This is a genomic window from Mesorhizobium sp. WSM4306, from assembly GCF_007003975.1.
GTDB lineage: Bacteria > Pseudomonadota > Alphaproteobacteria > Rhizobiales > Rhizobiaceae > Mesorhizobium.
This window is the reverse complement of sequence record NZ_VFTC01000003.1, coordinates 227,435-284,026: the sequence shown is the minus strand read 5'-3', so window position 1 is coordinate 284,026 and position 56,592 is coordinate 227,435. Positions and strand designations below refer to the sequence as shown.

Genomic DNA, 56,592 nt, shown 5'->3' with positions numbered 1-56,592 from the left:
TCCGGAAGGCTGGTGCGCCGAGACCACAGCGCTCGGCCACTACATCATGGGCGGCGGCGGCAAGATCGTGGAGATCGCCGTCATTGCCTCTCGCATGGCCAAGTGCACGCCCTGCGGCGGCTGCCGGCAAAGGCTGGCGGAGTTCTGCCGGCCGGACACCAAACTCTACCTCTGCGACAATGGCGGCGTGGTCGAGACCGTGACCATGGGCGACATGCTGCCCTACGGGTTCCGCGGCGACATTTTGAAATGAAGATTGGCTGACATGAAAGAAGCTCTGGACCACCTCGTTGAACGGCTGGACGGGTTGGCGCCCACCACCGCCATGGTGCTGGGGTCGGGCCTTGGCGGGCTTATCGACCAGGTCGAAAATGCCGTGCGCGTCTCCTATGCCGACCTGCCGGGCTTCCCCCGAAGCGGGGTGACGGGCCATGCCGGCGAGGTGGTGGCGGGGCTGTTTGCCGGCACGCCGGTGCTGATGCTGTCGGGTCGCGCCCACTATTACGAGCACGGCGTTGCGGCGGCGATGCGGCCGGCGCTGGAAGTGCTCGCCGGCATCGGCATCACCAAGCTGATCCTGACCAATGCAGCCGGTTCGGTCGATCCCGACATGCCGCCGGGATCGGTGATGCTGATCACCGACCACATCAATTTCTCCGGCTCCAACCCGCTGATCGGCGAGCCGAGCGACCGCCGCTTCGTCGGCCTGACCGAAGCCTATGACGCCGGCCTGCGTGCGGCGATCGAACGGGCGGCGAAGGCCACCGGAACCAGGCTGCACCAGGGCGTCTATATGTGGTTTTCCGGCCCGTGCTTCGAGACGCCAGCCGAAATCCGCATGGCCCGCATCATGGGCGCCAATGCAGTGGGCATGTCGACCGTGCCGGAGGTCATCCTTGCCCGTTTCCTCGGCTTGCGCGTTGCCGCCTGTTCGGTGATCACCAACCTCGCCGCCGGAATGACCGGCGCCGAGCTGTCGCACCAGGAGACCAAGGACATGGCGCCGATTGGCGGCGCGCGGCTGGCGACGATCCTTGCGCATGTGTTCCAGGACGGGTTGCCGGAGCCGAAGGGCGACGACGCCTGATGCTTCCGCAGGAAATCATCCGCCGCAAACGCGACGGCCAGAAACTGTCGACGCAGGAGATAGCGGCCTTCGTCGCCGGCGTGACTTCGGGCAGCGTCTCGGACGGTCAGGTTGGCGCCTTCGCCATGGCGGTGTTCTTCAACGGTATGAACCGCGACGAGGCGGTGGCGCTGACGCTGGCGATGCGCGATTCCGGCGATGTGCTCGACTGGTCGGACTTGCCGGGTCCGGTCACCGACAAGCATTCGACCGGCGGCGTCGGCGACAATGTCTCGCTGATGCTGGCGCCGATCGTCGCCGCCTGCGGCGCCTATGTGCCGATGATCTCCGGCCGTGGGCTCGGCCACACCGGCGGCACGCTGGACAAGATGGACGCCATATCAGGCTATATCAGCCAGCCGGATGTGGCGCGCTTTCGCAAGACGGTGCTGGAGACCGGCTGCGCCATTATCGGCCAGACCGCCGACCTCGCGCCGGCCGACCGCCGGCTCTATGCAATTCGCGATGTGACGGGGACAGTAGAATCGGTGCCGTTGATCACCGCCTCGATCCTGTCGAAGAAACTGGCGGCCGGCCTGCAATCGCTGGTGCTCGACGTCAAGGTCGGTAACGGCGCCTTCATGGAGAAGTCGCGCGATGCGACAGCGCTGGCCAACAGCCTGGTCGAGGTCGCCAATGGCGCTGGCCTGAAGGCTTCGGCGCTGGTCACCGGCATGAACGAGCCGCTGGCGTCGGCGGCCGGCAATGCGGTCGAGGTGCGCAACGCCGTCGACTTCCTTACCGGGCGGTTCCGCGACAAGCGGCTGGAGGATGTGACGCTGGCGCTTGCCGCAGAGATGCTGCAGTCGACGGGACTGGTGTCATCCCAGCAAGATGGTCTCAGGCGCGCCGCCGAAACGCTGGCCGGCGGACGCGCGGCGGCCATTTTCGCGCGCATGGTGGCCTCCCTTGGCGGCCCCGCCGATTTCGTCGAGAAGCCGGAAAAATATCTGCCGAAGGCGGCAGTGGAGTTTGCGGTCAAGGCGACCGGCAATGGCTTTGTCACCGGGATCGCCACGCGCGACATCGGCCTTGCCGTGGTCGGGCTCGGCGGCGGGCGGACGCGGCCGGACGACAGGATCGATCATGCGGTCGGTATCACCAGGCTGATGCCGATCGGCGCCGAGGTGCGATCCGGCGATGCGCTGGCGCTGGTCCATGCCCGCACGGAGGCGGAAGCCGCGGCCGCCGCGGCCGCTGTGCTTTCGGCCTACACGCTCGGTGCTTCCAAGCCGGCCGCCGACAAGACCGTCATCCGCCGCGTGCTGGCGCGCGGCTAGAGCGTTTCACCGTTTCACGGAAACGGCGAACCGCTCTATCTCTTTGTTTTTACGCAATTCCCAAGGGGAAGCGCTACGCGCTTCTCCCGGGAAAACCGCTCACACTTTTCCTGGAATTGCTCTAGTGGAAAGCGCTACTGCACGAGCAGCAAGGTGCCGTTTTCGACCTGGTACTTTGCCAGCCGCTGCAAAAAGCTCATGCCGATCAGGTTGGTTTGCAGCGCCCTGTCGTCGAGCACCACGGCCTGGATGTTGTCGACGCTGATCTTGCCGATCTGCAGGCGATCGATGTTGACCACGGCCGCCCTGATCGCGCCATTGGCGGTGTTGACCTGATGGCTGAAATCCGACGGGTTGAGCGAGATACCGATGCGGCGTGCCGTCGAGGTGTTGATGGCGACCAAGGTGGCGCCGGTGTCGATCAGGCCGTCGACCTGGCGGCCGTTGAGCTTGAACGACGTCGTGAAGTGCCCGCGCTCATCCGCCGCCAACAGAACCTTGCGGCCGAGCGGTTGCTGCACCGGCGGTCTGTCGGGAGCCACGGCCAGCTTCAGTTGCGAATCTGGCGCCGGCATGGTCCCAGCTGCCGATTTCGTCAGGCTGTCGAACATTTGCGGATTCGATTGATAGGCGATCGGAATCAGTACCGACGCTGCGGCAAGCACGCAAAAGATGAGGACTGTGCGCAGCATGGGTCGCCCTTCGTGTGCGCAGACCCTAACCTCGACATGGTGTTTGCTGCTTTAACGCACGCCGAAACCGTGCCTTTGCGTAAACGACCGGTAAACGATCATTTGGTCCCGTACATGCGGTCGCCGGCATCGCCGAGGCCTGGCATGATGTAGCCCTTCTCGTTGAGCTGGCGGTCGATGGAAGCGGTGAAGACAGGGACATCCGGATGCGCCTTGGTGAAGCGCTCAATGCCTTCGGGCGCCGCCAGCAGGCAGAGGAAGCGGATGTTGGTGGCGCCGCGGCCTTTCAGCTTGTCGATGGCCGCGATCGCAGAATTGGCGGTCGCCAGCATCGGGTCGACGACGATCACCAGCCGGTCGGCGAGATCGCTCGGGGCCTTGAAGAAATATTCCACCGCCTCCAGCGTCTCGTGGTCGCGGTAGAGCCCGATATGGGCGACGCGTGCCGCCGGCACCAGGTCGAGCAGGCCTTCGAGCAAGCCGTTGCCGGCGCGCAGTACCGAGGCGAAGACCAGCTTCTTGCCCTCCAGCGTCGGCGCTTCCATGGTCTCGATCGGCGTCTCGATGGTTGTCGTCGTCAGTTCGAGATTGCGGGTGACCTCGTAGCCGAGCAGCAGCGAGATCTCGCGCAGCAGCCGCCGGAAGCCGGCGGTCGACGTCTCCTTCTTGCGCATGATGGTCAGCTTGTGCTGGACAAGCGGATGGTCGACGACGGTGACGCCCTGCATGGGTTGCTCCTGAAATTTTCGCTGCTTGCAACAACCCTAGCGACAATGCGCCGACCAAGGAACCGCTTGGGCGTGACCGGCCACAGTTTTGTCGCGGGAAATCAGCGCGCGGCAGTGTTGAGGCGAGCCAGAAGCGCTGTCTTGGTCTTCCTGTCGACGAAAGCCGCCTCGATCGCCGTTCGCGTGACGGCGGTCAGCGCTTTTTCGTTCATCGCGAAATGTTCAGCGGCAATGTCGTATTCGCGCTTCAGCGAGGTCCAGAAATAGGGCGGGTCGTCGGAGTTCAGCGTCACCTTGCAGCCGGCCGCCTGCAGGGCCGGGAAGGGGTGGTCGGCGAAACTGTCGTAGACTTTGAGCGCGATGTTGGAGCCAGGGCAGCATTCGAGCACGATGCCCTCGTCGGCGATGCGCCTGACTAGGTCGGGGTTCTCGATGGCACGCACGCCATGGCCGATGCGCGAGGGGCGAATGTGGTCGAGGGCTGCCTGCACCGTCTCCCAACCAGTCAGTTCGCCGGCATGGATGGTGATGCCCAGGCCGGCTTCGCGGGCGATCTCGAAAGCCCTGACATAATCCTCCATTTCGCCCATGCGCTCGTCGCCGGCGACGCCGAAGCCGGTGACCAGCGGGTTGCCGCAGCGCGCGGCGAAGCGCGCCGCCTGTTCGATCGATTCGACGCCGACATGGCGCACGCCGGTGACGATCATGCGGCCCTCTATGCCGGTCTTGGCTTTGGCGCGCAGCATGCCTTCGCCGAGCGCGTCGGTGTAGGCCTTGGGCGACAGACCGGCCCTGACCGCATGGTCGGGCGAGGTGAACACCTCGGAATAGATGGCGCCGTCGCGGGCCAGGCTGGTCAGATAATGGTCGGCGAGGCGCGCATAATCCTCCTCGGTGCGGAACAAATCGGAGGAAAAATCGTAAGCCGAGAGGAACGCGGTGAAATCATGCCAGACGAAGGAACCGTTCTGGATATAGGGCGAGGTGTCCTTGCCGTATTTCTGCGCCTGGCGGATGACGAGCTCGGGCGCCGCTGCCCCTTCAATATGGCAGTGCAGTTCAGCTTTCAAAGGCATTCAAATATCCCGTCGGTCAGTCCAGGTCTTGAAAACCCGCCACCTGGAAGCGCGGCTGAACACCGCGCCTTAAACAATAGCGCCCGCACCATCGATCGGCTATGGTCCCGCCGGTTTTATGGCGGATCAAAATAATGTCAGTTGAGAGAACCACGGCCGCGGGCGGCATGGAAACCTCCTATGGTTTCAAGAGCGTAGGACCAGGCGACAAGCAGCCTCTGGTCAACGAGGTTTTCCACAAGGTGGCGAATCGCTACGACCTGATGAACGACCTGATGTCGGCCGGACTGCACCGGCTGTGGAAGGACGCCATGGTGACATGGCTCAATCCGCCGAAACGTCCGGGCTGGAAAGTGCTCGACGTGGCCGGCGGCACCGGCGACATCGCCTTCCGCATCGTCGACGCCAGCCACGGCAATGCGCATGCGACGGTGCTCGACATCAATGGCTCGATGCTCAGCGTCGGCCGCGACCGGGCTGAGAAGAAGGGCCTCTCCGGCAACACCGATTTCGTCGAGGCCAATGCCGAAGAACTGCCTTTTGCGGACGCCACCTTCGACGCCTACACCATCGCTTTCGGCATCCGAAACGTGCCGCGCATCGATGTTGCGCTCGGCGAGGCATTCCGCGTGCTGAAGCCCGGCGGGCGCTTCCTGTGCCTGGAATTTTCCGAGGTCGAGATGCCGCTGCTCGACAAGGTCTACGAAGCCTGGTCGTTCAACGCCATTCCGCAGATCGGCAAGATGGTGACCGGCGACGGCGAGCCCTATTCCTACTTGGTCGAATCGATCCGCAAATTTCCCAACCAGCAGAACTTTGCTTCGATGATCACCCGCGCCGGCTTCGAGCGGGTCTCATTCCGTAACTATTCCGGTGGCATTGCCGCACTGCATTCGGGCTGGAAGCTTTGAGGCAGGAGAGTTTGCAGCAGGCCAATTTGCAGCAGGTCAATTTGCAGCAGGTTTGGGCATGAGCAGAGTCGGCGCCGCCTTTCGGCTCACACGGGCCGGCTGGGTGCTGGTCCGCGAGGGCGTGATCGCCGCGCTGCCGGGCGACGAACTCAGCGGCCTGCCGAAATTCGGCTGGCGCATGGCGCGGCTGTTCACCCGCCGCCGCGCGCTTGCCTATGAGCGCAGCGACCGGCTGGCCAAGGCGGTGGTCCGGCTTGGGCCCTCCTACGTCAAGCTCGGCCAGTTCCTGGCGACGCGGCCCGATGTCGTCGGCAACGACATGGCGCTCGACCTCGCCATGCTGCAGGACAAGATGCACACCTTCCCGCAGGCGGAAGCGGTGGCGGCGATCGAGGGCTCGCTCGGGCGCAAGATCGGCGAGCTCTACACTGCGTTCGGCGATCCGGTCGCGGCGGCCTCCATCGCCCAGGTTCATCCTGCGCAAGCCATCCATGATGGCGTTGATACAACGGTGGCGGTGAAGGTGATCCGGCCGGGCGTGCGCCGCCGCTTCTTCCAGGATCTCGAAAGCTATTTTCTCGCCGCGCGGCTGCAGGAGAAATACATCCCGTCGTCGCGCCGGCTGCGGCCGGTCGAGGTGACCGAGACGCTGGCGCAGACCACCAAGGTCGAGATGGATCTTCGGCTCGAGGCGGCCGCGCTGTCGGAGCTCGGCGAGAACACCAAGGACGATCCGGGCTTCCGCGTGCCGTCGGTCGACTGGGAGCGCACCGGCCGCGACGTGCTGACCATGGAGTGGGTCGACGGCGTCAAAATGAACGACGTGGCTGGTCTCGTGGCGGTCGGTCACGATCTCAAGGCCATCGCCACCAATCTGATCCAGTCGTTCCTGCGCCACACGCTGCGCGACGGCTTCTTCCATGCCGACATGCATCCGGGCAATCTGTTTGTCGAGGCTAACGGCGATATCGTCGCCGTCGATCTCGGCATTGCCGGACGGCTGGGCAAGAAGGAACGCCGCTTCCTCGCCGAAATCCTCTACGGCTTCATCACCCGCGACTATCTGCGCGTGGCCGAAGTCCATTTCGAGGCCGGCTATGTGCCGCGCCAGCACAATGTCGCGGCCTTCGCCCAGGCGATCCGCGCCATTGGCGAGCCAATTCATGGCCAGCCGGCCGAGACCATCTCGATGGCGAAGCTTTTGACGCTGCTGTTCGAGGTCACCGAACTCTTCGATATGGCGACGCGGCCGGAACTGATCCTGCTGCAGAAGACCATGGTGGTGGTCGAAGGTGTGGCGCGCACGCTCGATCCGGCCTTCAACATGTGGAAGACGGCCGAGCCGGTGGTCGGCCAGTGGATCGCCGGCAATCTCGGCCCAAGCGGCCTTCTAATGGACGCGCGCGACGGTGCCAAGGCGCTGCTGGCGCTCGCCCGCCAGGCACCGGACCTTGCCGCCCGCACCGATCGGCTGTCGCGCGAGATCGACCTGATGGCCGAGCACGGCCTGCGCTTCGACGAGGCGACGTCGCGCGCCATCGGCAAGGCCGAAGCCCGCTACACCCGCTCCGGCCGGCTGGCGCTGTGGGTGATCGCGCTGACGCTGATCTATATTGCCTGGAAGCTGCTCTAGCCGTCTGCCGGGAACGGCTTGTCTCAAAATGATTGCATTGCTATCATTGCTTCCAGCGATGTCGAGCAGAGTGCAATCACATGGCCAGCATCACCATTCGTAACCTTGACGACGAGGTCAAGGATCTGCTGCGCCGGCTTGCGGCGGAGAACGATCGCTCGATGGAAGAGCAGGCGCGGGTGATGATCCGCGCCGCGGTCGAGGGCCAGCTTGGCCCCTCTGGCCGCATCGACCGGATCGAACAGACGCTGCGCGAACTGGCTGTTGCACGCGGCCCGGCGACGCCGGTCGCTGCTGCGGCCAGCAAGGTCGTGTCGAGGGGCAGCCTCACGGGCAAGCGCATCCTGCTGATCATCGGCGGCGGTATCGCCGCCTACAAGGCGCTCGACTTGATCCGCCGGCTGCGCGAGCGCGGTGCGGCGGTGCGCGTGGTGATGACTTCTGCCGCGCAGGAGTTCGTCACCACTTTGTCGGTCGGCGCGCTTTCGGCTGACCATGTCTTCACCGAACTGTTCGACCGTAATGATGAACACGATGTCGGCCACATCAGGCTGTCGCGCGAGGCCGACCTTTTGGTCGTGGCGCCGGCCACCGCCGACCTGATGGCCAAGCTCGCCAACGGCCATGCCAATGATCTTGCCTCCACCGTACTTCTCGCCACCGACAAGAAAGTTTTGCTGGCGCCGGCGATGAACCCGAAAATGTGGTCGCATGCCGCGACGCGTCGTAATCGGGCGACGTTGGCCAAGGATGGCATCGCCTTTGTCGGCCCGGCCAAGGGCGAGATGGCCGAAAGCAACGAGGCCGGTGAGGGCCGCATGGCCGAGCCGCTGGAGATCGTCGCGGCGATCGAAGCGATGCTCGACACCAGGCCGAAACCACTGGCCGGCCGCAGGATCATCGTTACCTCGGGGCCGACGCACGAGCCGATCGACCCGGTGCGCTATATCGCCAACCGCTCGTCGGGGAAGCAGGGCCATGCGATTGCGGCTGCACTGGCGAGGCTTGGCGCAGATGTGCGCCTGGTCTCTGGCCCGGTCAACATCGCCGATCCGGCGGGCGTCGCCGCAGTGCATGTCGAAACAGCGGCTGAAATGAAAGACGCGGTCGAGCAGCTTTTGCCGGCGGACGCCGCGGTGTTCGTCGCGGCGGTCGCCGACTGGCGCACCGCCGGCACGGCCGGCGAGAAGATCAAGAAGGTGGCGGGCGAGGGGCCGCCGGCGCTGCAGATGGTTGAGAACCCCGATATTCTGGCCGGCGTCGGTCATCACCAGATGCGGCCGGGGCTGGTCGTCGGCTTCGCCGCCGAGACGCAGGATTTGATTGCCAATGCCGAGGCCAAGCTGAAGAAGAAGGGCGCCGATTTCATCGTCGCCAACGACGTTTCGCACGAAAGCGGCGTCGGCCCCACCGGCGTCATGGGCGGCGACCGCAACAAGGTGCGCATCGTCTCGAAGTCAGGCGTCGAGGAATGGCCGGAAATGGGCAAGGACGAGGTGGCGGCGCGGCTCGCCGCGCTCATCGCCCAGCGGCTGAAGACCATCGTGGTCTAAGCGGCCTCCCGGCCACCGGGCCTCACTCGGCGGCGATGCCTGTAGCGCTTGCGCCCGCTGCAAGCCCGGCTTCAATCGACTCCTCGATGATCCGCAGGCCGAGATCCAGTTCCTGTTCGGAGATCGTCAGCGGCGGGGCGATACGAAACACGCCACCCATGCCGGGAAGCTTGACGATGTTCATGCTGAGACCGCGCCGGAACGCCTCCGCCGCGATCGTGGCGCCGAGCTGATGATCGGGCTGCTTGCCGTCCTTGACGATCTCGACGCCGAGAAGAAGCCCGCGCCCGCGCACGTCGCCGACGCATTCATAGCGCTGCTTGAGCCGCGACAGCCCGTCGAACAAACGCGCGCCCATACTCCGTGCCCTGTCGACCAGCCGCTCCTCCTCCACCACATCGAGCACGGCGAGGCCGACGGCCGCCGGCAGCGGGTCGGAGACATGCGTGGTGTAGAACAGGAAGCCTTTCTCGTGCGCGGCGTCTTCGATGTCGGCTGTCGTCATCACGGCCGACAGCGGCAGGCCGGCGCCGATGGTCTTGGACAGGGTAAGAATTTCGGGCGTGACGCCGTCCCTCTGGAAGGCGAACATATCGCCGGTGCGGCCAATGCCGGTCTGTGCCTCGTCCAGGATCAGCAGCATGCCGCGCTCGCCGCATTTCTGTTTGAGCGCCGCCAGATAGCCGCGCGGCAGTTCCAATATGCCGCCGCTCGACAGGATCGGCTCGGCGACGAACGCTGCCAGGCTCCCCATCGACTGGCTGTCGACGAGGTCGAAGGCATCGTCGAGTTCGGTGCGCCAATCGAGCGAGCCGTCGGCATTCCTGAAGCGCGGCCGAAAACTGTTAGGGGCGGGGATGGCCAGCGACCCGACCGTGGCCGGACCGTAGCCCTTGCGGCCGGCGCTGTAGGTCGCTGACGCCGCAGCACCCGTCATGCCGTGCCAGCTCTTCGAGAAGGCAACAACCTCGTGCTTGCCGGTCACCAGCTTGGCCATGCGGATCGCGGCTTCATTGGACTCGGCGCCCGTCGAAAGCAGCATGACCCGGTCGAGTCCTGGCGCCAGTGCCGCAAGGCGTTCGGCAAGCTCGACCACCGGTCGCGACAGCATGCCGCTGAAGAGATGCGCGACCTCCGCGACCTGGCGGGTCACCGTCGAAACGATCCTGGGGTGGGAATGGCCGAGCAGCGCGCTCATCTGGCCGGAGGTGAAGTCGAGGATCGGCCTGTCGTCGGCATCGTAGACGAACGAGCCGGCGGCACGCTCGATGATGGCGGGCTCGAAGCTGCCGCCATATCGTATCAAATGCTTCTGCGCCGCAGCCCAGAATTCCCGATCCGCATTTTTCGACATGCCGCAGCTCCATAAAAACCACTGAGGAGGAAAAATAGCCGATGGCGCGGGTGCAGTAAAATTGATAGTAATCGGATTCCGATATCAGCGGAATTGATATGCAGGCTCCACTCGATCTCAAGCTGCTGACGACCTTCGTGCGTGCGGCGCATTCGGGAACGCTGAGCGCGGTGGCCATACAGGTCGGGCGCACACAGTCGGCCGTGACCATGCAGATACAACGACTCGAGGAGGCGCTGGGCCAAAACCTGTTTCACCGCAGCGGCAGCGGGGTGCGGCTCACCGGCAGCGGCGAGCGGTTCCTCGCCTATGCCGAGCGCATTCTCAAAATCCATGATGAAGCGATCTCGGCGCTGTCCGACAAGGGCCTGCACGGCTCGATCATTTTCGGCAGCCCGGAAGATTATCTGAGCGCCTTCTTTCCCGCCCTCCTGAAGAGTTTCGGCACGACGTATCCCGATGTCGAGATCAAGGTGGTCTCAGCGCCGACCGTCGAATTGCGGACGCTGCTCAACGCACGCCAGATCGACCTGGCACTGGTTTCGAATGCGCACGACGCAGAAGGCGTCGTGCGCACGGAAAGTCTCGTCTGGGTCGGCAGCAAACCGGCGCTCGACCTCTACGATTTTGGCGACACGGTGCCGCTGGCGCTGTCGGCGTCGAACGCTGTCGACCACAGAGCGGCGTGCGAGGCCATGGCCCGCGCCCGGCTGCGCTACAAAATCGCCTACGCCAGCAACAGCCTTGCCGGGTTGATCGCGGTGGCGCGGTCGGGTCTCGCCATCAGCGTGATGGCACAGGAGGCGGTGCCATCCGACCTGTATATTCTGCCGCTGCCGCCACTGCCGCGCCTTGGCATTCTGATTGCCTTTGCCGACACCGAGCGGTCGCCTGCGGTGGAGGCGTTTGCCAATCACATCCGCGGCGTTCTTCCGTTACTTTGACAGGCTGGCCGGTCGGGGAGGCGACCGGCCAGTTCCCGGCCGTGGCCTCAGCCTGCCGCCAATTGCGGCCGGCTTGCCGTCAAAGCCATCCTCAACGCCGCCAGGCAGCCGACAATGCCGAGCGGCACGAAGGCGAGGAACAGCCAGCCGGCGACGCTGGCCGCCGCATCGCGGTTCAGCCCTGCGGAGAAGCCGCTGGCATTGGCGATGATGCCGGCGACAGCAGCGCCGACGGCGTAGCCGATGCGCTGCATGGTCGGCACGGCGGCCGAGGCAATCGTCTGCTCGCCATCGCGAGCCGAGGCGACGATGATCCGCGTCAGGAACGGCCAGGTGACCCCGAAACCACCGCCTTGCAGCAGGGCGCAGACCAGGATCAGCGGGATCGACCCCGACGGGATCGACCAGGCGAAACCGGCGAGGCCGAATGCAATCATCAGCGCGCCGATGACGATGATTTGCCGTTCGCGCTCCAGCGGCGCATTGGCGACGGCAATCGACAAGATCGACCAGGCGATCGATTCGGCGGCGATGATGTAGCCGGTGGTCAGGATCGGGATGCCGTGCAGCGTGGTCAGCAGCAGTGGCCCGTAGATCGAGAAGGAGACCGTCGCAACCGAAAAGGCGGCAACCACAGTCATGCCGCTGCCGACCGGCGAGCGCCACGAAAACAGCTGCGAGGGAAACAGCCGCGAGCGCGGCTTCATGGCGTCGACGAATACGAACAGCGCCAGTCCGGCGAGGCCGAGGATGAGCAGCAGCGACGAGCGCAGCAGGGCGACGTCGACGCCAGCGGTGGCGATCAGCACGACGGCGATGGCGAGACAGCCAAGTGCGGCATAAGGGAAGGGCGGCGAGGTGCCGGCGGCGGCTTGTGGCTTTGTCGCTTCCGGCGTGTTCAGCACGATGAAACTCGCCAGCGCCATGGCGATGCCGCCGAGCACGAAGACGCCGAAGGCCCAGCGCCAGGACAACAGCTCGACCATGATGGCGCCGAGCATCGGGCCGCTGAAGGCGGCGACACCCCAGATCGCTGACATGATGCCGAAAAGCTGCGGCCAGATGTTGCGGTCAAACAGCCGTTCGACCGAGACGAAGGCCAGCGATACAAGCGCGCCGCCGCCGAGACCCTCGACCAGGCGGCCGGCGAGAAACACCGGCATGGACGGAGCGGTGGCACAGATCAGCGCGCCGGCGGCATAGAGCAGAGCGGCGACTGTCACATTGGAGCGCAGCGCGACATAGCTGACCATGCGCCCGGCGGCAGCACCGGCGACGATGGCGCCGAGCTCATAGACCGCCAGCGACCAGCCGACAAACTGAACGCCGGCGAGGTCGCCGACCATGGCCGGCATCACCGTCGCCACCATCGTCTCGTTGGTGGCGTGCAGCAGGATGCCGAGGCTGATGAAGCAGAAGCGCGCGAGGTCGCCGCTTGCCCACAAGGCCCGCCAGTCGACTTTGTTGCTGGTGATTTCAGTCATTCTTTTTACCCTGCCTTGCATATCTCTATGTCGGCGCACGGCACCAGAAGCCAGAGGGGCTTTCCTGCGGGTCCATGCGCGCTGTTTCAGTCAGGGCAGGCTTCTAAAACCTCAACCGTGGTTGAGTTCAAGCGACTTTTTTCGCCCTTACCTCGCCGGTCAGTTCTCGGTGCTGCGCAGCTGGAACTGGCTGACGCCGATGGCGATGTTGATGCCGGTCTGCGTCTGCAGGCTGAGCGGCTGCAAGGTAAAGGCCTGCGAGGAGCCGCCGACCAGGAGATTGGCGCCGGTGCCGACCGCCGCCGTCACTTCGGCGCTGGCGCCGACATAGTCGCCGGCCAGCGCGCCAGGGGCATAGATGTTCTTCAGCGGCGTCAGCACCAGCCACTGCATGACAGTCTGCTTGGTGGTGCCGATATCCAACCCGTATTTGTTGACTGCGCCGAAATAGGCTTCCGGCGAAAAGCTCTTGTCGGCCGGGGTGAAGGTGCAGCTCAGATCCTTGCTGGAGCCGAAGATGAAGCCGGTGCCGCCGCCGATGGCGCAATCGAGCACGCCGAGTTCGAGGCCTTGGTCCTGCGCTTGAGCCTGTCCTGCCCAGGCGATGGCGATGATGGCGGCGGCGGCGATGGTCTTCAGCACGGCGGTTCCCACAAAAAGCATACGGCGCGAAACAGTATACTGTTCCGCGCCGTGCGTAGAGGGATCAGCCGATCCTGATTTGCCGATACTTACTTGAACGAGTGGATCAGCTCCAGCGAGGTCACCGCCACCGCCACGTTGACGCCGGTCTGGGCCTGGACGCTGAGCGGCTCCAGCACAAAGGCGCCGTCCAGCCCGCCGACCAGCAGGTTGGCGCCGCCGCCGGTCACCACGCTCGCCTCGGCGTTGACGCCGTAATAATGGCCGGCAAGGTCGCCCTCGTCATGGCCGCGGGTGGCGGCCAGAACAGCCCACACCAACTGGCCCTGATGCGTCTGGCCGACATCGACGCCGAGCTTGGAGATCATGCCGGTATACTGCTCAGCCGGCCCATGATGGTAGGGGCGGAAGGTGCAGGACACGCCCTTGTTCGACGTGACGACGTAGCCGACGCCACCGTCGATGGTGCAATCGAGCGTGCCGAGTTGAAGCTTGCCGGCGCTGGCGGGAACGGCAAGCAGCGTCGTGGCGAGCGCTGCGGCGCAGCCGAGTTTCTTGATCATGGGTCAGTCCTTTCGAAGAATGCCTTCAACAACGGTTGAACGGCCCGGAGCGTTCCGTTGAAAACTTGGCGCGATCAAGGCAAGGGTTAACGCTTTGCCCTCGGTGGTTAAGATTGAGTGATGGCGTGTTGGCCAGAGAACTCGGTGGGGCCACAGGCGCCCGAGCGCAGACCAGGCCTTGTCCAGCGGGCCTGGGTCCGGCAAATCGATCAGCACCGTGCCGTGGAATTCCTCGGGGTACCGCCGGTAAAAGTCGATGTCGTTGACGATCTGCCGGCCGCGAAGGGCGCGGCGCATATCCGGATGCGGCTTCAGCGGCAAAATGGGCCAGTTGAGCGGCTTTCTCGACCGGCTCGTCAAAATCCTACTCGATGAGAGAGATCGCGATTTTGCTGCGCGGCGCGCTGGGCATCGAACCGGCTGGGTATCAGCCGGCGGTGGCGGTGGCGGTGCGCGACAGGCCGTCCTTGGCCGGCTGGTAGGTCGGGTCGAGGTGAACCGCTTCGCGGTAGGCCTTCGACGCCTTGACCTTGTCGCCGCGGCGCTCGTAGATCAGCGCCTGATTGGACCATGCCTCGGCGTTCTTGCCGTCGAGCTTGATGGCCATGTTGAAGTCGGAGAAGGCGTTGTCCTCGTCATTCATCGCGAGATAGGACAGGCCGCGGCCGTTATAGGGTTCTGCGGCATCCGGCGCCAGCGAGATGGCGGTCGAGAAATCCTCGATGGCAAACTTGTGCTGGCCCTGGCTCTGATAGATCAGGCCGCGATTGTGGTAGGCGCGGGCGTCGGTCGTGTCGAGCTGGATCGCCTTCTGGAAATCGTTGAAGGCCTGCTGGGTCTGGCCCGCCTTGCGATAGAGATTGCCGCGGCCGATATAGGCGGCGTCATAATTGCCGTTGATCTGGATCGAGCGGTTGTAGTCGGCAAGGGCGGCTGCCTGGTTGCCGAGGAAGCGCTGGATCAGCGCCCGGTTCGAATAGGCCTGGTAGAAATTCGGATTGAGCTGGATGGCGGTGTCGAAGTCCTTCAGCGCCGCCTGATACTGGCCGCCACGGCCATAGGCCGAGCCGCGCACATTGTAGCCTTCGGGATCCTGGGGATTGCGCTGGATAACCGCCGACAGCGAGGAGATGTTCTCGCTCGAGCCTTGCGCCTTGTCGATGTTGTTGAACTCGCCGGTCGGGACGCTCTGGCAGCTGGCAAGCACCAGGCCGGAGATCAGGGCTGCCGTCAGGGCGAAACCGCGCATTGTGGTTCTGCGCTCTACGCTGATTGCGTTCATGTCTGCTGCCCTGTCCTCACTTCAGTCGCGTCGCTCAGTCCAGGTCCCCCTCCGGGCCGGGTCCACAGATTGTCGTAACAAAATCTAGAGCGTCGTTTGCGCGTTCAAGGGAACGCCCTTCATTCTAACAAAAAGGCGGCGCTCTAAACAAAAAGGTGGCGGCGATTCCGCATCGCGCCACCTCAAATTATCCTTCGAAAAGGACGAAAAATTGGCGTCAGAACCGCGGCGGGCGCGGAGCACCACCAGGACCACCGGCGGCCCCGGCAGCAACCGGGCGCGGCGTCATCGGTAGCAGGCCTTCGCGCTGAGCGCGCTTGCGGGCCAGCTTGCGGGCGCGGCGAACGGCTTCAGCCTTTTCACGGGCGCGCTTCTCGGAGGGCTTCTCGTAGTGGCCGCGCATCTTCATTTCGCGGAAAATGCCTTCACGCTGCATCTTCTTCTTGAGAGCGCGAAGCGCCTGATCAACGTTATTGTCGCGGACGAGTACCTGCACGGGCAATCCTGTCTTTCGGGTTTGATATCAACAGGCAAGCGGCCATAGCCACATGCCTCCGCAGCGATTTACACCACGAATTGTGGCGGCTGATAGCAGAATCAGGCCCCGCTGTCCACACTCGAAATGAAGAGCGCTTGCCAATTTGCCACGGTCGCCCCGAGATAGGGCGCCCACTAGGCGCTGGCCAGGTGCAGTCGCGCGAAATCCTCGAAGAATTCGCCGTAGTCGCAGGTGATTTCCTCGCCGGCTGATATATCGCGGGTGGCGGTGGCGCCGCCATATTGCGAGAAATCCGTGTTCGGCCGCTCGGCATGGTTCATGAAGCGGCCATTGTCGACCTCATAGACCATGAAGCCGGGACGGTCGGGGCTCGGATAGGCGTAGCGGTCGAGCAATTCGCGGAGGTGCGGCGGGGCCGCCTCGTATGTGTCCATCGGGATCAACCGGTCGAAATCCGGATCGAGCCGCCAGATCGAGGCGCCCTTCCTGATCGGCTCGGCGGCAAAGACGCCGACGCCTTCGATTGCGCTCTGCGCGATATAGGTTCTGATCAGCAGCATGTCCGTCCTCGAAGTCCTCACTCGAAACCGAATCGCCAAATCGCGTGGAAAAAGCAAGGCCGGTTTCGGGCTCTATGGCTGATCGGTGCAGGCTGTGACCGCGAAATGCTTCACGTCCGGGTGATCGAGATGCCGCCATCGGCAAACAGCGCCGATCCGGTGGTGAAGCTCGAAGCATCCGAGGCCAGAAAGAGCGCCGCGCGGGCGATCTCTTCCGGGCGTGCCATCCGCTTCAGCGCATGCAGGCCTTCGACGAAAGCCACCACTTCGGGTCCGGCATCAGGCGCGTTGATGACGCTTGCTGGCGTGTCGGTGCCGCCCGGCACCAGCGCGTTGACCCGCACGCCCTTGGCGCCATATTCGGCGGCGAGTGTCTGTGTCAGCCCGATCAGCCCGGCCTTGCTGGCGGCATAGCTGGTCATACCGGGCATGCCGACGGTGTGGCCGACAAACGTGGAGGTGAAGATCAGCGATCCGCCGCCACGCTCGACCATCGCCGGCACCTGGTATTTGGCGCCGAGAAAGGCGCTGGTCAGGTTGGTGTCGAGCGTTTCGCGCCAGCCCTTGAGCGACAGGTCCGAAATCGGACCCATTGGGCCGACGGCGCCGACATTGTTGAAGGCGATGTCGAGCCCGCCGAATTTTTCGATGGCCAGATCGACAAGGGCCTTTGCGTAGGCCTCGTCGCGGACATCGCCGGCAAGTGCGATTGCGGTGCCGTCGGCTTCACCGATTTCGGCCACCAGCTGCTCGAGCTCGGCCTGGCGGCGGGCGGCGAGGACGACCCTGGCGCCTTCCTCGGCAAAGAGCTTTGCCGTGGCGCAGCCGATGCCGGAACTGGCGCCAGTGACGATGGCGATCTTGTTGGCGAGTGCGAACATGGCTGGCATCCTTTTTCTTCGCGCCAGCGTCGCCGGCGATCGGATGCTTGGTCGCAAATGGGCGGGAGAGCAGCCACCCGAAACCGGCAAAGGCCCTATTGTTTCAGCAACCACGCCAGGCGGTCGAGCGAGAAGGCGTAGCTGACGGCGATCAGCAGAGCCATGACGATGCCCGTCGTCGTATGGCCGGCCGCATGAAATCCTGCCGCGCCGCCGAACAGGATGATGAGTTCCAGCACCAGCCTGACAGCGCCCGGCACCAGCACCGGTGCGCGACCCGAGCGGCTCGGGTCATCGGGCACGGCGAGGGTGCCCCACAACACGGCCGCAACGAGCGGCAGTCCCAGAGCGAGGATCCAGCGCAACCGTCCGTCCGACAGGTTCCAGCCAGCCATGCCGACGCCGAGCAGGGCGGTAAGCTCGAGCAGAAAACGCAGTATCAGGTTCCACCAGGCGTTGCCCATCGTCGTCCTCCGAATCCTCATGCGATGGGAGTGTGGCCGAAGGCGCCGCCGCGAACCAGCTTTGATCCACCTGATGTCGCGGCGCAAAACGGCAAGCGCCGTCGCAAACAGCGCAAGGGTGGCAGCGCTGTTTCGCTAGTGATACACCTCGCGCGCCGGGGCCGAGTGAATGCCCTGCCGCCATTTGCGAGGCTGGAACGTTGAAAAAATATTCGGTATTCGCCATCGCCCGCGAGGCCATGCGCGGCCATAAGGGCTGGGAGGAACAATGGTCCTCGCCGGAGCCGAACAAGGAATACGACGTCATCATCGTCGGCGCCGGCGGCCATGGCCTGGCCACCGCCTATTATCTCGCCACCGTGCACGGCATCACCAATGTCGCGGTGCTGGAAAAGGGCTGGCTCGGCGGCGGCAACACCGGCCGCAACACCACCATCATCCGGTCCAACTATCTCTATGACGAGAGCGCGGGCATTTACGACCATGCGCTTAAGCTGTGGGATGGGCTCTCCCAGGAGCTCAACTACAACGTCATGTATTCGGCGCGCGGCGTCATGATGCTGGCGCACAATGTGCACGACATCCAGGTGCTGAAGCGCCATGTCCACGCCAATCGCCTCAACGGCATCGACAATGAATGGCTGACGCCGGAGCAGGCGAAGGAATTCTGCCCGCCGCTCAACATTTCCAAGCAGGCGCGGTATCCCGTGGTCGGCGCTGCGCTTCAGCGTCGCGGCGGCACGGCGCGCCATGACGCGGTTGCCTGGGGCTATGCGCGCGGCGCTTCGGCGCGCGGCGTCCACATCATCCAGAATTGCGAGGTCACCGGCGTCAAGCGCGCCGCCAATGGCGCGGTCATGGGTGTCGACACCACGCGCGGCTTCATTGGCGCGAAAAAGGTCGGCGTGGTTGCCGCCGGCCACTCCTCCGTGATCATGAACATGGCCGGCGTGCGCATGCCGCTGGAGAGCTATCCGCTGCAGGCGCTGGTGTCGGAGCCGGTCAAGCCGGTGGTGCCCTGCGTGGTGATGTCGAACACGGTGCACGCCTACATCTCGCAGTCCGACAAGGGCGAGCTGGTGATCGGCGCCGGAACCGACCAGTATGTCTCCTATTCGCAGACCGGCGGCCTGCACATCTTGCAGCATACACTGGACGCCATCTGCGAGATGTTCCCGATCTTCACCCGCATGAAGATGCTGCGCTCGTGGGGCGGCATTGTCGACGTCACGCCCGACCGCTCGCCGATCCTGGCCAAGACGCCGGTGCCTGGCCTCTACGTCAATTGCGGCTGGGGCACGGGTGGCTTCAAGGCGACGCCCGGTTCGGGTCATGTCTTTGCCCACACCATAGCCAAGGACGATCCGCACCCGATCAACGCGCCCTTCACCATCGAGCGCTTCCGCACCGGCCGCCTCATCGACGAGGCAGCGGCGGCGGCGGTGGCGCACTGATGATGGCGGAGCTGGCTGTCGCCATGCCGCTGGTGCTGGCGGGGGAACAGGACCTGTTCCACCTTCCGTCACCGGAAGAGGTCCGCACGCAGCCGATCAGCCGCGCCGGCAACGAGGCCAGTTGGCCGTTTTCGATCGACGCCGGCATTCTGGCTTGCGTGTGGAGCGGTGGCCAGAAGGTGGTCATCTTCATGGAGAACAGGCCTTCCGATCTCGGCGAGGACGACACATTCGAGCCACGCAGCGTCATCGTGACGACCGATCCGTTTCAGCTCACGATCGGCAACATCGCGTATCGCGAGCTGTTTCGCCCCGCCGCAAGCGTCGAGGAGCGCATTCGGCTCGTCGCGCCATTTGCGGCGATGGGCCAAAGGCTTTGCAACCAACCTGCCGGCGCGCATGTCGGCCACGGCGAATTGTAGGAACGAACAACAATGCTTCTCATCCGCTGCCCCTATTGCGAGGAAGAGCGCCCGGAGCTCGAGTTCCGCAACGCCGGCGAAGCGCATATCGCGCGCTCGGCCAACATGGCGGGCGAGAGTGACGACGACTTCGAAAAGTTCTTCTTCATCCGCTCGAACCCCAAGGGCATCATCTATGAGCGCTGGCGCCACATCCATGGTTGCGCGCGGTTCTTCAACGCGGTGCGCGATACCGTCACCGACAAGTTCGTCATGACCTACAAAGCCGGCGAGCCGAAGCCGTCCAAGCTTCCGGGAGCTGTGAAATGAGCGGCGCCTTCCGTATCCCGAGCGCCGGCCGCCTCAGCCAGGCCAAGACCGCGCGCTTCAGCTTCGACGGCCAGTCCTATACCGGCATCGAGGGCGACACGCTGGCTTCGGCGCTGCTGGCCAATGGCGTGCATCTGGTCGGCCGCTCGTTCAAATACCACCGGCCGCGCGGCTTTCTGTCGGCCGGGGCGGAAGAGCCGAATGCGCTGGTCCAAATCGAGCGCGACGCGGCGCGCAAGGCGCCCAACATCCGCGCCACGGTGCAGGAGCTCTATGATGGGCTCGTCGCGAGCTCGCAGAACCGCTGGCCCTCGCTTGCCTTCGACGTCGGCGCGGTCAACGACATTGCATCGCCGCTGTTTTCGGCCGGTTTCTACTACAAGACCTTCATGTGGCCGAAGGCGGCCTGGAAGAGCCTGTACGAGCCCAAGATCCGCGCCGCGGCCGGTCTTGGTGTTTCGCCTGACAAGCCCGACCCCGATCATTATTCGTCGCGCTATGCGCATTGCGATGTGCTGGTGCTGGGCGGTGGTGCGGCTGGTATCGCGGCAGCCTTAGCTGCAGCCGAAACCGGCGCCCGTGTCATCCTCGCCGACGAGCACGCGGATTTCGGCGGCAGCCTGCGCTTCGAGACCGGCGCGAAGATCGACGGCCAGGACGGCTATGGCTGGGCGCAAGCGGCGATCGCGAAGCTCAAGGGCATGGACAATGTCCGTGTGCTCTCGCGCACCACGGCGTTCGGCTATTACGCGCAGAATTTCGTCGGCCTGGTCGAGCGCGTCAGCGACCATCTGCAAAGCCCTGGCCACGATCTGCCGCGCGAGCGGCTGTGGCAGGTCCGCGCCAAGCGCGTGGTGCTGGCGACAGGCTCCATCGAACGCCACATGGTGTTTGCCGACAATGACCGCCCCGGCATCATGCTGGCCTCGGCGGCGCGCATCTATCTCAATCATTATGGCGTCGCGGTCGGCAAAAATGTCGGCGTCTACACCGCCAATGACTCGGCTTACGCGGCGGCGATCGACCTGAAGAAGGCGGGCGTCAACATCGCGGCGATCGTCGATCTGCGCGACCATCCGACCGGGCCGGTGATCGACGAGGCGCGGGCGCTCGGCATCGAGATCAATTTCGGCCGCGCGGTGATCCGCGCCGGCGGCAAATTGCGCGTGACCTCGATGACCGTACAGCCGAAGAACGGCGGCGGCGAGCGCACCATTCCCGTTGACGCGATCCTGATGTCGGCCGGCTGGACGCCGTCGGTGCATCTGTTCTCGCAGTCGCGCGGCAAGGTCGCCTTCAACGACGAGACCAAGCGCTTCGTGCCCGGAATTTATGCGCAGGACTGCGTCTCGGTCGGCGCCTGCAACGGCACGGACGGGCTGTCGGCGTCGATCGACGAAGCCTATGCGGCCGGCGCCAAGGCGGCGAAAGACGCCGGCGCGAAAACCGCGAAGGGCACGAAGCCAAAGGTCGACGCGTCGGAAAGCTGGTCGCGCGGCATGCTGGGGGCAGCGCCCGGCGCCGGGCCGGACAAGACGGTCAAGGCTTTCGTCGATTTCCAGAACGACGTCACCGCCAAGGACATCCGTCAGGCGGTGCATGAAGGCATGCGCTCGATCGAGCACGTCAAGCGCTTCACCACCAACGGCATGGCGACCGACCAGGGCAAGACCTCCAACATGCACGGCCTGGCGATTGCCGCCGAGACGCTGGGCAAGCCGATCCCGGAGGTCGGCCTGACCACCTTCCGCGCGCCCTATACGCCGGTGACCTTCGGCGCGATCGTCAGCCATGCACGCGGGCCGTTGTTCGACCCGACGCGAAAGACCGCGATCCACCCCTGGGCCGAGGCGCATGGTGCGGTGTTCGAGGATGTCGGGCAGTGGAAGCGCGCCTGGTATTTCCCCAAAGCGGGCGAAGACATGCATGCCGCGGTCGATCGCGAATGCGTCGCAGTGCGCACCAATGCCGGCCTGTTCGACGCCTCGACGCTGGGCAAGATCGAAGTCGTCGGGCCGGATGCGGCGAAGTTCATGGAGCTGCTCTACACCAACCCATGGGAGAAGCTGGAACCCGGCCGCTGCCGCTATGGCATCATGCTGCGCGAGGACGGTTTCATCTATGATGACGGCGTCGTCGGCCGCTTGGCGCCGGACCGCTTCCATGTGACGACGACGACGGGCGGCGCGCCGCGCGTCATGAACCACATGGAGGATTATCTCCAGACCGAATTCCCGCATCTGAATGTCTGGCTGACCTCGATCACCGAGCAATGGGCGGTGATCGCGGTGCAGGGGCCAAAGTCGCGCGACATCATTGCGCCGCTGGTCGAAGGCATCGATATGTCGGATGGGGCGCTGCCGCATATGTCGGTGCGCGAGGGCAAGATCTGCGGCGTGCCGACCAGGCTGTTCCGCATGTCGTTCACCGGTGAGCGCGGCTTCGAAGTCAACGTGCCGGCCGACTATGGCCAGGCGGTCTGGGAAGCGCTGTGGGCCGAGGGCCAGAAGCATGGCGCCACTGCTTACGGCACCGAGGCCATGCACGTGCTGCGCGCCGAAAAAGGCTACATCATCGTCGGCCAGGACACAGACGGCACGGTGACGCCGAACGATGCCGGGCTCGACTGGGCGGTCGGCAAGAAGAAGACCGACTTCGTCGGCATCCGTGGTCTGACGCGGCCGGATCTGGTCGCCAAGGGCCGCAAGCAACTTGTCGGCTTGAAAACCAAGGACCCGAAGGTGGTGCTGGAGGAAGGCGCGCAGATCGTCGCCGATCCAAAGCAGGCGATCCCGATGAAGATGATCGGCCACGTCACGTCCAGCTACTGGTCGCAAAATTGCGGCCGCTCCATCGCGTTGGCGCTGGTCGCCGGCGGGCGCGACCGGATGGGCGAGACGCTCTACGTTCCGATGCCGAACGGGGTGATCGAAGTGGAGATTACCGGGATGGTGTTCTTCGACGAGACGGGAGGGCGCCTCAATGGCTAAGGCTGCTGTGAAAGCAAACGCATCCTCGGCCGAGCGCCGCCCGGCCCGGGCCGGGCGCAGCGTCTCGGCGAGAAACGTCAAGGTCGAGGTGCTGCCGCCGGCGGAGCGCATGTCGCTGCGTGCGCCGGAGGCTTCCGTCGCCGCGCTGTCAAAGGCGCTCGGACTGACCTTGTCGAAGAGCCCGAAGACCTCGGCTTCGAAGGCCGGCCGCACGGCGCTGTGGCTCGGACCGGACGAATGGTTTCTGATCGACGAGGCTGGCAAGGATCTTTTGGCCGACTGCGCCAAGGTATCCGCGCTGCATTCGGCGGTCGGCATCTCGCATCGCAATGTCGCCTTCGCCGTCACTGGGCCGGCGGCTGCGGCGGCGATCAACGCCGGCTGCCCGCAGGACCTGTCACTCGAGGCCTTTCCGGTAGGCGCGGCGTCGCGCACCATTCTTGGCAAATGCGAGATATTGCTGTTGCGCACGGCGGACGACGCCTTCCGGGTCGAATGCTGGCGTTCCTTCTCGGACTATGTCTTTACTTTCCTGTCGGAGGCAGCCAGCGACGCGGCGGCGTAGGAACGTTTGACGCGTACGCTCGTTCTGCTTGCGCCTGTCGAGGGAGAATGCCTATGCCGTCGAAATCCGCGCCGAAGTCGCCGAGGAAAAGCGCCGCGGTGCGCTCGCTGGAGCATGAGCGGCATCACGAGGCGAATGCCGAAGAGGAACTCGAGGAAGGTCTCGAGGACACGTTCCCGGCCAGCGATCCGGTGTCGATCACCGCGACCTCCATTTCCGGCGCGCCGGCAAGACCGGGCAAGGCCAAGACCGTGCCAAGGCGCAAACCGCGCAAGAAATAATCTCTCGCCTGCGCCCAGGCTTGAGTTAAGGAAAACCCCGGCCTGCGCCGAGGAAAAACGGGCGGCCGGGATTATCCTGCCGCCCTTAGCCGTTGTGCTGTTTGGTGGTCGAGCTTAATCAACTCAGAATGTGCTCGGCACGATCCACGGGTTGATCTCGATGCCGAGGCGCGGGCCCTTGGCCTTGACGTCGGACTTTTCGACCGAGCCGGTCACGCTGCAATCGAGCTTGGCATGGGTCGTGGTGTCGACGCAGGTGGCAGCCGGGGCCTGCTTGGGCGAAACATTGTTGCTGCCGGCAAAAGCCGAACCGGAAAGCGCCAGCACGGCGGCGAGGGCGAGAAGGGTCTTGTTCATGTCAGTCTCCATCGGCAAATTGTTTTCGTACGTGTACGATACAGCGTACAAATACGTCCGAGGAAACCGGTTTTCAAGTCAGAAGACGTACATGTACGACAATTTTTTTTTGAACGCCGAAAATCGCGGCGTACCGACACAGCTGAAGCTGTCAGGCCGGATGTTCAATTGGACGGGTGGGGGATATCCAGGTGGTCAGCAGTTGACCGGGGTCTTGGTCAGCGGCGGCACGTCCTGCGTGGTGAGCGAGGCAAGGGTGGAATCGCACATCCGCTTCACGAAAGCCTGCGGATCGCCAAAGGGGTAGAACGGAAAGGTGATCAGCAACGAGATGGTGCCGTGGCCGACCGCCCACAGCATGGTGGCAATGGCACGCGCATCGCCGTGCAATTTGCCAGCGGCGACGCAGGCCTCGACCCTGGAGATGAGCGCTTTCATCGCCGGGTTGCCGTCTTCCATGTCCTCATAGCTTCTGCCCTCCGGCAGCTTGGTCTTTTCAGTCATGAAGACGGTGCGGTATTCGTTGGGGTTGCCGAGCCCAAAGGCGGCATACTCGGTCATCACCGCCTTCAGCGCCTCGATCGGGTCGTCGGAGGGATGCGCCTCGATGTTGCGGGCAAGTGTTTCGAACGCATCCTCGGCCAGCGCAAACAGGATGTCCTGCTTGTCGGCGAAGTAGGAATAGACCGACATCGGGGCGTAGCCGACCCGGTTGGCCAGCTTGCGGATCGTCAGGCCTTCATAGCCCTCTTCCTTGACGAGCTTGTGGGCTGCGTCGAGCAGCTCGGAACGCAGTTCGGCCTTTTGTTTTTCGCGGCGTTTCTGGACGCTCAGCGGCACGTGAGTCTGCCTTCATGTGGTGGGGTGTTGGCTAAATTATATACGCTGTACGAAAACGGACAAGGGCGCGGTAGGTTCCCATGCGGCAATGGTTACCAAATCTGGGGTTACCAAATCTGGGGTTGTCAAATCGCGCCGACACCGCCATCCACGGCCAGCGTGTGGCCGGTCATGAAGGAATTGGCGGGGTCAGCGGCAAACAGGATGGCTGACACAACCTCGTCCACTTCGGCCACCCGCTTCATCGGCACGCCGCGTGTCAGCTCGGCCAGGGCTTCGGCCTCCGGCGCGCCGGAGATGCGCACGAAGCTGTCGACCATGGCCGTTCGCGTGTGCGCCGGGCAGACGGCATTGATGCGTATGCCCTTGGTTGCGTATTCGGCCGCAGCCGACTTGGTCAGCCCGACGACGCCATGCTTGGCGGCGGCATAGACCGACAGTTTCGGCGCGCCGACCAGCCCGGCAACCGAGGCGATGTTGACGATGGCGCCGCCTTTCCCGTCCGATTTGAACTGCCGCTCCATCTGCGGGATCTGGTGCTTCATGGCATAGAAGACGCCGAGCAGGTCGATCTCCAGCACGCGGCGCGCCTCGTCGGAGGCGACTTGCGGCAGGCGCACGAAACTCTGGACGATGCCGGCATTGTTGATGGCGATGTCCAGCCGGCCGAATTTGTCCGCCGCCAGTCTCACCAGATCCTCGGACAGCTTTTCGTCCGCTATGTTGCCGGCAAGGATGGCAGTCTCTGCCCGCAGCGAGCCGGCAAGATCGGCCAGCGCCTTGTCGTCGATGTCGGAAAGCACAAGGCGGGCGCCTTCAGCGGCGAAACCTTTCGCGGCACCCCGGCCGAGGCCGCCGGCCGCGCCGGTAATCAGCACGGTCGCTCCATCGAAACGGCCCATTACGTCTCCTTGTCGATCAGTTTGGCGGCGAGGTGCGACAGCAGCTTCACCGCCTCGCCATAGGTCTTGGCCTTCTCGGGATTGGAGGCGTTGCCGTCGAGCGCCCGTTTGTAGACGCCTTGGCAGATGGCCGCCAAACGGAAGAAGGAGAAGGCGAGGAAGAAGCCCCAATTGTCGATGCCGGCCAGCCCGCGTCGCCGGCAATAGGCGGCGACATAGGCTTCCTCCGAAGGCAGGCCGAGGACGGCGCGGTCAATGCCGCCAAGGCCGCGAAAGCCCGAGGCATGCGGCAGGCGCCATTGCATGCACTGATAGGCGATGTCGGCGAAGGGGTGGCCGAGTGTCGACAGTTCCCAGTCGAGCACCGCCAGCACCTTTGGCTCACTGGCTGCAAAGATCATGTTGTCCAGCCGGTAGTCGCCATGCACCAGCGAGACACGGCCGTCATCGGTCGGCATATGCGCCTCCAGCCAGGCGATCAGCCGGTCCATGTCGGACACAGTGCCGGTCTCGGAGGCGCGATACTGGCTGCTCCAGCGCGCCAATTGGCGTTCGAAGTAATTGCCCGGCCGGCCGAAATCGCCGAGCCCGACGGCTTCGACATCGACATCGTGCAGCGCCGCCAGCGTGGCGTTCATGGCATCGTAGAGGGCGGCGCGCTCATCGTTGCCGGCGGCTTCCGGCACGGCCGGATCCCAGAAGATGCGGCCGTCGAGGAACTCCATGACGTAGAACATGCGGCCGATCGGCGAGTCCTCGCCCGACAGATGAAGCATTCTCGGCACCGGCACGGCGGTGCCGGCAAGCGCCTTCATCACGGTGAATTCGCGGTCGACCTGGTGTGCCGATTTCAGCAGTTGCCCCGGCGGCTTGGCGCGCAGCACATAGCGGCCGCTGGCGGCGGTCAGCAGATAGGTCGGGTTCGACTGGCCGGATTTGAATTTTTCGATGGAATGAAGCCCGGCGAAACCCGGTATGTGCGCCTCGAGATAGGGCGCAAGTGCTGTCTGATCCAGCGCATTGGCGCCGCCGCTCATGCGGTCTCCGGCTCACGCTCGATCAGTGTCAGTGTCAGCCAGCGCGCGGTCAGCGCCGGCTTCTTCGAGCCCTCGATCTCGATGGTCACGTCATGCGCCGTCTGCACCCAGCCGGATGGCCGGACCTTGACGTCGGCCAGCACGAAACGGGTGCGGATGCGCGAACCGGTCTTCACCGGCGCCAGGAAGCGCAGCGAATCGAAACCGTGGTTGACGCCCATCTTGCCCTTTTCCAGCGGCGGCATGGTCTCGAAGGTCATCGCCGAGAGCAGCGACAGCGACAGAAAGCCATGAGCGATGGTGCCGCCGAACGGCGTCTCGCGCTTTGCCCGCTCGGGGTCGCAATGGATGAACTGGTGGTCGTCGGTGGCGTCGGCGAACTGGTCGATCATGGTCTGCGTGACCACGCGCCAGGGTGAGACACCGACTTCCTTGCCGACGCTGGCCAAAAGCACATCGAGACTGATCGGTTCCACTGCGATTCCTCCACTTGCCGCCGACCGCGGCTCATTCCTTGAACAGTGTCAGCCCATGCTGCACCGACTGCCCGCCGTCGATCGGCAGGATGGCGCCGGTGACATAGGAGCCGGCACGGCTGCACAAATAGAGCGTTGCGCCGCCAATGTCATCCGCTACGCCAATACGGCCGATGGGGACATGGCTGCCGACATGTCTGGCCTTTTCCTCGGTGCCGGTGGCAAAGGCGGTCATGCGGCTCTGGAAGGGGCCGGGAGCGAAGGCGTTGACGGTGATGCGCCGCGCCGCAAGCTCGATCGCCAGCGTGCGCGTCAGATGGTGAACGGCGCCCTTGGACGCCGTGTAGGAGTAGGCATCGTCGGCCAGCGGCTGCGTGCCCATCACCGAGCCAAGGTTGATGACGCGGGCCGGATCGGCGTCGCTGGCTGCGGCGTCGAGCAGCGGCAGCAATTCGCGCGTCAGGTGGAAGACAGCGGTGACGTTGACGGCGAACACCTTGGCCCAGCCGTGGTAGGGAAAATCCTCGAGCGAGGCGCCCCAGGATGTACCGGCATTGTTGACGAGGATGTGCAGCTTGTCGGTGCGCGCCTTGACCTCGGCGACCAGCGCGGCAATGCCGGCCTCGGTGGAGACGTCACCGGCGAAGCCTTCGGCGCGGCCGGAGGCACCGAGCCCGTTCAACTCGGCCGCGACCTTGATGCAATCCTCGCCCTTGCGCGAGGCGATCATCACGGTGGCGCCGGCCTGGACCAAAGCGGTCGCGACCATGCGGCCGATGCCGGTCGCGGCACCTGTGACCAGTGCCGTCTTGCCAGCGACGGTAAACAGTTCGTCGAGATAGCTCATCACGATCCTCCGCCTCTCCCTTGCCGTCTGGCAAACAGTTCGCGTTGACAAGGCTATCCGAAGTACGGTCATCCTTGCCACGGATAAATGTCCAGCCATCATGGAGGTTAGCGAGCGATGAGCGACATGACTCTCGGCATGACCGAGCGGCTGAAGCCGATCCACGCCCGCGTCGCCGCCATGGTGCGCGACGAGATCATGCCGCTCGACCATGAATTTCTGAGCGAGGTCGGCAAGGCCGGCGACCGCTGGGTCTACACAGCGCGGCAGACCGAAATTCTCGAAGGGTTGAAGAACAAGGCCAGGGAGCGCGGCCTGTGGAATTTCTGGCTGACCGGCTCCGAGCGTGGCTATGGGCTCTCGACCGTCGAGTATGCCTATCTCGCCGAGGAGATGGGCAAGGCGCATCTCGGCGCCGAGACCTTCAACTGCTCGGCACCCGACACCGGTAATATGGAGGTGCTGGAGCGCTACGGTTCGGCCGATCACAAGCAGGCGTGGCTGGCACCGCTGCTCGAAGGCAGGATTCGCTCGGCCTATCTGATGACCGAGCCGGATGTCGCCTCCTCCGACGCCACCAACATCGCCATGCGCTGCGAACGGCAAGGCGACGACTATGTTCTGAACGGCGAGAAATGGTGGGCGTCCGGCGCCGGCGATCCGCGCTGCGCCATCTATATCGTCATGGTCCGAACCGGCAGCACGGCCGAGCCGCAGCATCGCCGCCATTCGATGATCCTGGTGCCGTCCGACACAAAGGGGGTGACAAAACTTCGGCCGATGCACGTCTATGGCGACGACGACGCGCCGCATGGTCACATGCATCTTCGCTTCGACAATGTCAGGGTGCCGGCCTCCAACCTGATCCTCGGCGAGGGCAGGGGCTTCGAGATCGCGCAAGGCAGGCTCGGGCCCGGCCGCATCCACCACTGCATGCGCGCCATCGGCCAGGCCGAAATGGCGCTGGAGATGCTGTGCCAGCGCTCCGTCCGGCGCGAGGCGTTCGGCCAACCCTTGGCGAAGCTCGGCGCCAATTTCGACATCATTGCCGAATGCCGCATGGAGATCGAGATGGCGCGGTTGCTCTGCCTGAAAGCGGCGTGGATGATCGATCAGGGCGATGCGCGTGCCGCCGCCCCCTGGATCAGCCAGATCAAGGTCATTGCACCGCGCGTCGCGCTCAAGGTCACCGACGAGGCCGTGCAGATGTTCGGCGCGCAAGGCATCAGCCAGGACACGCCGCTGGCGCGCTCGTGGACGCATCTGAGAACCCTGCGCCTCGCCGATGGACCCGACGCGGTGCACCGCCGGCAAGTGGCGCGGACCGAGCTCAGGAAATACACGCAGGAAAAGGTGTGACGGCATGAAAGCCATCATCGCCCGCGATTTCGCTCCGCTCGACCAGCTCGTCTATGGCGACTGGCCGGAGCCGGAGGCCAAAGGCAATACGGTCGTCATCGAGGCCGAGGCGATCGGCGTCAACTATCCCGACGGCCTGCTGGTTCAGGGCCTCTACCAGATGAAGCCGCCGCTGCCCTTCGTGCCCGGCATGGAGGTCGCGGGACGGGTGATCGCTGTCGGGCCGGGCGTGAAATCGGTCAAGGTCGGCGACCGCGCCGCCGCACTCTCGACCCATGGCAGCTATGCCGAACGGGTGGGTGCCGCCGAACCCTTCGTCATGCCGCTGCCGCCTGATATGCCCGCCACTGATGCCTGCGCGCTGCTGGCCGGCTACGGCACGTCGCATTATGCGCTGAAGCAGCGCGGGGAGCTTAGGGGAGGCGAGACGCTCTGCGTGCTGGGCGCGGCCGGTGCCACCGGTATTGCCGCCATCCAGATCGGCAAGGCGCTTGGCGCGCGAGTCATCGGTGTCGCCTCGTCGGAGGAAAAGCGCCGCATTGCCGCCGAAGCCGGCGCCGATATCGCACTCGGCTACGACAATCTCAAGGAGGCGCTGAAAGAGGTCACCGGCGGCAAGGGCGTCGATGTCGGCTTCGATCCGGTCGGCGGCGAAACCTTCGACGTGCTCGCCCGCTCGATGGCGTGGAACGGCCGCCTGCTGGTCATCGGCTTTGCCTCGGGCACCATCCCGCAATTCCCGGTCAACCTGGCGCTGGTCAAGGGCTTTTCGGTCGTTGGCGTGTTCTGGGGCGCGTTCACCGCCAAGGAGCCGCGTGTCTACGCCGACAATATGAAGGAGCTTGTCGGCTGGTATCTCGCCGGCAAGGTCCGGCCGGTGATCGAAGGCACGTATCCGCTGGCCGACGCCGCCGCTGTGCTGACACGCGTGCTGGGCCGCGGCGCATCCGGCAAGCTCATCCTCAAACCTTAAGGAGCCCCGCCATGGCCATCCCCTCCGAAATGAAAGCGCTGCTGCTCACCGGCGACGGCTATACCAGGACGCCGACTGGCAGCGTGCTGGAGGCGATGGAGCCTTATCTTACGCCGGGCAGCATCGGCGTGCCGGCGCCCGGACCGAGCCAGGTGCTGATCAAGGTCAGCCTCGCTTCGATCAATCCGTCCGACGTTGCCTTCATCAAGGGCCAGTACGGCCAGCCGCGGGTAAAAGGCCAGCCGGCCGGTTTCGAGGGCGTCGGCACGGTCGTTGCCAGTGGCGACGAGCCCTATGCCAAAAGCCTCATCGGCAAGCGCATCGCCTTTGCCACCGGCGTCACAAACTGGGGCTCGTGGGCAGAATATGCGGTCGCCGAAGCTGCCGGTTGCATCCCGCTGCTCGACACGGTTCGCGACGAGGACGGTGCGGCGTTGATCGTCAATCCACTGACGGCGCTCGCCATGTTCGACATCGTCAAGGAGGCCGGCGAAAAAGCCTTCATCATGACCGCCGGCGCCAGCCAGCTGTGCAAGCTGATCGCGGGGCTGGCCAAGGAGGAAGGGTATCGGCCGATCGTCACCGTTCGCCGTGAAGAGCAGATCCCGCTCTTGAAGGAGATCGGTGCCGCGCATGTGCTCAACGAGAAGGCGCCTGATTTCAGGGCGGCGCTGCGCGAGGTGGTCAAGGCCGAACAGCCGTGCATTTTCCTCGACGCGGTGACCGGGCCGCTGGCGTCGGCCATCTTCGACGCCATGCCGAAGCGCTCGCGTTGGATCATCTATGGCCGGCTCGACCCCGACACGACTGTCATCCGCGAGCCCGGCCAACTGATCTTCCAGCACAAGCACATTGAGGGATTCTGGCTGGTCGAATGGATGCGACAGTTCCGCGACAGACGCGGCCCGGCCATCATGGAAGCGCAGAAGCGCTTTTCCGACGGGCGCTGGTCGACGGATGTGACGGCAGTGCTGCCGCTGGACGAGGCGATGGCGAAGGTGCCGCTCGAACTGGCCAAGCCGAACGGGAAGGTGTTTTTGAAGCCGTGACGCTCTTACCCTCCCCCTTGTGGGGAGGGTCGGCCCGCAAAGCGGGTCGGGGTGGGGGTCTGGCTCGGATGGCCGAAATGATCTCTCCGACGGTTGGCGCTGCACCCCCACCCCGGACCTGCGGTCCGACCCTCCCCACAAGGGGGAGGGTGAGGGGCGCTACTCCGCCGGCTCCACATTCGTATACGCCGCTTCCTCCAGCTCGCGCTTGAGCCTTGCCTCCTCATGCGTCTTCGGCGTGACGAAGCGGCCGAGCAGGAGATAGGCGACCGGGGTTAGGAACAGCGTCGAGACGGTGGCGAGGCCAAGGCCGCCGACGATGACCCAGCCGAGCGCGATGCGCGCCTCGGCGCCGGCGCCGGCGGCCAGCACCAGCGGCACGCCGCCAAGGATGGTGCAGATCATTGTCATCATCACCGGACGCAGGCGGATGATCGAGGCCTGCTCGATCGCTTCGCGCACGCCGAGCCCCCGGTCGCGCAACTGGTTGGCGAATTCGACGATGAGGATGCCGTTCTTGGCCATGACGCCGACCAAAAGCACCAGGCCAATCTGGCTGTAGGCGTTGAGGCTGGTGCCGGACAGCAGCAGCGCAAAAATCGCGCAGGCAAGGCCGAGCGGTACCGTCGCCATGATGATGACGGCGCTGACGAAGCTTTCGAACTGGGCGGCAAGCACCAGAAGGATGATCACCAGCGCGAAGCCGAAGATGGTGACCATGGCGCTGTTTGTTTCGCCCAGCGTCGCGGCTTCGGCCAGCGGCAGGATGCGGCCGCCCGGCGGCAGCAGCGGCGTGGCGATCTGCTCGGCGACGCCGAGCGCATCGCCGAGCGCGAAATTGCCGGCGAGATTAGAGGTGATCGCCACCGAGGGCTGCTGCTGTTCGCGCGTCAGCGACGGCGGCACGGCGCGCTCGGTCAGCGTGGCGATGGTCGACATCGGCACGAAGCGGCCGTCGGCGGTCTTCAGGAAGATGTTTTCGAGATCGGTCGGATCGTTGATCGGGTTGGTGGTCGAGACCAGCTTCACGCCGTAGCTGCGGTCGGCGATGTAGACGTCGACGACATCATTGCCGTCGAGCATCGCCTGCAGCGTGTTGGCGAGCCCGGTGATGTCGATGCCGAGGTCGGAGGCGCGCTCGCGGTCGATGGCCACGGCAAGTTGCGGCTGCGTCGGGTCGACGGAAAGGCGCGGGTTCTGGAAGCGTGGGTCGGCCTGCATCTGGGCGATGATCTTTACCGCGGCGCCGCCCAGCGCCTTGCGGTCGTTGCCGACCAGCGCGAATTGCAGGCCGTTGCCGGCGCCTCTGATGCCGAGGCTGTTGGCCTGCACCGGGAAGATGCGCACGGATGGCACCTGCCGGGTCAGCTGGGTGATCTCGGCCATGATCTCCTGCTGGCTGCGCGCGCGTTCGTCCCATGGCGCTAGCGTCATCACCATGAAGCCTGAGTTATAGGCGCCGTTCTGGCCGGCATTTTCGAAGGTGGAGACGATCTCGCCGGAATCGCGCAGCGGCTGGATCAGCCGCTCGATCTTCTGCATCTGCTGAGCGGTGTAATCGAGGCTGACGCCTTGCGGCGCGTTGATGCGCAAAAGCACGACGGCGCGGTCCTCGCTCGGCGTCAGCTCCTGGCGGATGGTACCGAACAGAGTGAAGGCGGTGGCGGCGAACAGCACCGCGACCAGAAGCACGATCCACGGCGCGCCGAGGCAGGCATGCAGGCCGCGCTTGTAGGCTGAATTCAGCGCACCGCCGATGCGGGCGCCAGTGCCGTGGCCGCCTTCGTGATGGAGCGATGCGCCGGTCAGCATGCGCGACGCCAGCATCGGACACAGCGTCAGCGCTACCACGCAGGAGAGCAGCACCGACATGGCGAGCACGAAGCCGAATTCGCGAAACAGGCCGCCGGTCTGTCCGGGCAGGAAGGAGATCGGCACGAAGACGGCGACCAGCGTCAGCGTCGTGGCGATGACAGCAAAAAACACTTCCTGGGCGCCGAGCACGGCGGCAGCGCGGGGACCCATGCCTTCGTTGCGCCGTCGCACGATGTTTTCCAGAACGACGATGGCGTCGTCGACGACCAGGCCTGTCGCCAGCACCAGCGCCAGCAAGGTCAGGATGTTGATCGAAAAGCCGGCGAGATAGATGGCGGCGATGGTGCCGATCATGGCGACCGGCATCGACAGGCCGGGGATCAGCGTCGCGCGCCAGTCGAGCAGGAAGATGTAGATGACGATCAGCACCATCGAGATCGACAGGCCGAGCGCGATCTCGACCTCGTGCACGGCGCCGTTGACGAAGACGGCGTCGTCGCTGGTGATCTTGATCGACATGCCCTTGGGCAGGTTTTCCTGCAGCGTGGCGACGGCCGCCTTCACGCCGGTGGAAATATCCAGCGTGTTCGATTCCGCCTGGCGGATGATGCCAAGGCCGATGCCGGTCTTGCCGTCGGAGCGCAATGAGGTCTGGCCGATGTCGGGGCCGAGCGTGACGGTGGCGACGTCGCGGATGCGCGTCGTGCCGCCGATGATGATGTTTTCGAACTCTTCCGGCGTCGTCACATCGGCTGTGGTGCGAACGATCAAGTCCTGGTTGGTGGTGGTGATCGAACCGGCCAGCGAATCGAAGGCCACAGAGCCAAGTGCCGCCCTCAAATCGGCGACGGTGAAGCCTAGGCTCGCCAGCTTGTTCTGGTCGACATCGATGCGGAAGATTTTGTCGCGATCACCATAGACCTGGACGTCGGCGACGCCCGGCACGGCGGCCAGTTCGTCCTCGATCTGGTCCTGGACGATCACCGTCATGTCCTGCACCGACATGCTATCGGAGGTGACGGCCAGCCGCATCACCGGATCGGAGTTGGCGTCGGCCTTGACGATGCGCGGCGGATCGGCGGTGTCCGGCATCTGGTTGGCGACACGGCCGACGGCGTCGCGCACATCGGAGGCGGCGACGTTCAGATCGACGCCGTCATTGAACTCGATGGTGACGCGGCTCTGGCCGAAGGAGGAGGTCGACGAGATCGACTTGACGCCGGAGACACGCGCGACCGCGCCCTCGATGGTGTCGGTCAGCTCACGGTCGACCGTTTCGGCGGCAGCTCCTTCGAACGCCGTCGACACCGTGACGACGGCGCGGTCGACATCGGGCAGTTCGCGGATCTCGACGCCGTAGAAGGCGGCAAGACCGGCAACGGCAATCAGCGTGTTGAGCACGAAGGCCATGACCGGCCTGCGGATGAAGAGCGCGGTGAAGCCGGTTTCGCTGGCGGCGTTGGCGGGTCCGGTCATGAGCCTTCGGCGGCGTTGGCGGCACGCTGGCCGGCGATGCGGACCTCACCGCCTTCGCTGACGCTCTGCGTGCCTTCGGTGACCACCATGTCGCCATCCTCGATCTCAGCGTCGATCAGCACGGTCTCGGTGTTGCGCTGGATGATGCGCACGGGAACGCGTCTGGCCTTGCCATCCGCGATTTGCCAGACATAGGCGCCGTCGGAGCCCCACAGGATCGCCAGCGGACTGACCGCCGGATAGGTGTCGCCGGCAAAGCGCATGGTGATACCGAACGACATGCCGGCGCGCAGCGAGTCCGCCGGATTGGCGATCGCCGCCTTGACCAGAAGGGTGCGGCTCTTGTCGTCGATATGATTGTCGATGGCCGACACCGTGCCGGTATAGGCTTTGCTCGGATTGGCGATCGGTGTCGCCGTCAGCTGCGCGCCGACCTTGACGGCGGCGGCAAAGCGCTCCGGCACCAGGAACTCGACCAGGATGGAAGAGCGATCGTCGAGCGTGGCGATCGCCGACTGGCTGGTCACATAATTGCCGGCCGATATCGGCAGGATGCCGACCGTGCCGGCGATGGGTGCTACGATCGAGCGTCGCTGCAAGGCGAGTTCGGCATCGCTGAGCGCCAGTTTGGCGCCGGCAAGCACCACTTCGGCATCGGCGACGGCAACAGGTGTTGCGGCATTGGAGGCCCTCAGCGATTTCACCCGCTCGAGTTTGGCCTGGGCATCCTGCAAAGCGAGCTTGGCGCGATCCTGGGAGATCACCTCGGTTTCGGAATCGAGGACGGCGATGATCTGTCCCTTGTCGACACGGGTGCCGGACTGGACGAGAAATTCAACGAGACGGCCCGAACTGTAAGGGTTGACTGTCACCGAAGCGTTGGCACGGCCTGTTCCGATCGCCTGCAGGCGATCGTTGATGGTTGCGGTGCCCGCCGGCAAGACAGCGACATTGGCCGGCCGCCCGGCGGCGTTGCGGCCGCCTGCCTGTTTCGTCGTGTCGACTGCGCCGGTCGTGGCGGGTGCCGAGGCATAGGCCCAGTCGATGCCCCAGCGTGCCAGAACCTCCGGCGCGCCGGGGAAGAAGCGCGCCCAGGCGGCTGCGGCCGCGACCAGGACCACAAGCGCAAAAACAATCTGTTTCCAGGCGGCCATCGGCACTCCGGTTGGCAAAACGTCTTCCGGTTTCCCCAAGCAAAAAACACGCAGCGACGCACCCGGTACGTGCGAAGCCACGGCAATATCAGGGCTTTATGGCAATTCTGCCGCGGCCATGCACATTAAATCTGCGTAACGTTGCGCGCTTGAGGCCGGGAATGAGGCTGTCAGCGCAGTCCTTCCAGATCACGGATGCGCTTGGCGCTGTCGGCCTCAAGTTGCCTGGTGACGGCGCCGATCAGCGTCTCGGCGACGACGAACAATGCCGCCGAGGAATCCCAGGCCGAAGGCACCGCGGTGCGTCCGGCGATGACATGGCGGGCGAAGCGGGCGATCGGCGACAGCCACTGGTCGGTGAATAGCACGATCTGCACGCCGCGCTGATGCGCCGTCTCGGCAAAGCGCACCAGGCTGTCCTGGTAGCGCCGTATGTCGAAGATCACCAGCACGTCGCGCTTGCCCATGTCGATCAGCCGGTCGCGCCAGATGCTTTCCTGGCCAGCAAGGTGGTAGACATCGGGCTGGATGATGGCGAGATGGGCGGCCATGTAGCGCGCCAGTGGATCGGTGAAACGGCCGCCGATCAGGAAGGTCTTGCCGCGCCGCTCGGCAAGCCTGGCGGCGATATCGGCAAGCTGCCTGTCGGAGAGATGCCGGAAGGTCTCGCGCATGTTTTCCAGCGTCGCTTCCAGCATCGGCGATATCGCACCGCTTGGGGACGCCGGGTTGAGCGTGCGCGATGCGGGCGACTGCAATTGCGCCGCCAGCTCGTCCTGCAACGCCGACTGGAATTCGGGATAGTTCTGGAACCCCAGCCTGGAGACAAAGCGCAGGATCGTCGGTGACGATACGCCGGCGGCAGCCGAGAACTCGGCGACCGTCTTCAGCCCGATCAGCGGATAATTGGCAATCAGTGTCTGCGCGGCACGGCGCTCACCGGCCGGCATCGTGCCGATGCGGTCCGAAATCAGTTCGGCAATGCTGGAAATCATGGTTTTCCCCACCCTTGGCCCTGTCTACACCGCTTCCCCGAAATCGCGTTTGACAAAGCCGGATAAACTGTATGAAATCATCCACAGGGACGCAATAAGGCAAAATACGTAACATAAGATACGGCGCTCCCAGGGGACGACAGTATGGAGAGAGCACGGCCCGCCAGCCTTGCATCGTCTGATACCGTAGGGGTGACGAACCCCGGCGGGTCCAGCCCTTTCGTGCTGACCTGCGACCACGCTTCCAATTTCCTGCCGGCTGAATTCGGCACGCTGGGCCTGCCCGCCGAAGATCTTTCCCGCCACATCGCTTGGGACCCGGGCGCGTTGCCGGTCGCCAGCCGCATGGCTGAAGCGCTCGATGCGACGCTCATCGAAACACGGATCTCGCGCCTCATCGTCGACTGCAACCGTCCGCTCGATGCGCCCGACCTGGTGCCGCCAATCAGCGAGACGACGATCATTCCCGGCAATGCCGGCCTGTCGGACAGTGAACGCGCCGAGCGCATCGCCCTGTCGTGGCGACCGTTCCATGACACGATCGCCAACATCATCGACGACCGGCTGGCGCGCGGGCAGGAGATGCGGCTGGTGTCGGTGCATTCGTTCACCCCGGTCTACAAGGGCAGGAACCGGCCCTGGCATATCGGCATCATCCATGATGACGACCGCCGGCTGGCGTCGCCGCTGATAGCGGCGCTGCAGCGTCTCGCCGGCGTCACCGTCGGCATCAATGAACCCTATTCGCCGGCCGACCGCGTGTATTTCACTTTGGAGCGCCATGCGCGCTCGCGCGGCCTTGCCTGCGCAATGATCGAAATCCGCAATGACGAAATATCCGGCGAGACCGGGCAGCGGAAATGGGCGGATCTGCTCACAGGCATTTTTCTGGATCTGGAGCCCGAGGCGGCCAGGGGCTCTCGACAACGTGCAATGGGAAAGTCAGTTCAATCGGCCAGCTAAGAACTTAAAAAGGGGACAAAAATGTCAGCGCAAGACTACACGGAAGTCGACAAGAAGGAGGATCTGAAGGTCCTCCACGGAATGGGCTATGCCCAGGAATTGTCGCGAAGCATGAGTCGCTTCTCGAATTTTGCCATCTCGTTCTCGATTATCTGCATCCTCTCGGGTGGTATCAATTCCTTCGCCCAGGCCACGTCGTCGATCGGCGGCGCCGGCGCCGGCATCGGCTGGATCGTCGGCTGTGCCGTCTCCGGATTTTTCGCGCTCGCCATGGCGCAGATCGCTTCGGCTTTTCCGACCGCCGGCGGTCTCTATCATTGGGCGTCCATTCTGGGGAACCGATTCACCGGCTGGCTCACCGCCTGGCTCAACCTGCTCGGCCTGATCACCGTGCTCGGCGCGATCAATATCGGCACTGCTTTCTTCTTTGTCGGAACGTTCGGCAGCTGGTTCGGCATCACCGGCACGCCGGGCGAGATCGTAGGGTTCGTCGCCTTCATCACCGTGCTGCAGGCGCTGTGCAACCATTTCGGCATCAAGCTGACCGCCATGCTGACGGACGCTTCCGGATTCATCATCCTCGGAACGACAGCGGTACTGATCGTGGCTTGCCTGGTGTTTGCTCCGGCGATCGACATCACGCGGCTGTGGACCTTCACCAACTATTCGGGTGACGCAGGTGGTGGTGTGTTCCCGCAGACCGATTCCATGAGCTACCTCTTCCTGCTGTGCCTGCTTCTGCCGGTCTACACCATCACCGGATATGATGCGTCGGCCCACACGTCGGAAGAGACGCTGAAGGCGGCGCACTCCGTTCCGCGAGCGATCGTCTCGTCCGTGGTCTGGTCCTCGCTAATCGGCTGGGTGATGCTGTGCGCCATCGTTCTGGCGATCCCGGATCTGGCGGCAGGCGCCAAGCAGGGCTGGACCGTGTTCTTCGCAACCATGGACGCGATCCTGCCGGTATGGCTGAAGGAACTGCTTTATCTGGGAATCCTGATAGCCCAGTTCCTGTGCGGTCTCGCCACGGTGACTTCGGCCTCGCGCATGCTGTTTGCCTTCTCTCGCGACGGCGGCATGCCGGTCGGCTCGGCCTCGCTGGCGAAGGTCAGCCCGACCTGGCGCACACCCGTCCATGCGATCTGGACGGCTGCGGCCCTCGAGATCATCTATGTCTTTCTTGCCCAGTTCATTTCGATCGGCGGCACCAACATCTACACCATCGTGGTTAACTCGACGCTGGTGTTCCTGTTCCTATCTTTCATCATTCCGATCGTGCTCGGCATGCTGGCTTTCGGGACGGCGAAATGGCCTAACCCGGGCCCGTGGAATCTCGGCGCCGGGCTGTTCAAGCTGTTTTGCATCCTGTCGGTTATCGGCATGGTGATCATTTTCTACATCGCCATCCAGCCGCCGAACGACAAGGTGCTCTACATCACCTTGGCCTTCATTGTGCTGACCGCCGTGCTTTGGTTTGGTTTCGAGAACCGCCGCTTCCAGGGCCCGCCGATCGGCGATCAGATAGCCAAGCGCCAGGCAGCAATCGCGGCTGCCGAGGTGGCGATAGGCGAGGCCGGCCACTGACACTCCCTATCATGACCATGGCCGGCCTCACGCCGGCCGTGGCTTCATTTACCCCTCAATCGACCAGCGCTGGAGTGCCAAAGGAATGGCCGGAAATTTCTCGTTCGATCAGTTGAAGAAAGCGGTCTCCAATGGCGAGATCGACACTGTGCTCGCCTGCATCGTCGACCTGCAGGGGCGGCTCGCGGGCAAGCGGTTCCTGGCGCAGTATTTCGTCGATTCCGCCCATGACGAGACGCACGGCTGCAACTATCTCCTGGCCGCCGACATCGATATGGAGCCGGTGCCGGGCTACAAGGCGGCAAGCTGGTCGAAGGGCTATGGCGACTTCGTCATGAAGCCGGATCTCGCGACGCTGCGCCGCATTCCGTGGCTGGAAAAGACGGCGCTGGTGATCTGCGACGTGCTCGACCACCACACCCATGACGACCTGCCGCACTCGCCGCGTGCGATCCTGAAGAAGCAGGTCAAGCGGCTCACCGAGCGCGGCTATATCGGCTATTTCGCCTCCGAACTCGAATTCTATCTGTTCAACGAGACCTATGATTCCGCCCGCAAGAAGCACTGGCAGGGTCTCGACACCGCTTCGCCCTATATTGGCGACTACCAGATCGGCATCACCACCAAGGAAGAAGGCGTCATGCGCCGGCTTCGCAACGAGATGGAGGCTGCCGGCATCCCGATCGAAAACTCCAAGGGCGAATGGGGTCCGGGCCAGGAAGAGATCAATGTGCGCTATGCCGAGGCGCTCGACATGGCCGACCGCCACGTCATCCTGAAGAACGGCGCCAAGGAAATCGCCGAGTCCGAAGGCAAGTCGATTTCCTTCATGTCGAAGTACAATTATGGGCTCGCCGGCAATTCCAGCCACATCCACAATTCGCTGTGGAGCGCCGACGGCAAGGCGCCGCTGTTCTTCGACAAAAAGGCGGACTGGACTTTGTCGACGCTCGGCCAGCAATGGGCGGCCGGTCAGCTGAAATACGCCAAGGAGTTCACCTGGTTCCTGGCACCCTACATCAACTCCTACAAGCGCTTCCAGGCCGGCACCTTCGCGCCGACCAAGATCATGTGGAGCGAGGACAACCGCACCGCCGGCTTCCGGCTGTGCGGTGAGGGCACCAAGGGCATCCGCATGGAATGCCGCATCGGTGGCGCCGATCTGAACCCCTACCTCGCCTTCGCGGCGTTGATTGCCGCCGGCCTTGCCGGCATCGATGAAAAGCTGGAACTGCAAAAGCCATTCGTCGGCGACGCCTACCAGGCCTCGCGCCTGCCGGAGATCCCAAAGACCCTGCGCGATGCCACCGAGACGTTGGCCAAGTCGAAGATGCTGAAGCAGGCGCTCGGCGAGGATGTGCTCGAACATTACGTCCACACCGCAAAGTGGGAACAGTTCGAATACGACCGCCGCATTACGGATTGGGAACTGCACAGGGGGTTCGAGCGGTATTAGGGTAGCCCGCGAAACGTCGGCGCTGCCCCTCACCCTTACCCTCTCCCCATGAAGAACGGGGAGAGGGGGCGTCGACGCGGAGCTTTCCCTCTCCCCGTCGCTATACGGGGAGAAGGTGCCGGCAGGCGGATGAGGGGCAGCCAGATGATTTTCGATTTTAAAGAAAGTGCGAGGACTTAAACGATGACCGAAACGGTCAAACTCAAATCCCCCATCGATGGCTCGATCTATGCGGAGCGGCCGATCGCGACCGACCAGGCGATCAATGCCGCGGTCGAGCGCGCCAAGGCGGCGCAGGAGAAGTGGGCGCTGACACCGATCGTAGAGCGCGGCAAATATATGCTGGCGATGCTCGAAGCGTTGGTCGCGATGACCGACGAGATCGTGCCGGAGATCGCCTGGCAGATGGGACGGCCGGTGCGCTATGGCGGCGAGTTCGGCGGCGTTAGGGAACGCACCAACTACATGGTCGAGATCGCTGAGGCTGCACTCAAATCCGTGCCGGCATCCAATCCGAAGGACGGCTTCCGCCGCTATGTGAAGAAGGATCCGCTTGGCGTCGTCATGGTGATCGCGCCTTGGAACTATCCTTATCTGACGGCGGTCAACACTATCGTGCCGGCGCTGATGGCCGGCAACACGGTCATCCTCAAGCACGCCGCGCAGACGCTGCTGGTCGGCGAACGTTTTCAGCAGGCGTTCGACAAGCTGGGCCTGCCCAAGGGCGTGTTCCAGAATGTCGTGCTCAACCATGCCCAGACCGAGAAGCTGCTCGGCTCCGGCAAGATCGACCATGTCAACTTCACCGGCTCGGTCGGTGGCGGCCGCGCCATCGAGAAGGCGGCGGCCGGCACCTTCATGACTCTCGGCCTTGAACTCGGCGGCAAGGACCCGGCCTATGTGCTGCCCGACGCCAAACTCGACCATGCGGTGGCCAATCTGGTCGACGGCGCCTTCTACAATTCCGGCCAGTGCTGCTGCGGCATCGAGCGCGTCTATGTCCACGAGAAGGTCTATGACCAGTTCGTTGAAGGCTTCATCGCCGAAACGAAAAACTATGTCGTCGGTAATCCGCTGGAGCAGGCGACGACAATGGGGCCGATGGCGCAGGCGCGCTTTGCCGACCTGATCCGCGAGCAGAAGGCCGAGGCGCTGCGCAAGGGCGCGGTGGCGCATATCAATATGAAGGTGGCTAACGATAAAGCCGGCTCGCCCTACCTGGCGCCGGAAGTGCTTACCAGTGTCGACCACCAGATGAGCGTCATGCGCGAGGAGAGCTTTGGTCCGATCGTCGGCATCATGAAGGTGCGTAACGATGAAGAGGCGATCGCGCTGATGAATGACAGCCCCTACGGGCTGACTGCTTCGATCTGGACCGGCGACATCGAGCATGCGGTGGCGATCGGCGACCGCGTCGAGACCGGCACCGTCTTCATGAACCGCTGCGACTATCTCGATCCGGCGCTTGTCTGGACCGGCGTCAAGGACACCGGCAAGGGTGTCGCCCTTTCGGCGCTCGGCTACGACAATCTGACCCGGCCGAAATCCTTCCATCTGCGCGAAACCATCTGACTTTTCGAAAGACAAGACATGTCCAAGCTGATCTCCAAATGGAACTACCCGACCACCGTCCGCTTCGGCGCCGGGCGCATCAAGGAATTGCCAGACGTGCTGGCCGCCACCGGCATCAAGCGGCCACTCTTCGTCACCGATCCGGGGTTGGCCAAACTGCCTGTTGTCGCTTCGACCCTAAAGATCCTCGACGACGCCAAGGTGCCCTATGGCGTGTTTTCCGAGGTGAAGCCGAACCCGGTCGATTCCAACCTGACCGCCGGCATCGCCGTGTTCAAGAAAGGCAAGCATGACGGCGTCATCGCCTTCGGTGGTGGCTCGGCGCTCGATCTCGGCAAGCTGATCGCTTTCCAGGCCGGGCAGACGCGGCCGGTCTGGGACTTCGAGGATGTCGGCGACTGGTGGACGCGCGCCAATTCGGATGCCATCGCGCCGATCATTGCCGTGCCGACCACGGCCGGCACCGGCTCGGAAGTCGGCCGCGCCGGCGTCATCACCAATGAGGCGACGCACACCAAGAAGGTCATCTTCCATCCGAAACTTTTGCCGGCAATCGTCATTGCCGACCCGGAACTGTCGGTCGGCATGCCCGGTTTCATCACCGCCGGCACCGGCATGGATGCACTCGCCCACTGTCTCGAAGCCTATTGCGCGCCGGGCTATCATCCGATGGCTGACGGCATTGCCGTCGAAGGTATCCGCCTGGTGTTCGAGAACCTGCCCAAGGCCTATGCCAACGGCAAGGACCTGGTCGCCCGTGCCCATATGATGAGCGCGGCCGCCATGGGCGCCGCCGCCTTCCAGAAGGGGCTTGGCGCAATCCATTCGCTGTCGCACCCGATCGGCGCGCTCTACGACACCCATCACGGCATGACCAATGCGGTGTTCATGCCTTACGTGCTTGCCTTCAACCGGGACTCGATCGAGGAGCGCATCGCCCGGCTCGCCGCCTATTGCGGCATCAAGGGCGGCTTTGACGGCTTCGCTAGGGCGATCATCAAACTGCGCAAGGAGCTCAAGGTGCCGCATGCGCTGCCCGGCCTGATCAAGGGGCTCGACATGGACAAGAAGCGCAAGGGGCTGATCGCCGATATGGCGGTGGTCGATCCGACCGCCGGCGGCAATCCGGTCAAGCTGACCAAGAAGGCGGCGCTGACGCTGCTCGAAAATGCCATTGCCGGCACTGTCTGAGGCGGACTGCGACGCCGGAAAGTTAATCTGGAAAACGAGGGGAAAGGAAAGGGCAAGGGAGCAAGGGACAAGGCGATAACCATTAGCCGGAAAATTAAGTGCGGGCTAATTGCTACAGCCTGTTAAAAAGAGTTAACTTTTTGTGCGCCGGGGGCCAGTTTCAAAAAGCTTTCATCTGGCTGTCACATGAAAAAGATACCGCATCGCAGGCGTCCAGCGACGCCAGTTCAACGGAGAGAACACATGTTCAAGTTCACGGGGAAAGTGCTTTCCCTATCGGCCGTCGCCCTCATGGCGACCTCTGCTATCTCGTCGGCCCAGTCCATGGATGAACTGGTTGCCGCGGCAAAGAAGGAAGGCCAGCTCACCACCATCGCGCTGCCGCATGACTGGTGTGGCTATGGCGCCGTGATCGACGGCTTCAAGGCGAAGTATCCGGAAATCACCGTCAACGAGCTCAACCCCGACGCCGGATCCGGCGACGAAGTCGAGGCGATCAAGGCCAACAAGGACAACAAAGGCCCGCAGGCTCCCGACGTCATCGACGTCGGCCTGTCCTTCGGCCCGACTGCCAAGGCCGACGGCCTTATCCAGGCTTACAAAGTGTCGACCTGGGACTCGATCCCCGACAGTGCCAAGGATGCCGATGGTTTCTGGACCGGCGACTACTACGGCGTGCTGTCCTTCCTGGTGAATAAGGATCTCGTCAAGGAAGCTCCGGCCGACTGGGCCGACTTGCTGAAGCCGGAATTCGCCAACACCGTGGCGCTTGCAGGCGACCCGCGCGCCTCGAACCAGGCCATCCAGGCCGTCTACGCGGCCGGCCTTTCCGGCGGCGCGGCTGCCGGCGAAGCTGCCGGTACCGCCGGCCTCGACTTCTTCAAGAAGCTCAATGCCGCCGGCAATTTCGTGCCGGTCATCGGCAAGCCGGCGACCCTGGCTCAAGGCCAGACGCCGATCCTGGTGACCTGGGACTACAATGCACTTGCCGGTCGCGACACGCTGAAGGGTAATCCGCCCGTCGACGTCGTCGTGCCGAAGACCGGCGTCGTCGCCGGCGTCTACGTGCAGGCTATCAGTGCTTTCGCACCGCATCCGAACGCTGCCAAGCTCTGGCTGGAGTATCTCTACTCCGACGAAGGCCAGATCGGCTGGCTGAAGGGCTATTGCCACCCGATCCGCTTCAACGATCTTGCCAAGAACGGCAAGCTCCCGGCGGACGTGATGGCCAAGCTGCCGCCGGCTGAGGCTTACGCTGCGGCGGTGTTCCCGACGCTGGACGAGCAGGGCAAGGCAAAGGAAGCCGTCACCAAGAACTGGGATGCCGTCGTCGGCGCCAACGTCAAGTAAGGCTTGAAGCCAACCGGGGGGCCTCGCGGCCGCCCGGTTTTCCTCGGAGACGGTAGCCGGCGCATGACAGATCTCTCGCTTTCCGATCACGCAGTCGCCGGGAAGACCGCGCCGCCCAGCGAGGCGCGCGCATTGCGACTGCCGACGCAATGGCTCGGTGTCGCTCCATTTTTCATCTTCGCAATCATGTTCCTGATCTTGCCCACGCTCTATCTGATGCTGGGCGCATTCCAGAACGATGCCGGCGAATTCACGTTCGAAAACATAGCGGCGCTGGCGCAGCCATCGATTGTCGCCGCCTACTGGATCTCGCTCAAGGTCAGCCTTTCCTCGGCGCTGATCGGTGCCTTCGCAGGTCTCGCCATCGCCATCGCGATCGTGCGCGGCGGCCTGCCGGAGTGGATACGTTCGGCAACGCTAACCTTTTCCGGCGTTGCTTCCAATTTCGCCGGCGTACCACTGGCCTTCGCCTTCCTCGCGACACTCGGACGGCTCGGTCTCGCGACGGTACTTCTGAACACGGTGTTCGGCCTCAACATCTACGCACACGGCTTCAACATCCTGTCGTTCTGGGGCCTGACACTGACCTATGTCTATTTCCAGATCCCGCTGATGGTGGTCATCATCACGCCGGCGATCGACGGTTTGAAGAAGGAATGGGGCGAGGCCGCCGCGACGCTCGGCGCCACCCAGGCGCAATACTGGCGCATGGTGGTGATCCCGGTGATCTGGCCAAGCTTCCTCGGCACGGTCATCCTGCTCTTTGCCAATGCCTTCGGCGCCATCGCCACCGCTTATGCGCTGACCGGCTCCTCCCTCAACATCGTGCCGATCCTGCTCTATGCGCAGATCCGCGGCGACGTGCTGCACAATGCTCATCTCGGCTATGCGATCGCCTTCGGCATGATCGTCATCACCGGGCTCGCTAATGTCTTCTACATCTGGTTCCGGACGCGTTCGGAGAGGTGGCTGAAATGAAGTCTGGCAAATTCTGGGCCTGGGTCGTCTTCGCGCTGGGCGCGGCCTATTTCTTCATTCCGCTGATCGCAACCGTGGAATTTTCCATGCGCATGCGGCGCGGCGCCTATTCCTTCGATGCCTATCAGATCGTGCTTGGCGACCCTCGTTTTCAGGCGACCTTTGGCTACTCGGTGCTCGCCGCCGTCTTCACCATCATTCTCGGCGTGTTGATCGTGGTGCCCGCCGCCTACTGGATTCGGCTGCGCCTGCCGCAACTGCGGCCGATCGTCGAGTTTATCACGTTGCTGCCGCTGGTCATTCCGGCCATCGTCATCGTCTTCGGCTATATCAGGATGTACGGTTCGAATTCGCCGCTGCCGTTCCTGGCGACCGACATGGGTACAAATGCCTTGCTGGTCATCGGTTATGCGATGCTGGCGCTGCCCTACATGTACCGCGCCGTCGATACCGGCCTTCGCACCATTGATGTCAGGACGCTGACGGAAGCGGCGCAGATTCTGGGCGCCGGTTGGGGCACGATCATTGGTCGGGTGATCCTGCCCAATGTGCTGATCGCGGTGTTGTCGGGCGCCTTCCTCACGTTCGCCATCGTCATTGGCGAATTCACCATGGCCAGCCTGCTCAACCGACCCGCCTTCGGCCCCTATCTGCAAAACGTTGGCGCCAACCGCGCTTATGAGCCGGCGGCGCTTGCCATCATCGCCTTCGCCATCACCTGGGGCTGCATGTCGCTGATCCAGATCCTGTCCCGGTTCGCGCCGAGATCGGCGAACCGCCCGAACTGATCGACAAAGCTGATCGAAAGAAAAAGCCATGGCCGAACCATTCCTCTCCATCCAGCATGTGCGAAAATCCTTCGGCGCCACCACTGTGGTCGAGGATTTCAATCTCGATGTCGAACCGGGCGAGTTCGTTTCCTTCCTCGGGCCGTCCGGCTGCGGCAAGACCACCGTTCTGCGAATGGTCGCCGGTTTCGAAGAGCCGAGCGCCGGCAAGATCGTGGTTGGCGGCAAGGACATCACAAGGCTAAAGCCCAACCAGCGCAATGTCGGCATGGTGTTCCAGGCCTATGCGCTGTTCCCGAATTTGACGGTGGCGCAGAACATCGGCTTCGGGCTGAAGGTCGCCGGGATGGCCAAGGCAAATATCGATGCCCGCGTCGCCGAGATGCTCGACATCATCAAGCTGCCGCAGATGGCCGACCGCTATCCCTATCAGCTCTCCGGCGGCCAGCAGCAGCGCATTGCGCTGGCGCGAGCGATCGCGCCGAAGCCGAAGCTTTTGCTGCTTGACGAGCCGCTGTCGGCGCTCGACGCCAAGGTGCGCGTGTCGCTGCGCGAGGAAATCCGTTCCATCCAGAAGAAACTTGGCATCACCACCATCTTCGTCACCCATGACCAGGAAGAGGCGCTGTCGATCTCGGACCGTATCGCGGTGATGTATGGCGGCAAGGCCGAGCAGGTCGGCACGCCGTTCGAGATCTACAATCGCCCGGCAACCAAGTTCGTCGCCAATTTCGTCGGCACGCTGAACGTGCTCGAAGGCAAGGTCACCGATGCCGCGGCCGGCACGGTGCAGGTCAACACGCAGGAGGTCTCGCTCAAGGGCAAGCTCAACGGGTCGAAGTCCGGCGACATGCTGTCTCTGGCGCTGCGGCCGGAGGCGATTTCGCTGGGGCGCCAGCCTGGGCGTGACTCCAGCCTGTCAGGCGAAATTTCCGAAGTGCACTTCCTCGGCTCGGTCATCCGGGTTCGCGTCGGCATCGGCGGTAACACGGTCTCGCTCGACACATTCAACAGCCCGGCAACGCCGCCGCCGGCAGTCGGCGAGAAGGCCGAGATATCGTTCTCGTCGAGCGATATGCTGGTGCTGCACTAGGCTGTGCCGATATTCAGGTGAGGCCGGCCTGCAAATGCCGGGTTACTGCGCTTCCGGTGCTCACGTACCTAAGTACGCTCCGCTCCGGTTCTCGCAACCCAGCATTTTCGACTCGGCCTGACCTGAATCTCGACACATCCTGGCCGGCTCAAAATCAAACCGGCGCTATAAACACCTGCCGTTGGACAATCAACAGCATCTTGCCATCCAGCCACTGCCCACAATGCCGCTTCGCCGCTACGATGGGCCATGGCGCTTTTCGAACTGACCCTTGTCCTGCTTCTGGCCGCCGTCGCGCTGACGGCGCTGTCGCGACGGCTGGAAATTCCCTATCCGTCCCTGCTGGCTCTGGCCGGGGTCGCGATTGCCTTCGTGCCAGGCGCGCCGACGATCGAGATCGACCCGGAACTGGCGCTTGCCCTGTTCATCGCGCCAGTGCTTCTCGATGCCGCCTACGACACGTCGTTGCGCGACCTCAAGCGCTACCGGCTGTCGCTGGCGCTGCTGGCGCTTGGCGCAGTCGTCTTTACCACCGTGGTGGTTGCCTTCGTCGGCTGGAAGATGGCCGGCCTGCCGATCGCGGCGGCCATCGCGCTCGGCGCCATCGTCGCGCCGCCTGATGCAGTGGCGGCGTCTGCCGTGCTCAGCCAGTTCAAGGTGCCGCACCGCATCACCGCCATCCTGCAGGGCGAGAGCCTGCTCAACGATGCCACCGCGCTCTTGATCTACCGGTTGGCGGTTTCGGCGGCGCTCGGCACGATCATGCTGAGCAACGCCATTCCGGTGATCCTGCTGGCAACGATCGGCAGCGTCGTCGCCGGCTATCTGTTCGGCCGTGTCTCGCTGCTGACGCTGGCGCGCATCGAGGACGCGGCGAGCAGCACTGTGGTGCAGTTCGCCGGAACCTTTGCCGTGTGGATCATCGCCGACAAACTCGGCCTCTCCGCCATCATCACCATCGTCGTCTACGCCATCACCATTGCGCGCAGGGCACCCCGCCGCATGTCGGCGCGGCGCCGTGTCAGCACCTATTCGGTCTGGGAGTCGGCGGTGTTCGTGCTCAATGTGCTTGCCTTCGTGCTGATGGGCCTGCAGGCGCGCTCGATCGTCGGCAGGCTTGCCGGCGACGGCCAGGGCGAAGCCTTTCTCTTTGCCGGAACCGTGCTTGTCGTCGTCATCGTGGCGCGCCTGTTCTGGGTGGGGAGTTACGTCGCCATCATCCGATGGCTTGCCCGCCTCGGCAGCCAAGAGGCAAGGCGCGATCTGCCGACATTTGGCGGTGCCGTGCTGGTTGGCTGGTGCGGTATGCGCGGATTGGTGACACTGGTCGTGGCCATTGCCCTGCCGGCCGATTTTCCCCACCGCGACCCGATTGTGCTTGCCGCCTTTGCGGTGGTGCTGGGCACGCTGGTGCTGCAAGGGATGACCCTGAAGCCGCTGCTGCGCTGGATCAACTTCGCCCCGGACAGAACGGTCGACAACGAGGTGGCGCAGGCGCGTGTCGCCGTCATGCAGGCCGCACTCGATGTGCTCAGCCGCAAGACCTCGGCGGCGGCTGCCGTCGTGCGAGAACAGTTTGAAGCTCAGCGCGTGATCGCGGAAAACCCGGACGATGCACAGGCCGCCACCGAATACGACCGGTTGCGCCTCTATGCCATCAACCGCCAGCGCGACACGCTCGAGGAGCTGCGCCGCAACGGCACGATCGGCGACGAGGCCTATCACCGGCTGGAGGAAGAGATCGACTGGGCGGAACTGGCCGCATCGCCGGCGGGCCGGTTCCAGCCGCTGACGACCGACTAGCGCCAATTTCGCGCCGTCGCTTTCCACGGCGCGCCTCGCGGCGTGTTCCGGCCTGCAGAGGATACCGAGCCGAGCGGGAATCGGTGCATGATCGCGCAGCAAGGGCGGGGAGGCTTCTGGCACAAGCCGCTTCCATTGTCGTGCACATTGCAACCAATCCACTGAACCGCTACTGCCATCACCGAAAGTGAGCCGGATAAGCAATGAAGCTGGTCAGCTACAACATCCAGTACGGGTTCGGCAGCGATGGCCGCTACGATCTGACGCGCGCCGCGCGCATTGTCGACGGCGCCGACATCATCGCACTGCAGGAGGTCGAGCGGCACTGGCAGAGGACCAATGAGGACGACCAGCCGGAGATCCTGTCTAGGCTGCTGCCGGACTATCACTGGGTCTACGGCCCGGCCTTCGATATGGACGCCAGCGAGCGGCGCGATGGCCGCATCGTCAACCGCCGCCGGCAGTTCGGCACCATGCTGCTGTCGAAGCTGCCGATCGTCTGGTCGCGGCTGCACGCGCTGCCGATGCGCCGCACGCTGAGGCCGCTCAACACCCGCAATGCCGCACTCGAATGCATGATCCGCACACCTGCCGGCCCGGTAAGGGTTCTGTCACTGCATCTCGCCCATATAGCAGTGGAGGAGCGGCTGGAGCAGATCGACTATCTGCTTGCCGAACATCGCCGTGCGCCGTCCGAGGGCGGACCGTGGAGCGGCATCGATGACGAGCCTGCGCGCAACTGGACCAGCGGCGAAGCCGAGCCGGAAAGTCCGACGGCGGCGATCTGGATGGGCGATTTCAACATGGAGCCGGGGAGTGCTGAATACAGCCGCATCGTCGGCAGCACGCCCTATCATCGCGGTGCCGCTTATCTCGACGGTTTTGTCGATGCGGCTGTTGTCGCCAGCGAGCCGACAGATGACTTCCACACCCATGCGAAGACCATCGACGGCAAGGTGGCCAAGCGCCGGCTCGACCATTGCTTCATCAGTGGCATGTTCGCCGATCGCGTCCGCTCGGTCGGTGCCGATATTGGCGAGGTGGCGTCCGATCACTTCCCGGTCCGGGTCGACATCGATCTCGAAACGCCCCTGGGCTCGGGAGGTCGGTGAGCCCTCCATGACGCTTTTCGTCTTCTTTGCGGTGCTTGCAGCGGCCGCCATGCACGCGATCTGGAACGCGCTGGTCAAGGTGCATCTCGACCGTTTCCTGTCGATCACTCTGATGACGCTGGGCATGGGGGTTGCCGCGCTGTTCGTGCTGCCCTTCGTCGAGTTCCCGAAGGCCGAGGTGTGGCCCTACATCATCGCCTCGGTGATCTTCCATATGGGCTACCGGACCTTCCTGATCGGCGCCTACAAGGCCGGTGATTTCGCCCAGACCTATCCGCTGGCGCGCGGTACGGCGCCGCTGCTGACCGCGCTCGGCGGCGTTGTCGTGGTGCAGGAAATGCCGGCGCCGTTCGCCATCCTCGGCATCCTGCTGCTGTCGGCCGGCACGCTGGTGATGTCGTTCCGCGGCGGCGCGCATCTGGAGCGAATCAATCTGCGCGCGGTCGGCTTTGCGCTCGGCACCTCGATCTTTATCTCCAGCTACACGCTCTCCGACGGCAGCGGTGCGCGGCTGGCGGCGACCGCGCAGAGCTATGCCGCGTGGCTATTCATCTGCGACGCCCTTGGCGCGCTGGTGCTGTGCCTCGTGTTTCGCGGACCCAAGGCACTGCCTTTGCTGGCGCGCGACTGGAAGGCCGGGCTGTTCACCGGAGTGCTCAGCGGCGCCGCCTACTGGATCGTCATGTGGGCAATGACCAAGGCGCCGATCGCCTCGGTGGCGTCGCTGCGCGAGACCTCGATCCTTTTCGCCATGATGATCTCGGTCTTCGCGCTGGGCGAAAAGATGACGGGCTGGCGCGGTGCTGCCGCGCTCAGCATTGTCGCCGGTGTCGTCGCGCTCAGGCTTGGCTAGCTCAAACCTTCAGATCGAAGACCATCAGCCCGTCGGTGCCGCCTTCGAGTGCGGCGACCAATCGGGCGCCGGCGCGTTGATGCGCTTCATGCACCAGATAGGCGTCGCGGGCGGCGGCATCGCGGAAGTCGATGGTGAAGCCATGGTTGAAACCGCGCGCGAATGGCTCCGGGCTGACATTGGCGCTGAAATGGACCGTGTCCATGCCGTCGATCACTTGGCGCAGCGCTTCGAGGTCGGCATGGATCGCGGTGCGCTCGGCGTCCGCAACATCGCCGCGGAATTTAACGAAGACGCAGTGCCTGATCATCTGAGAGCCCTTCATGAACTGCTATGCGGCGCGATTGCCGGAGAAAACGGCCGGCGGCAGCGGCTCGCGGCCAAGGATAATATCCGAGCCCTTTTCGCCAACCATGATGGTCGGCGCATTGGTGTTGGAGGAGGGTATGCGCGGCATCACCGAAGCGTCGCAGACGCGCAAGCCTTCGATGCCGCGCAGGCGCAGGTCCGGTGTCACCACGGCCATATCGTCATGACCCATGCGACAGGTGCCCACGGGATGATGGTCGGTCTTGGCGGTGCGGCAGGCATAATCGATCAGCTCTTCATCGCTGGCGAGCGATGGGCTGGGCAGCACTTCGCGCAGCACGTAAGGGGCAAGCGCCTTCTGCCGCATGATTTCGCGCGCCAGTCTCAGCCCCTTGATCGACATCGCGCGATCATAGGGATCGGACCAGTAGTTCGGATCGATCAGCGGGTCGTCGGCCGGATCGCCGCTCTTCAGGCGCACCGTGCCGCGCGAGCGCGGACGCAGGAAAGCCGAGTTCAGCGTGACGCCCGGGTTGTTCAGTTTCTCGACGCCGGCCTCGATGCCGGAGCCGAGACCGAGATGGAACTGGATGTCGGGCGAGGCAGCCGTCGGGTCGGCGTACCAGAAGCCACCTGTTTCGAACAGGCTGGAGGCAACCGGCCCTTTCTTCAGTAGCAGATACTGCAGGCCGGCCCATGCCGTGCGGTGCAGCTTGGCGTAGTTGTCGTAGGTGTGGTCGCCGGTGCATTCGGCGATGACGAACAAATCGAGATGGTCCTGCATGTTGGAGCCGACGCCGGGCAGATCATGCACCGGCGTCACGCCGACCGATTTCAGGTGATCGGCCGGGCCGATGCCCGACTGCATCAATAGCTTCGGCGAACCGATGGCGCCGGACGAGACGATCACTTCGCGTTCGGCGCGCAGGATGGTCTTCTGGCCGCCGGGTTTGTCGACGATCTCGACGCCGATGGCGCGGCCTTTCTCGACGATGATGCGGGTCACCAGCACATCGGTCCTGACGGTCAGGTTCTTGCGGGCGCGGATCGGCTTCAGATAGGCGACCGAAGCGGATGAACGCCGGGCGTCCTTCTGGGTCAGCTGGTAATAGCCGACGCCTTCCTGGCTGGCGCCGTTGAAATCCGGGTTGAAGGGGATGCCCATCTCCTGGCCGGCACGGAAATAGGCCTCGCAGATCGGCAGCGGCGAAATCGGGTTCGACACGCCGAGCGGGCCCTGGTCGCCATGAAAATCGTTGGCGAAGCGCTGGTTGTTCTCAGCCCGCTTGAAATAGGGCAACACCTCGCGATAGCCCCAGCCGGTCAGGCCCTCTTCCTTCTCCCATGCGTCGTAGTCGCGAGCGTTGCCGCGCGTGTATATCTGGGCGTTGATGGAGGAGCCGCCACCGACCACCTTGGCCTGCGTGTACCAGAAGACGCGGTCCTGCATGTGCTTTTGCGGCACGGTCGACCAGCCCCAGGAAGCGATGCCCTTGGTCATCTTGGCAAAGCCCGCCGGCATGTGGATGTAGGGGTGCCAGTCCTTGCCGCCGGCCTCCAGCAACAGAACCGAATTTGAGGATTCCTCACTTAGCCGGTTGGCCAGAACACAGCCGGCGGGGCCGGCGCCCACGATGATATAGTCGGTCATGACACTGTCCACTTACAATCGCGGCACCGAGAGTGCGCCGTCGATGTTGATGATAGAGCCGGTCGAGAAGCCGAGTTTGCCAGCGGCAAGCGTTGCCACCACGGCGCCGATGTCGGACGCTTCGCCCCAGCGCTTTGCTGGCACCAGGCCGCCATCGATCAGCGCGTCGTATTTGGCTGTCACGCCCGCCGTCATTTCGGTGCGGATGATGCCTGGGCGCAGCTCGAACACGCCGATGTTTTCCGGCGCGAGCCTGAGCGCCAGGTTCTTCACCCACATGGACAGCCCAGCTTTCGAGATGCAGTAATCCGATCGTTCCGGTGAGGCCATTTCGGCGCTGACCGAGGTGATGGTGATGATCGACTTTGGATAGTCGCCTGGCGTGGCGAGCATGGCCTTGGCGACGGCCTGGCTGAGGAAGACGGTGCCGCGCAGGTTGATGTTCAGCGCACGGTCGAAATTCTCAGGCTTCAGCTCCAGCAGATCGCCGCGCACCGCGGCGCCGACGCCGGCATTGTTGACGAGACAGTCGATGCGGCCGAAGGCGCGTGTGGCGGCATCGACCAACACAGCGTGATCGTCGAGGTTGGCGATGTCACATCTGATATAGGCGAACTTCGCGCCACGTGCGGTGGTGTTTTCGGCCAAGCTGGGTGGCGCTTGTTCTGCAAGATCTGCGATGAGGATGTCGAAGCCCGCATCGGCCAATGCCTCGGCGCAAGCAAGACCAATGCCGCGCGCACCCCCGGTGATGATTGCGGAGGGGCGGGTCATTGGAGGCTAGCCTTGCGAAGGTCGGCGCTGCCCCTCATCGCCCTGCCGGGCACTTCTCCCCGTATAGGGACGGGGAGAAGGAGGCTGTCGCGGCCGCTTTCGCTAGCCGTCTTCTCCCCGTTTACGGGGAGAAGGTGCCGGCAGGCGGATGAGGGGCGGCGCTGACCTGTCATGCGGCCAACTCCGTCTTGCGGATATGGTCGGCAACTCGCAGCGCCTGCGCTGCAATCGAAAGCGCGGGGTTCACAGCCGCCGAATTCGGCAGGAAGCTCGCATCTACCACGAACAGGTTCCCGTGGTCGAAAGCGCGGCAGAACGGGTCAAGCGGCGACGTCGCCGGATCGTCGCCCATCTTGACCGTGCCGCACTGGTGCGACGGCGTGCGCTTGTCGAAGGGGCGCGACAGCACGATTGGATAGCCGCAGGCGCGGAAGTTTTCGCGCATCACCTTGGTCAGCCCGTCGAGCGACTGCATGTTGGAGCGCCGCCATTGCATGACGATGTCCTTGCCGTCGACCATGATACGGCTTTCCGGATCGGGCAGGTCCTCGCACATCAAATACCAATCGACGGCGTGACCGGCCATATAATCCAGTGCGAATTTCGGCACGGACTTCACATTGGCCTTCAGCATGTTGCCGTCGATCTTGCCGAGCAGCTGGACGTTGCCGAGCGGCTTGCCACCCTTGCCGTCGGAGAGATAATAATCGTTCAGCATCAGCGTCTTCTGGTAGACGGAATCGTTCCTGCGGCGCGGATCGATCGCCAGCATGGCGCTCGAATTGTGGTTCATGAAATTGCGGCCGACCTGGTCGGAGCGGTTGGCGAGACCCTTGCCATCGGCTGAGGGTGAGCGCAGCAGGATGGCGGCGGAGTTGACGGCGCCGGCGGACAGGATGACCAGCTTCGGCGACACTTTCTTCAGCTCGCCATTCTGCCGGTAGTGGATGGCCGATATGCTTTTGCCGTCGGGCGCCGCTTCGAGATACTCGGCATAGCAGCCTGTCTCGAGCCGAATCTTGCTGTCCTTCAGCGCTGCCGCCAGCGGCGCCGTCTGGGCGTCCATCTTGCCCTGACCGGTGTTGGGGAAAGCGTCCCAGCCGGTCTTGCCTTCCTTCAGCCAGGTATCGATGTCGACGCCGAGCGGCAGCGAGGCCGGATGCAGGCCGAGGCTTTTCAGCTCAGCGCGGGCACGGGCGATCGGCGCTTCGTCGGGCACTGGCTTGTAGGCATAGGGGACCGAGTGGAACGGCTCGGTAGGGTCTTCGCCGAGTGAGCCGCGGACGCGAAACAGCTGCTCGGCTTTCGAATACCAAGGCTCGAATTCGTCATAGGAAAACGGCCAGGCCGGCGAGATGCCGCCGAAGTGCTCCATCTCGGAGAAATCTTCCTTGCGGTAGCGAATCAGCACCGCGCCGTAGAATTTCGAATTGCCGCCGACATAGTAGTAATTGCCGGGATTGAAGGCCGCACCGCCGGCCTCGCGCCACATCTCCTTGGGCCGGTAGTGGCCATCGACGAAGATCGAGCGTGTGTCGCGGGCATGCGACGTTGCCGGCAAGGGTTCGCCGCGCTCCAGCATCAGGATCGAGGCACCGCTGCCGGCCAGACCGGAAGCGATCGTGGCGCCGCCGATGCCGGAGCCGATGATGACGATGTCCGGATTTGTCATAGCGTCAGCGAATGCGGTTCTCGGTCGTCGGATCGAAGAACACTGCCTTGGTCAGGTTGAAGGCCAGCGGCGTTCTGGTGCCCGGCTGGATGTTGGCGTCGGCGCGCAGCCGCGCCACAACGGGCTTGCCGCCGAGATTGGTGACCGCGAACGTGTCGGAACCCGCAGGCTCGACCACTTCGATGTGCAGGTCGGCGGTGGCGATGTTGGAGGCGTTGCGCTCGGCACCTTCCGGATCGGTCAGCGCTTCCGGCCGGACGCCGAAGATGATCGGCTTGCCCTGGAATTCCGAGAGGCCCGCCGGCGCATTGGCCATCGGCAACGTGATCGGCTCGCGCTGCTCGCGCTGCAAAACGACGGACAGCGCATTGCCCGATGTGGCGATGGTCGCCGGTATCAGGTTCATCGCCGGCGAGCCCATGAAGTCGGCGACGAACAGGTTGGTGGGGTTGTTGTAGATCTCGGCCGGC

Annotated in this window: 55 protein-coding genes (2 of these 55 only partly in view); 28 read left to right on the top strand and 27 right to left on the bottom strand. The window is 64.0% G+C overall.

Annotation, left to right across the window (positions count from 1 at the left end):
- The 3 genes in view from cdd to deoA are tightly spaced (at most 12 nt apart) and all read left to right on the top strand, a layout consistent with a single transcriptional unit that may run on beyond the window.
- A protein-coding gene (gene cdd / locus FJV77_RS06935) for a cytidine deaminase (protein ID WP_142866093.1) crosses the window boundary here: on the top strand, positions 1-253 show its 3' portion. Its footprint begins 140 nt before the window's first position; the window shows 253 of its 393 coding nt (coding positions 141-393); the start codon falls outside the window, past its left edge; it ends in the stop codon at positions 251-253.
- 12 nt (positions 254-265) lie between these two features.
- On the top strand, positions 266-1,087 hold the full coding sequence (locus FJV77_RS06930) for a purine-nucleoside phosphorylase (RefSeq protein WP_142866092.1): 822 nt from the start codon (positions 266-268) through the stop codon (positions 1,085-1,087).
- Positions 1,087-2,406, top strand: a complete 1,320-nt coding sequence (gene deoA / locus FJV77_RS06925; RefSeq protein ID WP_142866091.1) for a thymidine phosphorylase — start codon at positions 1,087-1,089, stop codon at positions 2,404-2,406. The genes FJV77_RS06930 and deoA overlap by 1 nt, the downstream gene beginning before the upstream one ends.
- 134 nt (positions 2,407-2,540) lie before the next feature.
- On the opposite strand, the gene FJV77_RS06920 is transcribed toward deoA, so the two are convergent.
- The 3 genes from FJV77_RS06920 to FJV77_RS06910 all read right to left on the bottom strand — a co-directional run bounded on the left by FJV77_RS06920 (position 2,541) and on the right by FJV77_RS06910 (position 4,902).
- Positions 2,541-3,098 (bottom strand): TIGR02281 family clan AA aspartic protease, encoded by a 558-nt coding sequence (locus FJV77_RS06920; protein ID WP_142866090.1) that lies wholly within the window; start codon positions 3,096-3,098, stop codon positions 2,541-2,543.
- Between the two features lie 98 nt (positions 3,099-3,196).
- Positions 3,197-3,826: a uracil phosphoribosyltransferase gene (gene upp / locus FJV77_RS06915; protein ID WP_095084682.1), complete on the bottom strand. Its 630-nt coding sequence runs from the start codon at positions 3,824-3,826 to the stop codon at positions 3,197-3,199.
- Between the two features lie 101 nt (positions 3,827-3,927).
- Positions 3,928-4,902: an adenosine deaminase gene (locus FJV77_RS06910; protein ID WP_142866089.1), complete on the bottom strand. Its 975-nt coding sequence runs from the start codon at positions 4,900-4,902 to the stop codon at positions 3,928-3,930.
- Between the two features lie 134 nt (positions 4,903-5,036).
- Here FJV77_RS06910 and ubiE point away from each other — a divergent pair, with 134 nt between their 5' ends.
- From ubiE to coaBC, 3 genes are all read left to right on the top strand, one after another.
- Positions 5,037-5,813, top strand: coding sequence for a bifunctional demethylmenaquinone methyltransferase/2-methoxy-6-polyprenyl-1,4-benzoquinol methylase UbiE (gene ubiE, locus FJV77_RS06905; RefSeq protein ID WP_142866088.1), 777 nt, complete (start codon positions 5,037-5,039; stop codon positions 5,811-5,813).
- Between the two features lie 58 nt (positions 5,814-5,871).
- Positions 5,872-7,446, top strand: a complete 1,575-nt coding sequence (gene ubiB, locus FJV77_RS06900; protein ID WP_142866087.1) for a 2-polyprenylphenol 6-hydroxylase — start codon at positions 5,872-5,874, stop codon at positions 7,444-7,446.
- Between the two features lie 80 nt (positions 7,447-7,526).
- Complete coding sequence (gene coaBC / locus FJV77_RS06895) at positions 7,527-8,999, top strand: bifunctional phosphopantothenoylcysteine decarboxylase/phosphopantothenate--cysteine ligase CoaBC (protein WP_210246370.1); 1,473 nt, start codon at positions 7,527-7,529, stop codon at positions 8,997-8,999.
- A gap of 22 nt (positions 9,000-9,021) precedes the next feature.
- On the opposite strand, the gene FJV77_RS06890 is transcribed toward coaBC, so the two are convergent.
- Positions 9,022-10,353 (bottom strand): aspartate aminotransferase family protein, encoded by a 1,332-nt coding sequence (locus FJV77_RS06890; RefSeq protein WP_142866086.1) that lies wholly within the window; start codon positions 10,351-10,353, stop codon positions 9,022-9,024.
- A gap of 98 nt (positions 10,354-10,451) precedes the next feature.
- Here FJV77_RS06890 and FJV77_RS06885 point away from each other — a divergent pair, with 98 nt between their 5' ends.
- The gene (locus FJV77_RS06885; RefSeq protein WP_142866085.1) at positions 10,452-11,297 is read left to right on the top strand and encodes a LysR family transcriptional regulator; all 846 of its coding nucleotides are present in this window, start codon (positions 10,452-10,454) and stop codon (positions 11,295-11,297) included.
- A gap of 47 nt (positions 11,298-11,344) precedes the next feature.
- Here FJV77_RS06885 and FJV77_RS06880 read toward each other — a convergent pair whose 3' ends face one another.
- The 9 genes from FJV77_RS06880 to FJV77_RS06840 form a co-directional block, all read right to left on the bottom strand.
- The gene (locus FJV77_RS06880; protein WP_142866084.1) at positions 11,345-12,781 is read right to left on the bottom strand and encodes an MFS transporter; all 1,437 of its coding nucleotides are present in this window, start codon (positions 12,779-12,781) and stop codon (positions 11,345-11,347) included.
- A gap of 159 nt (positions 12,782-12,940) precedes the next feature.
- Complete coding sequence (locus FJV77_RS06875) at positions 12,941-13,423, bottom strand: DUF992 domain-containing protein (protein ID WP_142866083.1); 483 nt, start codon at positions 13,421-13,423, stop codon at positions 12,941-12,943.
- An 89-nt stretch (positions 13,424-13,512) separates the two neighbouring features.
- The gene (locus FJV77_RS06870) at positions 13,513-13,986 is read right to left on the bottom strand and encodes a DUF992 domain-containing protein (protein ID WP_142866082.1); all 474 of its coding nucleotides are present in this window, start codon (positions 13,984-13,986) and stop codon (positions 13,513-13,515) included.
- Between the two features lie 3 nt (positions 13,987-13,989).
- Complete coding sequence (locus tag FJV77_RS06865; protein ID WP_142866081.1) at positions 13,990-14,346, bottom strand: hypothetical protein; 357 nt, start codon at positions 14,344-14,346, stop codon at positions 13,990-13,992.
- 67 nt (positions 14,347-14,413) lie between these two features.
- Positions 14,414-15,268, bottom strand: coding sequence for a tetratricopeptide repeat protein (locus FJV77_RS06860; protein WP_142866080.1), 855 nt, complete (start codon positions 15,266-15,268; stop codon positions 14,414-14,416).
- Positions 15,269-15,485: 217 nt separating this feature from the next.
- A complete protein-coding gene (rpsU, locus tag FJV77_RS06855) occupies positions 15,486-15,764 on the bottom strand; it encodes a 30S ribosomal protein S21 (protein WP_023671138.1) in 279 nt (92 codons plus the stop codon).
- A gap of 176 nt (positions 15,765-15,940) precedes the next feature.
- The gene (locus FJV77_RS06850) at positions 15,941-16,327 is read right to left on the bottom strand and encodes an SET domain-containing protein-lysine N-methyltransferase (protein WP_142866079.1); all 387 of its coding nucleotides are present in this window, start codon (positions 16,325-16,327) and stop codon (positions 15,941-15,943) included.
- A gap of 110 nt (positions 16,328-16,437) precedes the next feature.
- Positions 16,438-17,208 (bottom strand): SDR family oxidoreductase, encoded by a 771-nt coding sequence (locus tag FJV77_RS06845; protein WP_142866078.1) that lies wholly within the window; start codon positions 17,206-17,208, stop codon positions 16,438-16,440.
- Positions 17,209-17,303: 95 nt separating this feature from the next.
- On the bottom strand, positions 17,304-17,672 hold the full coding sequence (locus tag FJV77_RS06840) for a YrdB family protein (protein WP_142866077.1): 369 nt from the start codon (positions 17,670-17,672) through the stop codon (positions 17,304-17,306).
- Positions 17,673-17,872: 200 nt separating this feature from the next.
- Between FJV77_RS06840 and FJV77_RS06835 the strand changes: the two genes are divergently transcribed.
- The 6 genes from FJV77_RS06835 to FJV77_RS06810 are packed head-to-tail and all read left to right on the top strand — an operon-like array spanning position 17,873 to position 23,693.
- Entirely contained in the window at positions 17,873-19,126 is a 1,254-nt protein-coding gene (locus FJV77_RS06835; protein ID WP_112559217.1) for a sarcosine oxidase subunit beta, read from the top strand.
- Entirely contained in the window at positions 19,126-19,548 is a 423-nt protein-coding gene (locus FJV77_RS06830; RefSeq protein ID WP_142866076.1) for a hypothetical protein, read from the top strand. Before FJV77_RS06835 ends, FJV77_RS06830 begins: the two co-directional genes overlap by 1 nt.
- 12 nt (positions 19,549-19,560) lie before the next feature.
- Positions 19,561-19,857: a sarcosine oxidase subunit delta gene (locus FJV77_RS06825; RefSeq protein ID WP_112559219.1), complete on the top strand. Its 297-nt coding sequence runs from the start codon at positions 19,561-19,563 to the stop codon at positions 19,855-19,857.
- Positions 19,854-22,847: a sarcosine oxidase subunit alpha gene (locus FJV77_RS06820; protein ID WP_142866075.1), complete on the top strand. Its 2,994-nt coding sequence runs from the start codon at positions 19,854-19,856 to the stop codon at positions 22,845-22,847. Before FJV77_RS06825 ends, FJV77_RS06820 begins: the two co-directional genes overlap by 4 nt.
- Positions 22,840-23,412, top strand: a complete 573-nt coding sequence (locus tag FJV77_RS06815) for a sarcosine oxidase subunit gamma (RefSeq protein ID WP_142866074.1) — start codon at positions 22,840-22,842, stop codon at positions 23,410-23,412. Before FJV77_RS06820 ends, FJV77_RS06815 begins: the two co-directional genes overlap by 8 nt.
- A gap of 53 nt (positions 23,413-23,465) precedes the next feature.
- Positions 23,466-23,693, top strand: coding sequence for a hypothetical protein (locus tag FJV77_RS06810; RefSeq protein WP_142866073.1), 228 nt, complete (start codon positions 23,466-23,468; stop codon positions 23,691-23,693).
- Positions 23,694-23,816: 123 nt separating this feature from the next.
- On the opposite strand, the gene FJV77_RS06805 is transcribed toward FJV77_RS06810, so the two are convergent.
- The 6 genes from FJV77_RS06805 to FJV77_RS06780 form a co-directional block, all read right to left on the bottom strand.
- Complete coding sequence (locus tag FJV77_RS06805; RefSeq protein ID WP_142866072.1) at positions 23,817-24,050, bottom strand: DUF680 domain-containing protein; 234 nt, start codon at positions 24,048-24,050, stop codon at positions 23,817-23,819.
- A gap of 195 nt (positions 24,051-24,245) precedes the next feature.
- On the bottom strand, positions 24,246-24,890 hold the full coding sequence (locus FJV77_RS06800) for a TetR/AcrR family transcriptional regulator (protein WP_142866071.1): 645 nt from the start codon (positions 24,888-24,890) through the stop codon (positions 24,246-24,248).
- A gap of 125 nt (positions 24,891-25,015) precedes the next feature.
- Complete coding sequence (locus FJV77_RS06795) at positions 25,016-25,792, bottom strand: SDR family oxidoreductase (RefSeq protein ID WP_142866070.1); 777 nt, start codon at positions 25,790-25,792, stop codon at positions 25,016-25,018.
- Positions 25,792-26,829, bottom strand: coding sequence for a phosphotransferase family protein (locus FJV77_RS06790; protein ID WP_142866069.1), 1,038 nt, complete (start codon positions 26,827-26,829; stop codon positions 25,792-25,794). Before FJV77_RS06790 ends, FJV77_RS06795 begins: the two co-directional genes overlap by 1 nt.
- A complete protein-coding gene (locus tag FJV77_RS06785; protein WP_281408565.1) occupies positions 26,826-27,311 on the bottom strand; it encodes a MaoC family dehydratase in 486 nt (161 codons plus the stop codon). The genes FJV77_RS06790 and FJV77_RS06785 overlap by 4 nt, the downstream gene beginning before the upstream one ends.
- Before the next feature lie 25 nt (positions 27,312-27,336).
- Positions 27,337-28,152 carry an SDR family oxidoreductase gene (locus FJV77_RS06780; RefSeq protein WP_142866068.1) on the bottom strand — a complete coding sequence of 272 codons (816 nt, stop codon included), beginning with the start codon at positions 28,150-28,152 and terminating at the stop codon, positions 27,337-27,339.
- Between the two features lie 117 nt (positions 28,153-28,269).
- On the opposite strand from FJV77_RS06780, the gene FJV77_RS06775 reads away from it, so the two are divergent.
- The 3 genes from FJV77_RS06775 to FJV77_RS06765 are packed head-to-tail and all read left to right on the top strand — an operon-like array spanning position 28,270 to position 31,533.
- A complete protein-coding gene (locus FJV77_RS06775) occupies positions 28,270-29,511 on the top strand; it encodes an acyl-CoA dehydrogenase family protein (protein ID WP_142866067.1) in 1,242 nt (413 codons plus the stop codon).
- A gap of 4 nt (positions 29,512-29,515) precedes the next feature.
- Positions 29,516-30,484 (top strand): NADPH:quinone oxidoreductase family protein, encoded by a 969-nt coding sequence (locus tag FJV77_RS06770; protein WP_142866066.1) that lies wholly within the window; start codon positions 29,516-29,518, stop codon positions 30,482-30,484.
- 11 nt (positions 30,485-30,495) lie between these two features.
- Positions 30,496-31,533 (top strand): zinc-binding dehydrogenase, encoded by a 1,038-nt coding sequence (locus tag FJV77_RS06765; RefSeq protein WP_142866065.1) that lies wholly within the window; start codon positions 30,496-30,498, stop codon positions 31,531-31,533.
- A 159-nt stretch (positions 31,534-31,692) separates the two neighbouring features.
- On the opposite strand, the gene FJV77_RS06760 is transcribed toward FJV77_RS06765, so the two are convergent.
- The 3 genes from FJV77_RS06760 to FJV77_RS06750 form a co-directional block, all read right to left on the bottom strand.
- Positions 31,693-34,824: an efflux RND transporter permease subunit gene (locus tag FJV77_RS06760; RefSeq protein WP_142866064.1), complete on the bottom strand. Its 3,132-nt coding sequence runs from the start codon at positions 34,822-34,824 to the stop codon at positions 31,693-31,695.
- Positions 34,821-35,978 carry an efflux RND transporter periplasmic adaptor subunit gene (locus FJV77_RS06755; RefSeq protein ID WP_142866063.1) on the bottom strand — a complete coding sequence of 386 codons (1,158 nt, stop codon included), beginning with the start codon at positions 35,976-35,978 and terminating at the stop codon, positions 34,821-34,823. The genes FJV77_RS06760 and FJV77_RS06755 overlap by 4 nt, the downstream gene beginning before the upstream one ends.
- Before the next feature lie 170 nt (positions 35,979-36,148).
- The gene (locus FJV77_RS06750; protein WP_142866062.1) at positions 36,149-36,973 is read right to left on the bottom strand and encodes a MurR/RpiR family transcriptional regulator; all 825 of its coding nucleotides are present in this window, start codon (positions 36,971-36,973) and stop codon (positions 36,149-36,151) included.
- Between the two features lie 144 nt (positions 36,974-37,117).
- On the opposite strand from FJV77_RS06750, the gene FJV77_RS06745 reads away from it, so the two are divergent.
- The 12 genes from FJV77_RS06745 (at position 37,118) to FJV77_RS06685 (ending at position 51,716) form a co-directional block, all read left to right on the top strand.
- On the top strand, positions 37,118-37,936 hold the full coding sequence (locus FJV77_RS06745; protein ID WP_142866061.1) for an N-formylglutamate amidohydrolase: 819 nt from the start codon (positions 37,118-37,120) through the stop codon (positions 37,934-37,936).
- 21 nt (positions 37,937-37,957) lie between these two features.
- Positions 37,958-39,520: an amino acid permease gene (locus tag FJV77_RS06740; RefSeq protein WP_142866060.1), complete on the top strand. Its 1,563-nt coding sequence runs from the start codon at positions 37,958-37,960 to the stop codon at positions 39,518-39,520.
- 85 nt (positions 39,521-39,605) lie between these two features.
- A complete protein-coding gene (locus FJV77_RS06735; RefSeq protein ID WP_142866059.1) occupies positions 39,606-40,976 on the top strand; it encodes a glutamine synthetase family protein in 1,371 nt (456 codons plus the stop codon).
- A 183-nt stretch (positions 40,977-41,159) separates the two neighbouring features.
- Entirely contained in the window at positions 41,160-42,548 is a 1,389-nt protein-coding gene (locus FJV77_RS06730) for an aldehyde dehydrogenase family protein (RefSeq protein ID WP_142866058.1), read from the top strand.
- A gap of 18 nt (positions 42,549-42,566) precedes the next feature.
- Positions 42,567-43,739 carry an iron-containing alcohol dehydrogenase gene (locus FJV77_RS06725; RefSeq protein WP_142866057.1) on the top strand — a complete coding sequence of 391 codons (1,173 nt, stop codon included), beginning with the start codon at positions 42,567-42,569 and terminating at the stop codon, positions 43,737-43,739.
- 243 nt (positions 43,740-43,982) lie between these two features.
- Positions 43,983-45,089, top strand: a complete 1,107-nt coding sequence (locus tag FJV77_RS06720; protein ID WP_142866056.1) for an ABC transporter substrate-binding protein — start codon at positions 43,983-43,985, stop codon at positions 45,087-45,089.
- Positions 45,090-45,152: 63 nt separating this feature from the next.
- The gene (locus FJV77_RS06715) at positions 45,153-46,067 is read left to right on the top strand and encodes an ABC transporter permease subunit (protein ID WP_112559240.1); all 915 of its coding nucleotides are present in this window, start codon (positions 45,153-45,155) and stop codon (positions 46,065-46,067) included.
- Entirely contained in the window at positions 46,064-46,855 is a 792-nt protein-coding gene (locus tag FJV77_RS06710) for an ABC transporter permease (protein WP_112559241.1), read from the top strand. Before FJV77_RS06715 ends, FJV77_RS06710 begins: the two co-directional genes overlap by 4 nt.
- 28 nt (positions 46,856-46,883) lie before the next feature.
- Entirely contained in the window at positions 46,884-47,948 is a 1,065-nt protein-coding gene (locus FJV77_RS06705) for an ABC transporter ATP-binding protein (protein WP_142866055.1), read from the top strand.
- Positions 47,949-48,197: 249 nt separating this feature from the next.
- Positions 48,198-49,751, top strand: coding sequence for a sodium:proton antiporter (locus tag FJV77_RS06695; RefSeq protein ID WP_142866053.1), 1,554 nt, complete (start codon positions 48,198-48,200; stop codon positions 49,749-49,751).
- 203 nt (positions 49,752-49,954) lie between these two features.
- Complete coding sequence (locus tag FJV77_RS06690; protein WP_142866052.1) at positions 49,955-50,863, top strand: endonuclease/exonuclease/phosphatase family protein; 909 nt, start codon at positions 49,955-49,957, stop codon at positions 50,861-50,863.
- A 7-nt stretch (positions 50,864-50,870) separates the two neighbouring features.
- Positions 50,871-51,716 carry an EamA family transporter gene (locus FJV77_RS06685; RefSeq protein ID WP_142866051.1) on the top strand — a complete coding sequence of 282 codons (846 nt, stop codon included), beginning with the start codon at positions 50,871-50,873 and terminating at the stop codon, positions 51,714-51,716.
- 1 nt (position 51,717) lies between these two features.
- On the opposite strand, the gene FJV77_RS06680 is transcribed toward FJV77_RS06685, so the two are convergent.
- The 5 genes from FJV77_RS06680 to FJV77_RS06660 all read right to left on the bottom strand — a co-directional run.
- Positions 51,718-52,026, bottom strand: a complete 309-nt coding sequence (locus tag FJV77_RS06680; protein WP_142866136.1) for a Dabb family protein — start codon at positions 52,024-52,026, stop codon at positions 51,718-51,720.
- Positions 52,027-52,047: 21 nt separating this feature from the next.
- Entirely contained in the window at positions 52,048-53,676 is a 1,629-nt protein-coding gene (locus FJV77_RS06675; RefSeq protein WP_142866050.1) for a GMC family oxidoreductase N-terminal domain-containing protein, read from the bottom strand.
- A 12-nt stretch (positions 53,677-53,688) separates the two neighbouring features.
- Positions 53,689-54,450 carry a 3-ketoacyl-ACP reductase gene (locus tag FJV77_RS06670; protein ID WP_142866049.1) on the bottom strand — a complete coding sequence of 254 codons (762 nt, stop codon included), beginning with the start codon at positions 54,448-54,450 and terminating at the stop codon, positions 53,689-53,691.
- Positions 54,451-54,619: 169 nt separating this feature from the next.
- Positions 54,620-56,122: a GMC family oxidoreductase gene (locus FJV77_RS06665; RefSeq protein ID WP_142866048.1), complete on the bottom strand. Its 1,503-nt coding sequence runs from the start codon at positions 56,120-56,122 to the stop codon at positions 54,620-54,622.
- A 4-nt stretch (positions 56,123-56,126) separates the two neighbouring features.
- A protein-coding gene (locus tag FJV77_RS06660; protein ID WP_142866047.1) for an ABC transporter ATP-binding protein crosses the window boundary here: on the bottom strand, positions 56,127-56,592 show its 3' portion. 650 nt of this gene lie beyond the right edge of the window; 466 of the gene's 1,116 nt are visible here — the last part of the coding sequence; the start codon falls outside the window, past its right edge — the gene reads right to left on this strand; the stop codon is at positions 56,127-56,129.

Coding starts and splice junctions, on each gene's coding strand:
- FJV77_RS06930 (WP_142866092.1), top strand. CDS start 266: ATGAAAGAAGCTCTGGACCACCTCGTTGAACGGCTGGACGGGTTGGCG.
- deoA (WP_142866091.1), top strand. CDS start 1,087: ATGCTTCCGCAGGAAATCATCCGCCGCAAACGCGACGGCCAGAAACTG.
- FJV77_RS06920 (WP_142866090.1), bottom strand. CDS start 3,098: ATGCTGCGCACAGTCCTCATCTTTTGCGTGCTTGCCGCAGCGTCGGTA.
- upp (WP_095084682.1), bottom strand. CDS start 3,826: ATGCAGGGCGTCACCGTCGTCGACCATCCGCTTGTCCAGCACAAGCTG.
- FJV77_RS06910 (WP_142866089.1), bottom strand. CDS start 4,902: ATGCCTTTGAAAGCTGAACTGCACTGCCATATTGAAGGGGCAGCGGCG.
- ubiE (WP_142866088.1), top strand. CDS start 5,037: ATGTCAGTTGAGAGAACCACGGCCGCGGGCGGCATGGAAACCTCCTAT.
- ubiB (WP_142866087.1), top strand. CDS start 5,872: ATGAGCAGAGTCGGCGCCGCCTTTCGGCTCACACGGGCCGGCTGGGTG.
- coaBC (WP_210246370.1), top strand. CDS start 7,527: ATGGCCAGCATCACCATTCGTAACCTTGACGACGAGGTCAAGGATCTG.
- FJV77_RS06890 (WP_142866086.1), bottom strand. CDS start 10,353: ATGTCGAAAAATGCGGATCGGGAATTCTGGGCTGCGGCGCAGAAGCAT.
- FJV77_RS06885 (WP_142866085.1), top strand. CDS start 10,452: ATGCAGGCTCCACTCGATCTCAAGCTGCTGACGACCTTCGTGCGTGCG.
- FJV77_RS06880 (WP_142866084.1), bottom strand. CDS start 12,781: ATGACTGAAATCACCAGCAACAAAGTCGACTGGCGGGCCTTGTGGGCA.
- FJV77_RS06870 (WP_142866082.1), bottom strand. CDS start 13,986: ATGATCAAGAAACTCGGCTGCGCCGCAGCGCTCGCCACGACGCTGCTT.
- FJV77_RS06860 (WP_142866080.1), bottom strand. CDS start 15,268: ATGAACGCAATCAGCGTAGAGCGCAGAACCACAATGCGCGGTTTCGCC.
- FJV77_RS06850 (WP_142866079.1), bottom strand. CDS start 16,327: ATGCTGCTGATCAGAACCTATATCGCGCAGAGCGCAATCGAAGGCGTC.
- FJV77_RS06845 (WP_142866078.1), bottom strand. CDS start 17,208: ATGTTCGCACTCGCCAACAAGATCGCCATCGTCACTGGCGCCAGTTCC.
- FJV77_RS06840 (WP_142866077.1), bottom strand. CDS start 17,672: ATGGGCAACGCCTGGTGGAACCTGATACTGCGTTTTCTGCTCGAGCTT.
- FJV77_RS06830 (WP_142866076.1), top strand. CDS start 19,126: ATGATGGCGGAGCTGGCTGTCGCCATGCCGCTGGTGCTGGCGGGGGAA.
- FJV77_RS06825 (WP_112559219.1), top strand. CDS start 19,561: ATGCTTCTCATCCGCTGCCCCTATTGCGAGGAAGAGCGCCCGGAGCTC.
- FJV77_RS06820 (WP_142866075.1), top strand. CDS start 19,854: ATGAGCGGCGCCTTCCGTATCCCGAGCGCCGGCCGCCTCAGCCAGGCC.
- FJV77_RS06815 (WP_142866074.1), top strand. CDS start 22,840: ATGGCTAAGGCTGCTGTGAAAGCAAACGCATCCTCGGCCGAGCGCCGC.
- FJV77_RS06810 (WP_142866073.1), top strand. CDS start 23,466: ATGCCGTCGAAATCCGCGCCGAAGTCGCCGAGGAAAAGCGCCGCGGTG.
- FJV77_RS06805 (WP_142866072.1), bottom strand. CDS start 24,050: ATGAACAAGACCCTTCTCGCCCTCGCCGCCGTGCTGGCGCTTTCCGGT.
- FJV77_RS06795 (WP_142866070.1), bottom strand. CDS start 25,792: ATGGGCCGTTTCGATGGAGCGACCGTGCTGATTACCGGCGCGGCCGGC.
- FJV77_RS06790 (WP_142866069.1), bottom strand. CDS start 26,829: ATGAGCGGCGGCGCCAATGCGCTGGATCAGACAGCACTTGCGCCCTAT.
- FJV77_RS06780 (WP_142866068.1), bottom strand. CDS start 28,152: ATGAGCTATCTCGACGAACTGTTTACCGTCGCTGGCAAGACGGCACTG.
- FJV77_RS06775 (WP_142866067.1), top strand. CDS start 28,270: ATGAGCGACATGACTCTCGGCATGACCGAGCGGCTGAAGCCGATCCAC.
- FJV77_RS06770 (WP_142866066.1), top strand. CDS start 29,516: ATGAAAGCCATCATCGCCCGCGATTTCGCTCCGCTCGACCAGCTCGTC.
- FJV77_RS06765 (WP_142866065.1), top strand. CDS start 30,496: ATGGCCATCCCCTCCGAAATGAAAGCGCTGCTGCTCACCGGCGACGGC.
- FJV77_RS06760 (WP_142866064.1), bottom strand. CDS start 34,824: ATGACCGGACCCGCCAACGCCGCCAGCGAAACCGGCTTCACCGCGCTC.
- FJV77_RS06755 (WP_142866063.1), bottom strand. CDS start 35,978: ATGGCCGCCTGGAAACAGATTGTTTTTGCGCTTGTGGTCCTGGTCGCG.
- FJV77_RS06750 (WP_142866062.1), bottom strand. CDS start 36,973: ATGATTTCCAGCATTGCCGAACTGATTTCGGACCGCATCGGCACGATG.
- FJV77_RS06745 (WP_142866061.1), top strand. CDS start 37,118: ATGGAGAGAGCACGGCCCGCCAGCCTTGCATCGTCTGATACCGTAGGG.
- FJV77_RS06740 (WP_142866060.1), top strand. CDS start 37,958: ATGTCAGCGCAAGACTACACGGAAGTCGACAAGAAGGAGGATCTGAAG.
- FJV77_RS06735 (WP_142866059.1), top strand. CDS start 39,606: ATGGCCGGAAATTTCTCGTTCGATCAGTTGAAGAAAGCGGTCTCCAAT.
- FJV77_RS06730 (WP_142866058.1), top strand. CDS start 41,160: ATGACCGAAACGGTCAAACTCAAATCCCCCATCGATGGCTCGATCTAT.
- FJV77_RS06725 (WP_142866057.1), top strand. CDS start 42,567: ATGTCCAAGCTGATCTCCAAATGGAACTACCCGACCACCGTCCGCTTC.
- FJV77_RS06720 (WP_142866056.1), top strand. CDS start 43,983: ATGTTCAAGTTCACGGGGAAAGTGCTTTCCCTATCGGCCGTCGCCCTC.
- FJV77_RS06715 (WP_112559240.1), top strand. CDS start 45,153: ATGACAGATCTCTCGCTTTCCGATCACGCAGTCGCCGGGAAGACCGCG.
- FJV77_RS06710 (WP_112559241.1), top strand. CDS start 46,064: ATGAAGTCTGGCAAATTCTGGGCCTGGGTCGTCTTCGCGCTGGGCGCG.
- FJV77_RS06705 (WP_142866055.1), top strand. CDS start 46,884: ATGGCCGAACCATTCCTCTCCATCCAGCATGTGCGAAAATCCTTCGGC.
- FJV77_RS06695 (WP_142866053.1), top strand. CDS start 48,198: ATGGCGCTTTTCGAACTGACCCTTGTCCTGCTTCTGGCCGCCGTCGCG.
- FJV77_RS06690 (WP_142866052.1), top strand. CDS start 49,955: ATGAAGCTGGTCAGCTACAACATCCAGTACGGGTTCGGCAGCGATGGC.
- FJV77_RS06685 (WP_142866051.1), top strand. CDS start 50,871: ATGACGCTTTTCGTCTTCTTTGCGGTGCTTGCAGCGGCCGCCATGCAC.
- FJV77_RS06680 (WP_142866136.1), bottom strand. CDS start 52,026: ATGATCAGGCACTGCGTCTTCGTTAAATTCCGCGGCGATGTTGCGGAC.
- FJV77_RS06675 (WP_142866050.1), bottom strand. CDS start 53,676: ATGACCGACTATATCATCGTGGGCGCCGGCCCCGCCGGCTGTGTTCTG.
- FJV77_RS06670 (WP_142866049.1), bottom strand. CDS start 54,450: ATGACCCGCCCCTCCGCAATCATCACCGGGGGTGCGCGCGGCATTGGT.
- FJV77_RS06665 (WP_142866048.1), bottom strand. CDS start 56,122: ATGACAAATCCGGACATCGTCATCATCGGCTCCGGCATCGGCGGCGCC.